Source organism: Prescottella defluvii (assembly GCF_000738775.1).
Classification (GTDB): domain Bacteria; phylum Actinomycetota; class Actinomycetes; order Mycobacteriales; family Mycobacteriaceae; genus Prescottella; species Prescottella defluvii.
In genome coordinates this window covers 1-57,671 of sequence record NZ_JPOC01000051.1, presented here as the reverse complement: position 1 = coordinate 57,671, position 57,671 = coordinate 1, and the positions used below count along the sequence as shown (strand labels likewise).

Annotated in this window: 51 protein-coding genes (1 of these 51 running past the window's edge); 28 read left to right on the top strand and 23 right to left on the bottom strand. The window is 68.3% G+C overall.

Annotated features, from left to right (window positions below; translation table 11 throughout):
• On the bottom strand, positions 1-183 hold the start of the coding sequence (locus IJ15_RS0118000; RefSeq protein ID WP_031939739.1) for a LysR substrate-binding domain-containing protein. Its footprint begins 588 nt before the window's first position; only the first 183 of its 771 coding nucleotides appear in the window; its start codon is at positions 181-183; its stop codon lies beyond the left edge, outside the window.
• A 62-nt stretch (positions 184-245) separates the two neighbouring features.
• On the opposite strand from IJ15_RS0118000, the gene IJ15_RS0117995 reads away from it, so the two are divergent.
• A complete protein-coding gene (locus IJ15_RS0117995) occupies positions 246-677 on the top strand; it encodes a DUF5997 family protein (protein ID WP_031939738.1) in 432 nt (143 codons plus the stop codon).
• Between the two features lie 80 nt (positions 678-757).
• Here IJ15_RS0117995 and IJ15_RS0117990 read toward each other — a convergent pair whose 3' ends face one another.
• The 4 genes from IJ15_RS0117990 to IJ15_RS0117975 all read right to left on the bottom strand — a co-directional run bounded on the left by IJ15_RS0117990 (position 758) and on the right by IJ15_RS0117975 (position 6,217).
• Positions 758-1,414, bottom strand: coding sequence for a hypothetical protein (locus IJ15_RS0117990; RefSeq protein ID WP_031939737.1), 657 nt, complete (start codon positions 1,412-1,414; stop codon positions 758-760).
• Between the two features lie 50 nt (positions 1,415-1,464).
• Entirely contained in the window at positions 1,465-3,984 is a 2,520-nt protein-coding gene (locus IJ15_RS0117985) for a DEAD/DEAH box helicase (protein ID WP_031939736.1), read from the bottom strand.
• 67 nt (positions 3,985-4,051) lie between these two features.
• Positions 4,052-5,089: an alpha/beta fold hydrolase gene (locus IJ15_RS0117980; protein WP_031939735.1), complete on the bottom strand. Its 1,038-nt coding sequence runs from the start codon at positions 5,087-5,089 to the stop codon at positions 4,052-4,054.
• A gap of 177 nt (positions 5,090-5,266) precedes the next feature.
• Positions 5,267-6,217, bottom strand: coding sequence for a proteasome assembly chaperone family protein (locus IJ15_RS0117975; RefSeq protein ID WP_031939734.1), 951 nt, complete (start codon positions 6,215-6,217; stop codon positions 5,267-5,269).
• A 283-nt stretch (positions 6,218-6,500) separates the two neighbouring features.
• On the opposite strand from IJ15_RS0117975, the gene IJ15_RS0117970 reads away from it, so the two are divergent.
• Positions 6,501-7,187: a DUF5642 family protein gene (locus tag IJ15_RS0117970; RefSeq protein ID WP_031939733.1), complete on the top strand. Its 687-nt coding sequence runs from the start codon at positions 6,501-6,503 to the stop codon at positions 7,185-7,187.
• A gap of 153 nt (positions 7,188-7,340) precedes the next feature.
• On the top strand, positions 7,341-8,504 hold the full coding sequence (locus tag IJ15_RS0117965) for a DUF4192 domain-containing protein (protein WP_031939732.1): 1,164 nt from the start codon (positions 7,341-7,343) through the stop codon (positions 8,502-8,504).
• Here the strand turns inward: IJ15_RS0117965 and galE are convergent.
• The gene (galE, locus tag IJ15_RS0117960) at positions 8,484-9,479 is read right to left on the bottom strand and encodes a UDP-glucose 4-epimerase GalE (RefSeq protein ID WP_031939731.1); all 996 of its coding nucleotides are present in this window, start codon (positions 9,477-9,479) and stop codon (positions 8,484-8,486) included. The two genes, IJ15_RS0117965 and galE, sit on opposite strands and share 21 nt — an antisense overlap.
• A 45-nt stretch (positions 9,480-9,524) precedes the next feature.
• On the bottom strand, positions 9,525-10,211 hold the full coding sequence (locus IJ15_RS0117955) for a metal-dependent transcriptional regulator (RefSeq protein ID WP_031939730.1): 687 nt from the start codon (positions 10,209-10,211) through the stop codon (positions 9,525-9,527).
• 154 nt (positions 10,212-10,365) lie between these two features.
• Here IJ15_RS0117955 and IJ15_RS0117950 point away from each other — a divergent pair, with 154 nt between their 5' ends.
• Together IJ15_RS0117950 and IJ15_RS0117945 are read left to right on the top strand one after the other, a co-directional pair.
• Positions 10,366-11,640, top strand: a complete 1,275-nt coding sequence (locus IJ15_RS0117950) for an acetoin utilization protein AcuC (protein WP_031939729.1) — start codon at positions 10,366-10,368, stop codon at positions 11,638-11,640.
• A complete protein-coding gene (locus IJ15_RS0117945) occupies positions 11,633-14,329 on the top strand; it encodes a bifunctional acetate--CoA ligase family protein/GNAT family N-acetyltransferase (RefSeq protein ID WP_031939728.1) in 2,697 nt (898 codons plus the stop codon). Before IJ15_RS0117950 ends, IJ15_RS0117945 begins: the two co-directional genes overlap by 8 nt.
• A 108-nt stretch (positions 14,330-14,437) precedes the next feature.
• Here the strand turns inward: IJ15_RS0117945 and IJ15_RS0117940 are convergent, their stop codons facing one another.
• The 3 genes from IJ15_RS0117940 to IJ15_RS0117930 all read right to left on the bottom strand — a co-directional run bounded on the left by IJ15_RS0117940 (position 14,438) and on the right by IJ15_RS0117930 (position 17,451).
• Complete coding sequence (locus IJ15_RS0117940; protein ID WP_031939727.1) at positions 14,438-15,406, bottom strand: sigma-70 family RNA polymerase sigma factor; 969 nt, start codon at positions 15,404-15,406, stop codon at positions 14,438-14,440.
• Positions 15,407-15,559: 153 nt separating this feature from the next.
• Complete coding sequence (locus IJ15_RS0117935; RefSeq protein WP_031939726.1) at positions 15,560-17,038, bottom strand: DUF7782 domain-containing protein; 1,479 nt, start codon at positions 17,036-17,038, stop codon at positions 15,560-15,562.
• 56 nt (positions 17,039-17,094) lie between these two features.
• Positions 17,095-17,451 (bottom strand): DUF3099 domain-containing protein, encoded by a 357-nt coding sequence (locus tag IJ15_RS0117930; protein WP_031939725.1) that lies wholly within the window; start codon positions 17,449-17,451, stop codon positions 17,095-17,097.
• A 60-nt stretch (positions 17,452-17,511) separates the two neighbouring features.
• Between IJ15_RS0117930 and IJ15_RS0117925 the strand changes: the two genes are divergently transcribed.
• Positions 17,512-17,748 (top strand): DUF3039 domain-containing protein, encoded by a 237-nt coding sequence (locus IJ15_RS0117925; protein ID WP_031939724.1) that lies wholly within the window; start codon positions 17,512-17,514, stop codon positions 17,746-17,748.
• On the opposite strand, the gene IJ15_RS0117920 is transcribed toward IJ15_RS0117925, so the two are convergent.
• On the bottom strand, positions 17,721-18,848 hold the full coding sequence (locus IJ15_RS0117920) for a YihY/virulence factor BrkB family protein (protein WP_031939723.1): 1,128 nt from the start codon (positions 18,846-18,848) through the stop codon (positions 17,721-17,723). The genes IJ15_RS0117925 and IJ15_RS0117920 overlap by 28 nt on opposite strands.
• A gap of 274 nt (positions 18,849-19,122) precedes the next feature.
• Here IJ15_RS0117920 and IJ15_RS0117915 point away from each other — a divergent pair, with 274 nt between their 5' ends.
• Entirely contained in the window at positions 19,123-20,856 is a 1,734-nt protein-coding gene (locus IJ15_RS0117915) for a DEAD/DEAH box helicase (protein ID WP_031939722.1), read from the top strand.
• A gap of 113 nt (positions 20,857-20,969) precedes the next feature.
• On the opposite strand, the gene IJ15_RS0117910 is transcribed toward IJ15_RS0117915, so the two are convergent.
• Positions 20,970-21,173, bottom strand: coding sequence for a DUF7455 domain-containing protein (locus tag IJ15_RS0117910; protein WP_031939721.1), 204 nt, complete (start codon positions 21,171-21,173; stop codon positions 20,970-20,972).
• Between the two features lie 249 nt (positions 21,174-21,422).
• On the opposite strand from IJ15_RS0117910, the gene IJ15_RS0117905 reads away from it, so the two are divergent.
• From IJ15_RS0117905 to IJ15_RS0117895, 3 genes are read left to right on the top strand one after another with little or no spacing between them, the layout of a single operon-like run.
• Positions 21,423-21,806 carry a DUF952 domain-containing protein gene (locus IJ15_RS0117905; protein WP_031939720.1) on the top strand — a complete coding sequence of 128 codons (384 nt, stop codon included), beginning with the start codon at positions 21,423-21,425 and terminating at the stop codon, positions 21,804-21,806.
• A gap of 28 nt (positions 21,807-21,834) precedes the next feature.
• A complete protein-coding gene (locus IJ15_RS0117900; RefSeq protein ID WP_031939719.1) occupies positions 21,835-22,317 on the top strand; it encodes a cation:proton antiporter regulatory subunit in 483 nt (160 codons plus the stop codon).
• 21 nt (positions 22,318-22,338) lie between these two features.
• Positions 22,339-23,544 (top strand): cation:proton antiporter, encoded by a 1,206-nt coding sequence (locus IJ15_RS0117895; RefSeq protein WP_031939718.1) that lies wholly within the window; start codon positions 22,339-22,341, stop codon positions 23,542-23,544.
• A gap of 18 nt (positions 23,545-23,562) precedes the next feature.
• Here IJ15_RS0117895 and IJ15_RS0117890 read toward each other — a convergent pair whose 3' ends face one another.
• Positions 23,563-24,945 carry an RNA polymerase sigma factor gene (locus IJ15_RS0117890; RefSeq protein ID WP_031939717.1) on the bottom strand — a complete coding sequence of 461 codons (1,383 nt, stop codon included), beginning with the start codon at positions 24,943-24,945 and terminating at the stop codon, positions 23,563-23,565.
• A 123-nt stretch (positions 24,946-25,068) separates the two neighbouring features.
• A complete protein-coding gene (gene ppgK / locus IJ15_RS0117885; protein ID WP_031939716.1) occupies positions 25,069-25,836 on the bottom strand; it encodes a polyphosphate--glucose phosphotransferase in 768 nt (255 codons plus the stop codon).
• A gap of 111 nt (positions 25,837-25,947) precedes the next feature.
• Here ppgK and IJ15_RS0117880 point away from each other — a divergent pair, with 111 nt between their 5' ends.
• A complete protein-coding gene (locus IJ15_RS0117880) occupies positions 25,948-26,844 on the top strand; it encodes an inositol monophosphatase family protein (RefSeq protein ID WP_051919144.1) in 897 nt (298 codons plus the stop codon).
• 13 nt (positions 26,845-26,857) lie between these two features.
• On the opposite strand, the gene cei is transcribed toward IJ15_RS0117880, so the two are convergent.
• A complete protein-coding gene (cei, locus tag IJ15_RS0117875; RefSeq protein WP_031939714.1) occupies positions 26,858-27,541 on the bottom strand; it encodes an envelope integrity protein Cei in 684 nt (227 codons plus the stop codon).
• A 487-nt stretch (positions 27,542-28,028) separates the two neighbouring features.
• Here cei and IJ15_RS0117870 point away from each other — a divergent pair, with 487 nt between their 5' ends.
• Entirely contained in the window at positions 28,029-28,331 is a 303-nt protein-coding gene (locus IJ15_RS0117870) for a DUF4193 domain-containing protein (RefSeq protein ID WP_031939713.1), read from the top strand.
• A 22-nt stretch (positions 28,332-28,353) separates the two neighbouring features.
• Here the strand turns inward: IJ15_RS0117870 and IJ15_RS0117865 are convergent, their stop codons facing one another.
• Positions 28,354-28,911, bottom strand: coding sequence for a DUF3093 domain-containing protein (locus tag IJ15_RS0117865; protein ID WP_407984092.1), 558 nt, complete (start codon positions 28,909-28,911; stop codon positions 28,354-28,356).
• Between IJ15_RS0117865 and dut the strand changes: the two genes are divergently transcribed.
• Both dut and IJ15_RS0117855 read left to right on the top strand, forming a co-directional pair.
• Positions 28,886-29,428 (top strand): dUTP diphosphatase, encoded by a 543-nt coding sequence (gene dut, locus IJ15_RS0117860; RefSeq protein ID WP_031939711.1) that lies wholly within the window; start codon positions 28,886-28,888, stop codon positions 29,426-29,428. The two genes, IJ15_RS0117865 and dut, sit on opposite strands and share 26 nt — an antisense overlap.
• 2 nt (positions 29,429-29,430) lie before the next feature.
• Positions 29,431-30,276 (top strand): DUF3710 domain-containing protein, encoded by an 846-nt coding sequence (locus IJ15_RS0117855; protein WP_031939710.1) that lies wholly within the window; start codon positions 29,431-29,433, stop codon positions 30,274-30,276.
• A 52-nt stretch (positions 30,277-30,328) separates the two neighbouring features.
• On the opposite strand, the gene IJ15_RS0117850 is transcribed toward IJ15_RS0117855, so the two are convergent.
• Complete coding sequence (locus tag IJ15_RS0117850; protein ID WP_031939709.1) at positions 30,329-31,033, bottom strand: hypothetical protein; 705 nt, start codon at positions 31,031-31,033, stop codon at positions 30,329-30,331.
• 147 nt (positions 31,034-31,180) lie between these two features.
• Between IJ15_RS0117850 and IJ15_RS0117845 the strand changes: the two genes are divergently transcribed.
• Positions 31,181-31,558 carry an OB-fold nucleic acid binding domain-containing protein gene (locus IJ15_RS0117845; protein ID WP_031939708.1) on the top strand — a complete coding sequence of 126 codons (378 nt, stop codon included), beginning with the start codon at positions 31,181-31,183 and terminating at the stop codon, positions 31,556-31,558.
• An 81-nt stretch (positions 31,559-31,639) separates the two neighbouring features.
• A complete protein-coding gene (locus IJ15_RS0117840) occupies positions 31,640-32,332 on the top strand; it encodes a DUF3159 domain-containing protein (protein ID WP_231569579.1) in 693 nt (230 codons plus the stop codon).
• Here IJ15_RS0117840 and IJ15_RS0117835 read toward each other — a convergent pair.
• Positions 32,309-32,965, bottom strand: a complete 657-nt coding sequence (locus IJ15_RS0117835) for a potassium channel family protein (RefSeq protein WP_031939706.1) — start codon at positions 32,963-32,965, stop codon at positions 32,309-32,311. The two genes, IJ15_RS0117840 and IJ15_RS0117835, sit on opposite strands and share 24 nt — an antisense overlap.
• A 72-nt stretch (positions 32,966-33,037) precedes the next feature.
• Entirely contained in the window at positions 33,038-33,703 is a 666-nt protein-coding gene (locus IJ15_RS0117830) for a potassium channel family protein (RefSeq protein ID WP_031939705.1), read from the bottom strand.
• 161 nt (positions 33,704-33,864) lie between these two features.
• Here IJ15_RS0117830 and IJ15_RS0117825 point away from each other — a divergent pair, with 161 nt between their 5' ends.
• The 4 genes from IJ15_RS0117825 to IJ15_RS24895 all read left to right on the top strand — a co-directional run bounded on the left by IJ15_RS0117825 (position 33,865) and on the right by IJ15_RS24895 (position 39,395).
• On the top strand, positions 33,865-35,859 hold the full coding sequence (locus IJ15_RS0117825; protein ID WP_031939704.1) for an APC family permease: 1,995 nt from the start codon (positions 33,865-33,867) through the stop codon (positions 35,857-35,859).
• A 13-nt stretch (positions 35,860-35,872) separates the two neighbouring features.
• Complete coding sequence (locus IJ15_RS0117820; protein ID WP_031939703.1) at positions 35,873-37,138, top strand: class I SAM-dependent RNA methyltransferase; 1,266 nt, start codon at positions 35,873-35,875, stop codon at positions 37,136-37,138.
• 167 nt (positions 37,139-37,305) lie between these two features.
• On the top strand, positions 37,306-37,791 hold the full coding sequence (locus IJ15_RS0117815) for a MarR family winged helix-turn-helix transcriptional regulator (RefSeq protein WP_031939702.1): 486 nt from the start codon (positions 37,306-37,308) through the stop codon (positions 37,789-37,791).
• 44 nt (positions 37,792-37,835) lie between these two features.
• Positions 37,836-39,395, top strand: a complete 1,560-nt coding sequence (locus IJ15_RS24895; protein WP_081880797.1) for an MDR family MFS transporter — start codon at positions 37,836-37,838, stop codon at positions 39,393-39,395.
• A gap of 87 nt (positions 39,396-39,482) precedes the next feature.
• On the opposite strand, the gene IJ15_RS0117805 is transcribed toward IJ15_RS24895, so the two are convergent.
• Positions 39,483-40,313 carry an ABC transporter permease gene (locus IJ15_RS0117805; protein ID WP_031939701.1) on the bottom strand — a complete coding sequence of 277 codons (831 nt, stop codon included), beginning with the start codon at positions 40,311-40,313 and terminating at the stop codon, positions 39,483-39,485.
• The gene (locus IJ15_RS0117800; RefSeq protein ID WP_031939700.1) at positions 40,310-41,299 is read right to left on the bottom strand and encodes a daunorubicin resistance protein DrrA family ABC transporter ATP-binding protein; all 990 of its coding nucleotides are present in this window, start codon (positions 41,297-41,299) and stop codon (positions 40,310-40,312) included. Before IJ15_RS0117800 ends, IJ15_RS0117805 begins: the two co-directional genes overlap by 4 nt.
• A 162-nt stretch (positions 41,300-41,461) precedes the next feature.
• Between IJ15_RS0117800 and IJ15_RS0117795 the strand changes: the two genes are divergently transcribed.
• Positions 41,462-42,358: a glycosyltransferase gene (locus tag IJ15_RS0117795; protein WP_031939699.1), complete on the top strand. Its 897-nt coding sequence runs from the start codon at positions 41,462-41,464 to the stop codon at positions 42,356-42,358.
• Positions 42,359-42,373: 15 nt separating this feature from the next.
• Here the strand turns inward: IJ15_RS0117795 and glsA are convergent, their stop codons facing one another.
• Complete coding sequence (gene glsA, locus IJ15_RS0117790) at positions 42,374-44,197, bottom strand: glutaminase A (protein WP_031939698.1); 1,824 nt, start codon at positions 44,195-44,197, stop codon at positions 42,374-42,376.
• 156 nt (positions 44,198-44,353) lie between these two features.
• On the opposite strand from glsA, the gene dxs reads away from it, so the two are divergent.
• Together dxs and IJ15_RS0117780 are read left to right on the top strand one after the other, a co-directional pair.
• A complete protein-coding gene (gene dxs, locus IJ15_RS0117785) occupies positions 44,354-46,324 on the top strand; it encodes a 1-deoxy-D-xylulose-5-phosphate synthase (RefSeq protein WP_031939697.1) in 1,971 nt (656 codons plus the stop codon).
• Positions 46,325-46,395: 71 nt separating this feature from the next.
• Positions 46,396-47,199, top strand: coding sequence for a pentapeptide repeat-containing protein (locus IJ15_RS0117780; protein WP_031939696.1), 804 nt, complete (start codon positions 46,396-46,398; stop codon positions 47,197-47,199).
• Between the two features lie 3 nt (positions 47,200-47,202).
• Here the strand turns inward: IJ15_RS0117780 and IJ15_RS0117775 are convergent, their stop codons facing one another.
• Positions 47,203-48,639 carry a sugar porter family MFS transporter gene (locus tag IJ15_RS0117775; protein WP_031939695.1) on the bottom strand — a complete coding sequence of 479 codons (1,437 nt, stop codon included), beginning with the start codon at positions 48,637-48,639 and terminating at the stop codon, positions 47,203-47,205.
• 126 nt (positions 48,640-48,765) lie between these two features.
• On the opposite strand from IJ15_RS0117775, the gene IJ15_RS0117770 reads away from it, so the two are divergent.
• The 5 genes from IJ15_RS0117770 to IJ15_RS0117750 all read left to right on the top strand — a co-directional run.
• Positions 48,766-49,134, top strand: coding sequence for an SseB family protein (locus IJ15_RS0117770; RefSeq protein ID WP_231569578.1), 369 nt, complete (start codon positions 48,766-48,768; stop codon positions 49,132-49,134).
• A complete protein-coding gene (locus IJ15_RS0117765; protein WP_031939693.1) occupies positions 49,131-49,748 on the top strand; it encodes a BAR domain-containing protein in 618 nt (205 codons plus the stop codon). The genes IJ15_RS0117770 and IJ15_RS0117765 overlap by 4 nt, the downstream gene beginning before the upstream one ends.
• Before the next feature lie 37 nt (positions 49,749-49,785).
• Positions 49,786-54,726: a putative T7SS-secreted protein gene (locus IJ15_RS0117760; RefSeq protein WP_051919138.1), complete on the top strand. Its 4,941-nt coding sequence runs from the start codon at positions 49,786-49,788 to the stop codon at positions 54,724-54,726.
• A gap of 250 nt (positions 54,727-54,976) precedes the next feature.
• Positions 54,977-55,414, top strand: coding sequence for a hypothetical protein (locus IJ15_RS26120; RefSeq protein WP_156112139.1), 438 nt, complete (start codon positions 54,977-54,979; stop codon positions 55,412-55,414).
• 608 nt (positions 55,415-56,022) lie between these two features.
• Positions 56,023-57,671 (top strand): MMPL family transporter (locus tag IJ15_RS0117750; protein WP_031939690.1); only part of this gene is annotated, 1,649 nt, incomplete at its 3' end.

Sequence of the window (57,671 nt, the reverse complement as noted above, 5' to 3'; positions counted from 1 at the left end):
TCTCACGAGGGCGGCGTCGGCGCTTTCGTCACGCAGCGCCGCGGCCGACTCGGCGGCCGGAAGCGGCACCAATTCGAGCGGGGTGTCGGTGATGCGCTCGTTCCAGATGCGGACCCACTTGGCGGGGGTGACGCCGGGGACGTACGCGAGCCGGAACGGTCGGGGGTCAGTCGCCTCTGTCACTCGGCAAGGCTACCTGCAGCGGTGGGTGCAACTGCGCAGCGCGTGCTCGATACCCTTGACGCATGACGTCGCAGAAGACCCCCCAGACGATGAAGCCCGCAACCGCGGCGAAGAAGCTGGGTGTGTACCTCCAGGCCACCCCCGCCGAGTTCCAGGACGGCGTGGTGACCCGCGACGAGCTCAACGAGTGGCAGACCAACCCGCCGGAGTGGCTCGTCGCTATCCGCAAGGACGGCCCGCACCCGAAGGATGTCGTCGCGGCCAAGCTGGGCGTGTCGATCTCGGGCCTCACCCGCGGTGGCATCGAGGACGCGCTGACCACCGAACAGATCGAGGCGCTCCTCGCGGATCAACCCGACTGGCTCGTCGCCGAGCGCGCCAACCTCGTCGAGGTCCGCAAGGAGGAGAAGCGGGTCAAGGAAATGCAGGCCACCCGCCGCGAGGAGTCGAACCGCAAGCCGCGCAGCTCCGGACCGTTCAAGGCGTCCAGCTAGCGTTCCACGTCCATCGGGCTGTTGCTGCGCTCGCCACTCGGCGAATGTCGCAGCAACAGCCCGCTGTCGTCTTAGGCCGGTCAGCTGTTGGTGGGGACGGGCTGCGCGGAGCCGGCCCGCCACTGGTCGCGCAGAAGGCGTTCCCGGCCGAGAGTGCGGGTCTGGGCGATCGCACCGGCGACGACGAGAGCCAGGTAGAGGGCGTACCACCACCATTCGTGCGTGACGGTCGCGGTGAGGGTCGCGTCGTCGAAGTCCGACGTGTCGAGAGCGCCGACGAGCAGCATCACGCCGCCGGTGGCCACGACCGCACCGGTGAGGACACTGACCACGACGAGCAGCACCGCGGGCAGGTTCACCGCCAGCGTGAGGGCGGCCAGCGCCACGCCGATCAGCACGCCCACCACGACGATCACCCAGTTCCAGGTGACGCCGACCGCGGCCATCGCGGCCGCCCCGAGGGCGAACCCGACCGACGCCATCGTCAGCGTCACCGCCACCGCGTAGTACAGGTAGGCGAGCACGGAGAAGAGAATCGCCACCAGGACGCCGACGATCCAGCCGAGGACGGTGGAGAGATAGCCGTCGCCGGTGATCGCGGACACCAGTCCGGCGCCCAGGTTGAGGCCGGCGAACGCGCCCCAGAGTGCAATGACGAACCGCATCGCCGGCACGCCGCGGAAACAGAACACCGCGCCGACGAATACAGCCAGGATGCCAATCACGATGTCAGACATACGCCGGACAGTACCGACCGGATGGTGTGCTTGTCGCCTGTAGGCGGGCGTCAGCCTTCGGCCACCTCGAACTCGTCGAAGACGACCTCGCCGGCCGCGTCGGATTCCGCGAGGTTGACCTCGGCGAGCAGCGCCCAGCCGTGGTCGCCCTGCGGATCCTCGAGGACCTGCCGGACCCGCCACAGTGTCGGTTCGACGGTGACCTGGAACAGCTGGGGGCCACGCGCCGACGGCCCGGTCCCGATCTCCTCGTATTCGTCGAAGTACAGCTCGAGCAGGTCGGCCCAGTCGTCGGCGTCCAGACCGTCACCGAGGCCGGCGAGGTCGTCCCAGCGCCGTCGCGACGCCAGTTCGACGCGCCGGAACATCGCGTTGCGCACCATGACCTTGAAGGCGCGGGTGTTGGCGGTGATGGGACGCGGGATGTCGGCGCCGAACGCGACCTGCTGGTCGTCGGACTCGGCCCCCGGATTCGTTAGCTGCTCCCACTCGTCGAGCAGGCTCGAATCGACCTGGCGGATGAGTTCGCCGAGCCACTCGATGAGGTCCTCGAGTTCCTCGGTGCGCGCCTCGGTCGGAACCGTCTGCCGCAGCGCGCGGTACGCGTCGGCGAGGTAGCGCAGGACCAGGCCCTCCGAGCGGGCGAGGCCGTAGTGACTGACCATCTCCGCGAACGTCATCGATCGTTCCACCATGTCGCGGACGACGGACTTGGGGGACAGCGCGAACTCGCTCATCCACGGATGGCCGGCGCGGTAGGTCTCGAACGCCGGGAACAGCAGATCCGCCAACGGCTTCGGCCAGGTGACCTCCTCGAGCAGCTCCATGCGCTCCTCGTACTCGATCCCGTCGGCCTTCATCTCCGCGACCGCCTCACCGCGCGCCGCGTGCTGCTGCGCCATCAGGATCTGCCGCGGGTCGTCGAGCGTCGACTCGATGATCGACACGACATCGAGTGCGTAGGTGAGCGATTCGGGGTCGAGCAGTTCCAGTGAGGCGAGCGCGAACGGGGACAGCGGCTGGTTGAGCGCGAAGTCGCGTTGCAGGTCCACCGTGAGCCGGGCCATGCGGCCGTACTCGTCGGGCTCGTCGAGCTGCTGGACGATGCCGGCCTGGAGGAGCCCACGGTAGAGCCGGATGGCCTTGAGGATGTGCTTGCGCTGCGCCGGTCGCGACTCGTGGTTGTCCTCGAGCAGATGACGCATCGCCTGGAAGCAGTTGCCGGGCCGCGCGATCACGTTCAGCAGCATCGAATTGCTCACCGAGAAGCGCGAACTCAGCGGCTCCGGTGACGCCGCGATCAGCTTGTCGAAGGTGCCCTCGCCCCACGAGACGAATCCTTCGGGCGCCTTCTTGCGCTGCACCTTCCGGCGCTTCTTCGGGTCGTCGCCGGCCTTCGCCAGCGCGCGTACGTTCTCGATCTCGTGTTCGGGCGCCTGCACCACCACGGTGCCCATCGTGTCGTAGCCGGCCCGGCCGGCCCGGCCGGCGATCTGGTGGAACTCGCGGGCCCGCAGCTGGCGGGTGCGGGTGCCGTCGTACTTGGTGAGTCCGGTCAGCAGCACCGTCCGGATGGGCACGTTGATGCCGACGCCGAGCGTGTCGGTACCGCAGATGACCTTGAGCAGGCCGTCCTGGGCGAGTCGTTCGATGAGGCGCCGGTACTTGGGCAGCATGCCGGCGTGGTGCACACCGATGCCGTGACGGACCAGGCGCGACAACGTCTTACCGAACCCGGTGGTGAACCGGAACGCGCCGATGGCCTCGGCGATCGCGTCCTTCTCGGCGCGGCTGCACAGGTTCACGCTGGTGAGTGCCTGCGCGCGCTCGAGCGCCGCGGCCTGCGTGAAGTGCACGACGTACACCGGCGCCTGATGGGTGGTGACGAGTTCCTCGATCTCCTCACCGATCGGGGTCTGCGAGTACGAGAAGTGCAGCGGGACCGGCCGCTCGGAGCCCGACACCTCGGTGGTGGGCCGGCCGGTGCGGCGGGTGAGGTCCTCGCACAGGTGCGTGACGTCGCCGAGCGTGGCCGACATCAGCAGGAACTGCGCCTGCGGCAACTCGATCAACGGCACCTGCCACGCCCAGCCGCGGTCCGGTTCCGAATAGAAGTGGAACTCGTCCATCACGACCTGGCCGATATCGGAACCCGCCCCCTCGCGCAGCGCGAGATTCGCGACGATCTCGGCGGTCGCGCAGATGATCGGCGCCGACGAGTTCACCGACGCGTCGCCGGTCATCATGCCGACCTTGTCGGCTCCGAAGACCTCGCACAGTGCGAAGAACTTCTCGCTCACCAGGGCCTTGATCGGTGCGGTGTAGAACGTCCGGCGGCCTTCGGCGAGCGCGAAGAAGTGGGCACCGAGCGCCACCATCGACTTGCCGGAACCCGTCGGAGTGGCGAGGACGACGTTGGCCCCGGAGACCAACTCCATCAGCGCCTCTTCCTGCGCGGGATACAACTGCAGGCCGCGATCGCTCGTCCACGACGTGAACGCGTCGAACAGCGCGTCGGCATCCACGCCGGTGGGGTCGACGGTTTCGGGGAGAAGATCGGGAAGCAGCACCGTTACAGGCTAGAGCCTCACCGCGCGAGGCCGGGCCTCCGGACCCGCGCGGCGCCGCGGACGTCCGTCAGGTGGCGCTGCGTTCGTCCGAGCCCATCGCGTCGAGCACCGCCATTCGGGTCTCGGGAGCGCCCGTGATAGTGGCCTCGCCGACACCGTCGGTCAACAGATTCCGCCACCGGGTCTCGTCGAACTCGAGTGGTGCGGTCGACCCGAGGAAGTTCTCGACCACACCGAGGAAGCGGAGCGGGTCGTCACGGAACGGGAAGTGGCCGGCGTCGTCGAAGATCTCGAGGCGGGAACCGGGCATCGCGGAGTGCGCCAGGTGCGCGTGGCTGACCGGAATCACGGAGTCGCGGGCGCCCCAGATCAATTGCACCGGCAGGTTCTCCGTCAGATAACACCGGTCGAGCATCGTGACCACCTGGCCACGCCAATCCACGACCGAACGCAACGTCCGCAGGTACGCCTCGTACGCCGTCGGGTCGGGCAGGCCGCCGAGCACCCGGACCAGGTCGGGGGTGTCGTGCAGCATCGTGCCCGGACGCAGCGGCGACCCGTGGAGGCGGGAGACGACCTCGCCGATCGCGCGGACCGACGTCATCGCTCCCGGCAGGCGCAGCAGTTTGAGGGCCTCGTTGACCACCGGCATCGAGATCAGGCGCAGCAGCGGATGCACGTCCTTGGTGACACCGCCCGCGGACACCAGCACCAGACGCTCGACCATGTGCGGGAACTGGTACGAGAACTGCATCGCGACGCCGCCGCCGAGCGAATGGCCGACGACGGTGACCTTGTCGATGTCGAGCACCGAGAGCAGATCGCGCATGCCGTTCGCGTAGGCAGCCACCGAGTAGTCGGCTCGCGGCTTGTCGGAGCGCCCGTGGCCGAGGAGATCGGGGGCGATCACCGTGTAGTTCTGAGCCAGGTGCGGGATGATCTCGCTCCACGTCGACGAGTTGTCGCCGATGCCGTGCAACAGGAGGACGGCCGGACCCTCACCGGCGATGCGGAAGGCACGCCGGTACCCGTGGATGGTGCGGAACACGAGCCGGGGCTCGGTGTCCGGCACCGGGCGGAGCATGCGCGTGCGGGAGTCGCTCATATCGCCTCCTGAAGCTGTCGCCCGGTTAGCGGGCACCGCTCAGATATCGATCGTCCGAGTATATCCGTGCACCGAGACGCTATGCGCCCTATGAGTCGTCAGCACGACCTCGGATAACGGAAAGGTTACGCCGCCACGATACCTGGACGAACGACCAAATGTTGGGTCGATCAAACCTCAGTTCTGGTCGTCGTCCTCCGCTGCATCGTCGCCGAGACGGGCCTGCTCGGCGAGGAAGCGCTCGAACTCCGCCCCCAACTCGTCGCCGCTGGGCAGGTCGTCGTCGCCCGCGAGGAGCGTCGACTGCTGTTCCTGGGCCGCGACGTACGAGTCGTACTGATTCTCGAGCGCCCGGACCACCGACTGGACTTCCTCGTTCGACGCGATGTGCTCGTCGATCTGCTCGCGGACCCGGGCGGACGCCTCGCCCAGCGCGGCGAGCGGCAACTCGAGGTCGGCGATCTCCATGACGTTCTCGAGCAGCGTCTCCGCCGCGGCCGGATAGTCGGTCTGCGCCAGGTAGTGCGGAACGTGGACGGAGAAGCCCACGGACTCGTGACCGTGCTGACTCATCCGCAGTTCCAGCAACGACGACGCGCTGCCGGGGACCTGGAGTTCACCGGACCAGCGGTGGTGATCCTTGATCAAGTCCTTGTTGGTCGAGTGCGCGGTGACGCTGAGCGGACGCGTGTGCGGGATGGCCATCGGAATCGCGTTGATCCCGACCGTCCGGCGCACCCCCAACTGCTCTGCGAGCAGCCGGACGGCGGTCGTGAACCGCTCCCAGCGCAGGTCCGGCTCCATGCCGGCCAGCAGCAGGAACGGGGTGCCGGCGGTGTCACGCAGGGCATACAGGTTGAGCTGCGGAGCCTCGAAGTCCGAGAAGTGGTCGGCCTTGAACGTCATGGTCGGTCGACGCGACCGGTAGTCGATGAGCTCGTCCACCGAGAACGATGCGACGAGCTCGGTCTCGAGGCTCTCGCGCAGGTGCGTGGTCGCCAACTTCACCGCGTGCCCGGCATCGGAGAATCCCTCGAGACCGTGAACCAGAACCGGTCCCAGGCCGTCGGCGGAAGACAGATGTGGTGCCGGGAACTCCAGCTCGTACATCTTCGACTGCTCGTCCATGACGGCTCCCTTCCTTCGAACTTCTGCTTCCAGTGTCCCTCACCACGTCCCGCGTGTAGAAACCGGAGCAGTGGACCAGCGATGAGCACTGTGGCGTCCTTGTCGGCAAGATCATCGGATCTCGCCTCCCGAGGGCCAACGCCGGGGGGCCCGTCCTGATTCCCGGTGACCCCGTTGCCCGTCGTGATCGACGTTCACGTCGATCGACGACTGTGTGTGACAGGCTGTCCGCGAGACCGGGGCGCGGCCGGCGCGCCGGCGCTGGGACGAGGGAGGTTCGAGCATGTCGCGACGGAAGTGGATCGCCTCGGCGGTGCTGTTGGGATCGACCGCCCTCCTCACGGGCTGTTCGGAGGCGGTGACGGGCACTGCGCTGTCGGGCGAGTCCGAGGGATCCGACGCGCGGCCGTTGCACGAACTGCTCCTCGACCCGTCCGCATTCCCGCCGCAGTACCCGGCGGTCGTGCTTCCCCCGGAGGCTGTTTCGCAGGCGGCACCCGATCTGACGGGCATCGCGCCCGGTTCGAGGGTGGAACCCGCCGGCTGCAAGCCGCCGGTCCAGGACTACGGGCCCGACGGCACTGCCATGGTCGTCGGCACCGACAACGTCAACCGTTCGACGATCACGGTCGAACTGATCCGGGTCGCCGCGCCGCTCGCCGAACTCGGATCGCAGCTGGCTCAGTGTCCGGAGGTGACCGCGACCCGGAACGGGGTCGATTCGGTCGTCCGGACCACCCTCACCCCGCCCCCGCGGATCGATGCGGACGACACGCTTGCTCTGCGCCGTTCGGTGAGTTCCGGCCAGGACGGCCAGGCCGTGACCCAGTCGATGCTCACGTTGATCGCGCAGGTCGACGACGTGCGCGTGCAGGCGACGTCCATGTCGTTCGGCGACTCCGCCGGCACCGACACCGCCGCTCTCGACGAGCTGTTCACCTCGGCGGTGCTCAAGGTTCACGCGGGTTGAGCCGGCGAGGCTAGCACGGGGCGCCGACAGGCAGGCGCGCATCCGGCGCCGTCCGCGCCGGGTTCTGCACAGGCCGCCGCGACATCCACAGGTCCACCGAAACCGCAGGTCGTGTCCGGGGCCGCGCCCGGCTCACCCGGCAGGGTCGAGGTCATGACGACACCGGCCTTCTCACACGACTCGCCCTGCCCGCACGACCGGGCCCGGCCCGGCGACAGTGAGATCGGGACCCCACGCGCGGTCCGGATCTCCGACCCCGGCGACCTCATCAGCGCCGTGCCGGCGTTGCTGGGGTTCCATCCTCGCCGCTCACTGGTGGCGATCTGCCTGACCGGAACCAGCGTCGGTGCGGTCATGCGCCACGACCTCGTACTCCACGATCGGGGTGAGGTGAGCCCGGTGATGGGGCTGGTGCTCGAGCAGTTCGCGGCGGTCGGGATCCGGGAGGGCGCCGACCGAGTTCTGGTGGTCGTGGTGGACGATCGGATCCCACCCCGTCCGCGGACCGGTGACCTGGCGCGTCACCGTGCGATCGTCGACCGCTTCCGGGAGTTGTTGCACGCCGGTGGAATCGAGTTGGTGGCGGCGCATCTCGTCCCGGCCGTCCAGGCCGGTGTTCCGTGGCACGATCTCGACGGCGAACGCCGCGGCACCGTGCCGGACCCCAACGCGTCCGCAGTGGCTGCGGCACAGGTGCTCGGGGGCCGCGCGATCCGGGGATCTCGGGAGGAGCTGGAAGCCGTCCTCACCCCGATGCCGTCCGAGCAGGCGTGCATCGCCGAGATCATCGACGCGGCGCGGGAGGCGAAGGTGCGCGGACACGCACTGGCCCGCACGGCATTCGACCCGGACGGTGCCGAACGTGCGGACCTCGAACTCGTCCTGGCCCGCATCGCCGCGCTCGACGCGGGCGCCGAGATCACGCTGCAGGACAGCGCCGACATGGCGCTCGCGCTGGAGAACCCCGACGTCCGGGATGCGTTGCTCGCGCTCGCGGTCGGGGACCACGCCGACGCGGCCGAACAGATGTGGATTCGGCTGGGCCGGACTCTGCCCGACCCCGAACGCGCCGAACCGCTCGCGTTGCTCGGCTACAGCTCGTACGTGCGCGGCGACGGACCGATGGCGGGTGTCGCACTGTGTGCCGCGCTCGAGGCCGACCCAGGGCATCGGCTCGCGAATCTGCTCGACGACGCCCTGCAGGCCGGGATCAGGCCGGGTGCCCTGCGGGATCTGGCCGATCTCGGACATTCGGTGGCACGGGACCTCGGGGTCACAATGCCGTTTCGAGGCGGGCTACCGCCGGGCGGCGTGTGAGCGGTCGCCGAGCGCCTGCAGGTACGTCCATGCGTCTGAGACGATCTCGTCGAGATCGGTGTGAGCGGGCGTCCAGCCGAGCTCGTCGATCGCACGGGCGCTCGACGCGATGAGGACGGCCGGGTCTCCGGCGCGGCGGGGCGCGTCCTCGGCCGCAATGGGCAGTCCGGTCACTCGCTCGCAAGCCGAGATGACCTCGCGGACAGTGAATCCCGCGCCGCTGCCGAGGTTGTAGATCCGGTGTCGACCGGGCTTGGACGACTCGAGTGCGAGCAGGTGGGCCTCCGCGAGATCGAGCACGTGGATGTAGTCCCGTACCGCGGTGCCGTCCTTGGTCGGCCAGTCCGTTCCGAACACCGAGATCTTCTCGCGCTGACCGAGCGCGACCTGGAGCACGAGGGGAATGAGATGCGTCTCCACGACACGGTTCTCGCCCGCGCCCTTGTAGGCGCCGGCGACATTGAAGTAACGCAGGCTGGTCGCCGCGAGGGAATGCGCGTTCGCGTACGAGGTGATCGCGTGGTCGATCGCGAGCTTCGTGGCGCCGTACGGGTTGGTCGGACGGGTCGGATCGTCCTCCGTGATCGGCGTCCGCTCGGGTTCGCCGTAGGTGGCGGCCGTGGACGAGAACACCAGGCGCGCAGTGCCGGACAGTCGCATCGCCTCGAGAAGTGCGAGCGTCGTGACGACGTTGCCCTGCCAGTACTGCTCGGGGCGTTCGACCGACTCGCCGACGAGCGACTGCGCCGCGAAATGCAGCACACCGTCGAATCGTGGTGCGCTGTCGCCGGATCCGAGAACGGACCCGGCGACAGCGGCCACGTCACCTTCGATGAACTCGGCACCGGCCGGCACCGCGTCGGCATTGCCGGTCGACAGGTCGTCGACCACGACCACCTCGTGGCCGCGCTCGAGCAGTACCGTGGCGCACACACTGCCGACGTAGCCGGCACCGCCGGTAACCAGAAGTCTCACCGTTCATCTCCTCTGGCACCGGCGTCGAACCGGCGAAGCGGTCTGTCAGACCTGCTTCACCTGGACGGCGTGGGCCATCTCCTCGGGAAGGTCGAATTCGTCGTGACCGGACACGGTGATCGTCACCGAGCCGGGTCGCGTCTCGACTGTAACCCGGGCGTCGGGAACGACGCCCGCCGCGCGGAGCTGGCCGATCAGTTCGGGGTCGGACTGCACATGCTCGGCGAGACGCCGGACCACGACAGCGGTCGGCTTGCCCGGTGGCAGATCGGTGAGCCGGATCAGCGTTTCCGGTGTGCCGGCCGGGCGGTCGAGTCCCAGTTCGGCAAGCCCGGGGATCGGGTTGCCGTACGGCGACGTCGTCGGGTTGTTGAGCACCTCGACGAGGCGCCGTTCGACGTCCTCGCTCATCACGTGCTCCCACCGGCAGGCCTCGGCATGCACTTGGTCCCAGTCGAGTCCGATGATGTCGACGAGCAATCGCTCGGCGAGACGGTGCTTGCGCATGACCGAGACCGCGAGGTTGCGGCCCTTCTCGGTCAACTCCAGATGACGGTCGCCGGCCACCTGGAGCAGTCCGTCCCGCTCCATTCGGGCAACCGTCTGGCTCACCGTCGGTCCGCTCTGCTCGAGCCGTTCGGCGATCCGCGCGCGGAGCGGGACGACGCCCTCTTCTTCCAAGTCGTAGATCGTCCGGAGATACATCTCCGTGGTGTCGACCAGATCCTTCACTCTTACACCCCTTCGTCCGGAGTGATTCTACCGGGCAAATCCGGTTCCGGGTCCCGCCCGGGAACCAGGCGAGTCCCGTCCGCGGTCGAGGTCCCGAACCGGCCTCCGACACTGCGCCTCGCGCCCGCGGCGTGGGGGCAAGTAACTTGAGTCCATGACCGCGTCGACAGGTCCCGTCGAGGGCATCTCAGCTTCCGGAAGCGACCGCGTCGTCGTGTGGAGTCCGGACTATCTCAGTTACCGCTGGAGTCCCCAGCACCCGATGAATCCGACCCGGCTCGAGTTGACGATGGATCTCGCGCGCGGGCTCGGTCTGGTCGAGGGTGCCGAGGTGGTGCGGCCGGGTGCCGCCACGGACGCCGACCTGCTCCGCATCCACACGCCCGCGTACATCGATGCGGTCAAGCTCGCCGGGTCGGTGCAGGACGGCACGTTGCCCGCCGAGGTGGAGAGCCGACACGGTCTGGGCACCGAGGACAACCCGGTCTTCCCCCGGATGCACGAGGCCAGCGCGATCCTGGCGGGCGGCACCCTGGCGGCGGCGGAGGCGATCGCGTCCGGCCGGGCCCGGCGGGCGGTGAGCATCGGCGGCGGCATGCACCACGCGATGGCGGACTGGGCGTCGGGGTTCTGCGTGTACAACGACGCCGCGATCGCGATCTCGTGGCTGCTCGACAACGGATTCGACCGCATCGCATACGTCGACATCGACGCGCACCACGGCGACGGCGTGCAGCATGCGTTCCTCGGCGATCCGCGGGTGCTGACGGTCTCGATCCACCAGCACCCGGCGACCCTGTGGCCGAACACCGGATGGTCGAGCGAGGTGGGGGCCGGTGCAGCGGAGGGCACGGCCGTCAATCTTCCGGTGCTGCCCGGTACCGGCGATGCGCTGTGGCTCAGGGCATTCCATTCGGTGGTTCCCGCCGCCATCGCGGCCTTCCGGCCGCAGATCGTGATCAGTCAGTGCGGCGCCGACAACCATCGGGAGGACCCGCTGGCGGATCTCGCGCTCACCGTCGACGGGCAGCGTGCGGCGTACCTCGCGATGCGCGACCTCGCGGACCGCTACGCCGAGGGACGGTGGCTCGCGGTCGGCGGCGGCGGCTACGGGCTGATCCGGGTGGTGCCGCGGTCGTGGACCCACCTGATCGCGACCGCGCTCGACCGGGAGATCGACACCGGCGCCGCGATACCCGAGTCGTGGCGTGAGAAAGCGCACAGCCTCGCGCCGAGTGTCGCCCTGCCGACCACGATGGGCGAAGGGGGGGACACGAAGTACCTGCCGTGGGACGGACCCGGAGGTACACCGGAAACGGGTGTCGCCTCGATGGACCGGGCCCTGACCCGGATCGACGCGGCGATCATCGCGACCCGCCGTGCCACGTTCCCGCTGCTCGGCCTCGATCCGGAGGATCCCCGTGACTGACGGCACCGCCAAGGACACCAACGACGTCGACCTCGAACGGGCACGGAGCTTTCCGCGTCACTGGCTCGCGGACGTCCTCGCCTCCGACGGTGGCGTCGTCCACCTGCGGCCGATCGTGCCGGACGACGCCGACAAACTCGTCGAGTTCCACGGCAAGCTGTCCGAACGCACCCGGTACCTGCGCTACTTCGGCCCCTACCCGACGATGTCGAAGCGCGACATCGTCAACTTCACCACGGTCGACCACCGCAACCGCGTCGCGTTCGTCGCGATCCTCGGCGACGAGATCATCGCGGTGGGCCGCTACGAGCGTCTGCTCGACGTGGGCGACGGCCGGTCCGCGGAGGTCGCATTCGTCGTCGCGGACGCGCACCAGGGACGCGGGCTCGGGCCGATCCTGCTCGAGCACCTCGCCGGTGCGGCCGCCGAGAACGGTCTGAACATGTTCGTCGCGGAGGTGCTCGCGGAGAATCGGAACATGGTCTCGGTGTTCCGTGAGGCCGGATACCAGGTGAGCCGGAGCTTCGACGGCGGCGTGCTGCGCCTCGAGTTCGCGATCGACCCCACGGAAGCACTGCTGTCGGTGCGCAATTCCCGCGAGCGTGCCGCCGAGGCCCGCAGCGTCCGCAACGTCCTGAGCCCGCGGTCCGTCGCTGTCATCGGGGCGTCCACCGACAGCTCCAAGGTGGGCAATGCGGTGCTGGTGAACCTGTTGCGGGGCAACTTCTCCGGGCCGGTGTATCCGGTCAACGCCGAGCACCGCTCGGTCCGCGGCGTCCGCGCCTACCCGACGGTGCGTGACATCCCCGACGATGTCGACCTGGCCGTGGTCGCGGTGCCGGCGGAGTCCATCGACGCGGTGCTCGACGACTGCCTCGCGAAGGGTGTCAAGGCCCTGGTGGTGGTGTCGGCGGGATTCAGTGAGACGGGTCCGGACGGACGGCATTCCGAGCGCCGGCTCGTGCACGCCGCGCGGGCACACGGGATGCGGCTCATCGGTCCCAACGCGCTCGGTGTCGCCAACAACGACGTCGCCGTCTCGCTCAATGCGACGCTGGCGCCGGTGCTCCCGGACCCGGGCAAGGTCGGCTTCTTCTGCCAGTCCGGCGCCCTGGGCATCGCGATCCTCGACCAGGCCGCCAAACGTCAACTGGGGCTGTCGACTTTCGTCTCGGCCGGCAATCGGGCGGACGTGTCCGGCAACGACCTGCTGCAGTACTGGGACACCGATCCCGACACCGAGGTGGTGTTGCTGTACCTGGAGAGCTTCGGCAATCCCCGTAAGTTCTCCCGCATCGCCCGGCGGGTGGCCCGGAACAAACCGATCGTCGCGGTCAAGAGTGGACGTCACGCCGTGCCCCCGGCGCTGGCGGCGACCGGCGTCGAGATGGACGACTCGATCGTGCGGGCGCTGTTCGAACAGTCCGGTGTCGTCCAGGTCGGATCGATCTCCCAGCTGTTCGACTGCGCGATGCTCTTCGGCTATCAGCCGCTGCCGGCGGGACCGCGGGTCGCGGTCGTGGGCAACTCGACCGCGCTCGGTGTGCTCGCCTCCGACGCCGCCCGCCGCGAGGGACTGCAGGTGGGCGAACCGGTGGATCTCGGCGCGCAAGCCACCCCCGAGATGTTCGCCGAAGCGGTCTCGCGGGCCCTCGCGTCCTTCGACGTCGACGCGGTCATCGCGGTGTTCGCGCCGCCGGTCGCGGTGGCCGTCGAACCGTACGCGCAGGCGTTGCGCGAGGCGGTCGTCGGTGCGGACAAGCCGATCCTCACGACGTTCCTGGCGACCGAGGGCATGCCCGACGTTCTGGCGGTGCGCGGCCCCGACGGACATCCGACTCGCGGCTCGGTACCCTCGTTCCCCGGCCCGGAACGGGCCGCGTTGGCGCTGGCCCGGGCGTGGCGGTACGCCGCGTGGCGTGGACGCCCGGTGTCGAAGGTGGTGCGCCCCAACGGCATCGACCCGGACCGCGCGAAGCGGCTGGTCGCCGGCTGGCTGGGGGAGTCGAACGGGCGGTGGCTGTCGGACTTCGAGGCGGCGCAACTGCTCGAGTGTTACGGCGTGCACGTCGTGGAGTTCCGCGCGGCCACCACCGAGGCCGAGGCCGTCGAGGCGGCCGATGACCTGGGCTACCCGGTCGCAGTCAAGGCGACCGGTGAACAGTGGCGGCACCGCCCCGACCTCGGCGGCGTGCGCCTGGACCTGGTCGGCCCGGACTCGGTGCGGTTGGCGTACCGCGATCTCGCGGCCGCGTCCGGCGAGCCCCTGCTGCACGTGCAGAAGATGGCGACCAAGGGCATCGGCTGCGTCGTCGGAGTGCAGGACGACCCGTCGTTCGGCTCGCTCATCTCGTTCGGCCTGGCCGGTGTGATCTCCGACCTGTTGGGGGACCGCGCCTACCGCGTGCTGCCCCTGACGGAGGACGAGGCCACCGAACTGATCGACGCGCCCAAGGCGGCACCCCTGCTGTCGGGGTACCGCAGCGCGGTCCCGGTCAACAAGAAGGCGCTCGTGGATCTCGTGCAGCGGGTGTCCGCACTCGCCGACGACATTCCCGAGGTGCGTTCGCTCGCATGTGAACCGGTGCTCGCGTCGGCCCAGGGCGCCGAGGTGACCGATGCGCGGGTACGGATCGGACCGGAGCCGAGCATGGCGGATCTGGGTCCGCGGCGACTTCGGGAGTGGTGAGCCGGGCCGGGCGCCCCGAGCGGCCGGCCGGACAACGCGAGAACCCGGCCGGCCGTGGCCCCGAGGGGGGAGGGACCACGACCGGCCGGGAGGCGGGGAGAGGATCGGTCAGCTGGCGTACGAACGGAGTCGATCGGCGCGCTCACCCTGGCGGAGCTTGCCCATCACCTCGCGCTCGATCTGGCGCACCCGCTCACGCGAGAGGCCGAACAGCTTGCCGATCTGGTCGAGCGTGCGGGGCTGGCCGTCGTCGAGGCCGTAGCGCAGGCGGATCACCTGCTGCTCACGTTCGTCGAGGGTCGCCAGGACGCTGCGGACGTCGCTGTGCAGCAGACCGGCAATGACCGCGTTCTCCGCGGACGTCGCCTCGGAGTCCTCGATGAAGTCGCCCAGCGGGGCCTCCTCGTCGTTGCCGACCGGCATGTCGAGGCTGACCGGGTCGCGGCTGTGATCGAGCAGGTCCGCGATCTTGTGCGCGGGGATGCCCGACTCCTCCGACAGTTCCTCGTCGGTGGCCTCCCGGCCCAACTGCTGGTGCAGTTCCCGCTTGATCCGGGCCAGCTTGTTGACCTGCTCCACGAGGTGGACGGGCAGGCGGATGGTGCGGCTCTGATCTGCCATGCCGCGGGTGATGGCCTGACGGATCCACCACGTCGCGTACGTCGAGAACTTGAAGCCCTTCGCGTAGTCGAACTTCTCCATCGCGCGGATCAGCCCGAGGTTGCCCTCCTGGATGAGATCCAGTAACGGCATGCCGCGTCCGGTGTAGCGCTTCGCGAGCGACACCACCAGTCGCAGGTTCGCCTCGAGGAGGTGGCGTCGGGCGGCCTCGCCGTCACGGATGATCGTGGCGAGATCCCGCTTCTTGACGGCCGTGAGGCGCTTCTTGGTCTCCAGCACGTGCTTGGCGTAGAGCCCAGCCTCGATCCGCCGCGCCAGGTCGACCTCGTCCGCGGCTGTCAGCAGCGCCGTCCGGCCGATCCCGTTCAGGTAGACGCGAACGAGATCCGCGGCCGGGCTCTGGCTGTCGAGATCGGAATCGGCGGTGCGGGGTCGAGTGGTGCTGGGGCTTGTCATGACGTGCCTCCTCGTCGGGGTGTCTCATATGGCTCAACGCTCCGACGGCCCGGGAAAGTTCCCGAGCGGATTCACTGCTGCGGCCCGTGACCTGCGTGTTTCGGGCACATCGCCTGAGAAGTTCCTGAGAAGGTGCGCCCCCGGGAACCGGCGTCAGGCGGGCTCGATCAGCCCGTGTCGCACGAGTGCATGGACCAGCGGTACCGCCGTGGCCGTCAACGACTCCTCGTCCTCACCGTGGGCGAAGGCGAGCAGCGTGATGAGCTCTTCCAACGCCAGTCCGTCGTCCCGCATTCCCGCGAGCAGCGCCGCGGCCAGGTCGTCCACCTCGTGCTGCCACTGCGGCCCGTTGCCGCGATGCACCCGCGCCACCACCTGGTCCCAGCCGTCCTCTCCGGGCAGGTACACCCGCTCCAGGGCGGTGTCGGGCCGGACCGCGAACCGTGCCGACATGACATCGTGATCGCGCAGCCACGCGAGACGCTCGAAGTAGGCGAGGGCCTCGTCGCCGAGCGGATCGGTGAAGCCGTGACGGAGGTCCTCGCACAGGATGTCCGACGGCTCGTCCGTGCGTCGCAGGTAGACGAATCCGAAGCCGACGCCCTCGACGTCAGCCTGCTCGAGGTGGTCGAGCCAGCCCTGCGCGCGGGCCTGCACGGCCGGGTCCCGGGGGTCGCCGCCGCCGTCGCGCAGCCACGTGCCGACATACAGTGCCGGGTCGGCGACGTCGCGCTGGACGATCCACGCGTCGATCCCGTGCGCCGGCAGCCACGACGAGATCCGGTGTCGCCAGTCCTCGCCCTCGACGTGCAGCCACGACGCCAACAGCGCCGCCGTGCCGCCCGGGTTCAGGAACTCCGCGGCCCGGGAGATCATCAGCTCGCTCGCCCCGTCCAGGTCCAGTCCCGAGTCGCGGTAGCTGTTGACGACACGGGCCTCGCTCACGACGAACGGTGGATTCGCGACCACCTGATCGAAGGTCCGGCCCGCGACCGGCTCGAACCACGAGCCCTCGAGGAGTTCGAAGTCGAGGCCGTTGAGCGCCGCGGTCGCCGCGGTCAGATCGAGCGCCCGCGGATTGATGTCGGTGGCGGTGACCGTCCCCGCGTAGTCCGCGGCGCGCAGCGCCTGGATGCCGCATCCGGTGCCGACGTCGAGCACCGTGCCGACCGGGCGGGTGGGGGTGCCCCGCAGCAGCGACAGCGACGCGTGGCCGACACCGATGACGTGGTCGTCGGCGGTCGGCCGGGCTCGCATCGAGCCGTCGAGATCCGAGATCACCCACCGGTTCCCGGTGCCCAGGTCGAGCGGGCGGAGGTCGAGTTCGGCGCGCACCGTCTCGCCGCTGCGCGACAGCAGTCCGGCCGCCACCGCGTCGTCCAGCGTGAGCGGCGCGAGCGCGGCCGCGACGTCGGTGGCGTCGCAGTTGTCCCCGAGCAGGAACAGCCGCACGAGCTGGCCCAGATCGCCGCCGTTCACGGTGGCGCGGCGGACCGGTACCGGTTCGTGCCGATCGAGCGCGGCGTGGGCGTCGGCACCGAGGAGGTCGAGAATCGAGTCGGTGTCGAATGCGCAGCGCGTCAGCGCCTCGCGCAGCGGGCCGCAGATGGAGAGCAGGAGGTCACGGGTCACGGGAGCATTCTTGCAGCCCTCTGCGTACCGTCACCGGGGCGGACGACCGAGGCCGGTCAGCCCTCGATCGTGCGGTTGGGCCTGGCTTCGAGTGCGTGCGCGGTGTCCCGGTGGTCGTACCTGCTCGGCTCGTCCTTCGTCCGCGGGGGCCGGTCGTTCGCGATGAGCACCGCGATCCAGGGCAGCGGGACGGAGCCGGCGATGATGCCCACCGAGATCCAGGCGTTCCCGAACGCGGCGTACGCGACGGCCGCGAGTATCAGCGCCGGGAAGCGGAACGCCATGATCGTCAGGTACTTCCGGACTCGCGCTCGGTGCTGATCTTCGAAGGACTGTGCGGCCTCGGTGATCAACGCCGGGTTGCGGGGTGTTCCGCTCTCGGCCGACTCGCCGAACCCCGATGTTCTTGCCATGGGTTCCACTGTTCCACTCTCGCGACGCAATTGCACACGCGGTTGCGGCATTATTGGAATGTGAGCACTTTGACGAAGGAACGTCCCGACACCACCACCGACGAGACGACCGACGACGACACCCCGAAATTCTTCCATTACGTGAAGAAGAACAAGATCGCCGAGAGTGCCGTGATGGGCACCCACGTCGTGGCCCTGTGCGGCGAGGTGTTTCCGGTCACCAAGTCCGCGAAGCCGGGTTCGCCGGTATGCCCCGAGTGCAAGAAGGTCTACGACGGATTGCGCAAGGGCGACTGACCGGCCGGGTCATCGGTGGGTGCGTCGGTGGGTGCGTCGGACTCCGGCGCGTCCACCGATCCGCACGCCGTCGACTCCGGCTGTGATCGATCCGACGTGAACCGGATCGGGCCTGTCGTGAGCCGTCGTGTCAGATTCGTCACCGGTCCCGCGTCCTCGGACGCGTCGATCGCGGCCTGAGCGGCGATCCAGTCGCGTACCTGTTCCATGCGGGTCGCGCGCGCCGGCCAGAACTCCTGGATCGTGGCGTTGAACTCGGCGCCGAGCACGACGGCGAAGCCGAGGAAGAACGTGAAGAGCAGGAAGGCGATCGGCGTCGCGAGCGCACCGTAGGTGTAGCCGGTGCCGGCCACCGCGCTCAGATACCAGCGCAGAATCGTGCTGGCAGCCATGAAGAACACGCCCGCGAGCAGGGCACCCCCCAGCAGTCGGTGCCACGGCAGCGAACGCGGCAGCGCCACCTTGTAGAGGGTCGTCAGACCGACGATCAGCAGCAGGCCGACGGCGGGGTAGTAGAACGCATCCACCATCTCCGTCCCGACCGTGTGCCAGGACTCCGGGAGTGCGCGGCCGATCATCGTCGGGCCCAGCGCGACCAGGGGCAGCGTGAAGACCGCGAGAACGAGGAATCCCACGTAGAGCAGTAGCGCGAACACCCGCTGCCACACCGGGTGCCGGGCGTCCTGCTGGCCGTGCGCCTCGACGATCGAGTCGACGAACGTCGAGATCGCCGACGACCCCGCCCACAGCGACAGCAGGAAGCCCACCGAGATGATCTCCGGGCGACCGCGCCCGAGGACGTCGCCGACGGTCGGTTGGATGATCTGGTCGACGACGTTCTCGCTGAACACGGTGTGGCTGAACGTGACGATCTTGGACTGGATGATCTCCACCGTGTTCGGGCCGAACCATCCGCCGATGTAGCCGATGCTGCCCAGCAGTCCCAGCAGCAGCGGCGGCAGCGACAGGGTCTGCCAGAACGCCGCAGTGGCCGACTTGCCGAAGATCGAGTCGTTCCAGGACTTGGACGCCGTCCGCCCGATCACCTGGGCACACCGACGCAGTGGTCGGCGTTTCGTGGCGGTCGGCGTCTCACTCATGATGCTTCCAGGATTCCTGACAATGCGAAGGGATGCCCGGTGGGGCGTCGCCGTGTCGCCGTCGATTCTGTCACCCCGCCGACCCACGGGGTCTGTTCAGGATCACTGCCGCGACCGCGCGGCTGATGCGGAATCGGTCGGTCCCGGGCGCTAGGCTCCTCGGGGTCGTCACCCGCGGGCGACGACCCCGAGGCAGAGTTCGAGCAGCGGCGAGAACCCCGTCAGCGAAGCAAGGAGTGGCAACAACTGTGCGAAGCCAGTGGCGAGGTGCGATGTGAGCGCTGAACCCGGAAGTGTCGAAACTGCGCCAGCTCCCACCGGCTCCCTCCGAGCGTGGCAGCGTCGTGCCCTGACCAGATATCTGGCGACCAAACCACGCGACTTCCTCGCCGTCGCGACGCCCGGCGCCGGCAAGACGACCTTCGCGCTGCGGGTGGCGTCGGAACTGCTGCGGGACCGTACCGTCGACCAGATCACCGTCGTCGCGCCCACCGAGCACCTCAAGCACCAGTGGGCTGAGTCCGCGGCCCGCAACGGCATCGCACTGGACTCGAACTTCTCGAACTCGACGGGGCAGACGTCGTCGGACTACCACGGTGTCGTGGTCACGTACGCACAGGTCGCCTCGCACCCGTTCAAGCATCGGGTCCGGACCGAGGCCCGCCGGACGCTGGTGATCCTGGACGAGATCCACCACGGCGGTGACGCGAAGAGCTGGGGTGAGGCCATCCGCGAGGCGTACGGCGACGCGACCCGCCGCCTCGCGCTCACCGGTACCCCGTTCCGCAGCGACGACAGCGCGATCCCGTTCGTGACGTACGAGCCCGACAACGAGGGCCTGATGCGTTCGAAGGCGGACCATTCGTACGGCTACGCCGATGCGCTCGCGGACGGCGTCGTCCGTCCCGTGGTGTTCCTCGCCTACTCGGGGGAGGCCCGCTGGCGCAACAACGCCGGCGAGGAGTTCGCGGCCCGGCTCGGCGAGCCACTGAGCGCCGAGCAGACGGCCCGCGCGTGGCGCACGGCACTCGATCCCGCGGGCGACTGGATCCCGGCGGTCCTGACCGCCGCCAACACCCGGCTCGGCCAGCTCCGCTCCGGCGGGATGCCCGACGCGGGTGGACTGATCATCGCGACGGACCAGACGGTGGCCCGGGCGTACGCGAAGACCCTCGAGACGATCACGGGCGAGGCGCCGGCACTGGTGCTGTCGGACGACCCGACGGCGTCGAACCGGATCGCGGAGTTCGCCAAGAGCACGCAGGCGTGGATGGTGGCGGTCCGCATGGTGTCCGAGGGCGTCGACGTGCCGCGGTTGGCGGTCGGCGTCTACGCGACCAGCGCATCCACGCCGCTGTACTTCGCGCAGGCCATCGGTCGGTTCGTGCGGTCGCGGACCAAGGGCGAGACGGCCAGTGTGTTCCTGCCGTCCGTGCCGGTGCTGCTGGACCTCGCGAGTCAGCTCGAGGCGCAGCGTGACCACATTCTCGGTAAGCCGCACCGGGAGAAGGACGGTCTCGACGACGACCTGCTCGCCGACGCGAACAAGCAGAAGGACGAGCTCGGCGAGGAGGAGAAGGCGTTCACGTCGCTGGGCGCGGACGCCGAACTGGATCAGGTGATCTACGACGGCTCCTCGTTCGGGACCGCGACGTTCTCCGGGTCCGACGAGGAGGCCGACTATCTCGGGCTGCCCGGGCTGCTCGACGCCGAGCAGATGCGAGCGCTCCTGCGCCAGCGTCAGCAGGAGCAACTCGACAAGCCCGCGGCCGCGGCGGCCGCCCCGCACGTTCCGGTTCCTCAGGTGGCCGAGCGGGTGGCGTCCGCGGGGCAGTTGGCGAGCCTGCGTCGCGAACTGAACTCGCTGGTGGCGATGCACCACCATCGGACCGGCAAGCCGCACGGCGTCATCCACGGCGAACTGCGGCGTGTGTGCGGTGGCCCGCCGACCGCGATCGCCACCGTCGACCAGCTCACCGACCGCATCGCGACGCTCCGGCAGTGGTAGTCGAGGGTCGTTGAGGGTAGTTCGTCCCGGAACGCCGAAGCGGGTGACCACCGATGGTGGTCACCCGCTTCGGGAACTGGGGACGGACGGACGTCCGCCCGGAGGCTGACGCGCTAGACGGTCGCTTCGGAAGACTCGGTGTCGCTCACGATGGTGGCGTTCATCTCACGAAGGCGATCTGCATGCTCGTTGGCGTGGTGCTGGCAGAAGAGAAGCTCTCCTCCGCTCGCGAGCACGGCGCGCACGCGGGCTCCTGCGCTGCACCGGTCGCACCGGTCGGCAGCGGTCAACGGGGGGCTGGTCAGTGTTCCGGGCATGACTCCTCCGAACTGGCTGTGGGGCGGTGCCCACTGCCTGGGGTCTTCCGCCGCGTCGGGGGTGACGCGGTAGGTCCACTCTGTCAGACGTTCGACTTGATCGGGTTGTTCCCGATACCTCCTCGGTGTGTCCGCTCTAACACCGACCGCCCTGAACACGCACTATGCGGTTCGGGACGATTCGGGTGTTCGCTGACAGCTGAGTGCTGGTCTATCGTTCGGGGTCTTCCACGGCGGAAAGGGTGACGCATGTCGACATCGGAACGGTCGGAGCAGTTCGCCGACGGGCGCCTGCTGCACCTGTGCGGTACGGCTGAATGGGCCGCGGCGCAGCGCGCCGGCGAGCTGGTCCCCGCGGGCTTCGCCGTCGACGGTTTCGTGCACCTGTCGACGCCCGCACAGGTGCACCTGCCGGCGAACCGGCTCTTCGCCGGACGCCGGGACCTGGTGCTGCTGAGCCTCGACCCCGACAGGCTCGGCGCCGAGGTGCGGTGGGAGCCCGGCGTGCCGTCCGATCCCGCCTCGATGCGGTTCCCGCACCTGTACGGCCCCCTGCCGGTGACCGCGGTCGCCGCGGTGACCGACTACCTCCCGGACGACGCCGGAGTGTTTCCGCCGATCGGTCGGCCGTAGGTCGCCCGGTGGGCGCTACCGTTGAGCCATGAACGTGGAAGTGACCCCGCTGCCCGGTATCGGAGTTCGTAAGGACTTCGCGCTCGTGACGGGCCGACGCATCGGCGTGGTCACCCACCGCGACGGCCGCACCGAGTTGATCGTCTCCAAGCTCGACGACCCGGATGCGTGCATGGCGTCGATTCCGCTCGAATCCGACGAGGCGTCGGTGCTGGCGAACCTCCTGGGGGCACCGCAGCTCGTCGCCCAGTTGCGTGAGGAGCATCGCGACCTGCCCGGAATCAGCACCCGCCAGATACCGATCACCGAGAACTCGCCCTGGGACGGCAGGACCCTTGGCGAGACCGCGATGCGGACCCGCACCGGGGTGTCGGTCGTCGCGGTCATGCGCGCCGGCCAGGTGGCGCCCTCACCCAACCCCGACTTCACCTTCACGGAGGGTGACCTGCTGGTCGCGGTCGGAACGCAGGAGGGCCTCGAGCACGCGGCCAAGATCCTCGCGCACGGCTGATCCCGACGCGGCGCCCACACGATGACCGGAACCTCCCTGGCGCTCGTCGAACTCGGCGCGGTCTTCTTCGCTCTCGGCGTCCTCGGTCGACTCGCCGGGCGCATCGGTCTGTCACCGATCCCGCTCTACCTGATCGGCGGCCTGTGCTTCGGTCAGGGCGGGTTCGTCCAGCTCGGGGACATCGGCGAGTTCAGCCACCTCGCGAGCGAGATCGGTGTCGTGCTGCTGCTGTTGCTGCTGGGCCTCGAATACACCGCCGCCGAGTTGGTGACCGGGCTACGGCGCTCCTGGATGGCCGGGGTCGTCGACCTGGCCCTCAACGCGCTTCCAGGTGCGATCATGGCGCTGATGCTGGGCTGGGGCCTGGTGGGGGCGCTCGTGCTCGGCGGCGTGACCTACATATCGTCGTCCGGCATCATCGCCAAAGTGCTCGGCGACCTGGGACGTCTCGGCAACCGCGAGACACCGATCGTGCTGTCGATCCTGGTGTTCGAGGACCTCGCGATGGCCGTGTACCTGCCCATCCTGACAGCCGTCCTGGCCGGCGTCAGCTTCCTCGGCGGGCTGCAGGCGGTCGGCGTCTCCTTCATGGTCATCACCGCCGTGCTACTGATCGCGCTGCGGTACGGGAACGTCGTGTCGGCCGTCGTCGACAGCCCGGACCGGGAGGTGTTCCTGCTGAAGCTGCTGGGCGCCGCACTGCTCGTCGCGGGGCTGGCGTCGTCGCTGCAGGTCTCCGCGGCGGTCGGTGCCTTCCTGCTCGGTATCGCGATCTCCGGCTCCACAGCGCGCAATGCGACCCGTCTGCTCGAACCGCTGCGGGACCTGTTCGCCGCGATGTTCTTCGTCGTGTTCGGCCTCAACACGGATCCGACGACGATTCCGCCGGTGCTGCTGCCCGCGATCGGGCTCGCTGTCGTGACGACCGCGACGAAGGTCCTCACCGGGTGGTGGGCCGCCGGACGGCAGGGGATCGGTGTGATGGGCCGGGCCCGTGCGGGGGCGGCGCTGATCGCGCGCGGGGAGTTCTCGATCGTCATCGCCGGACTCGCGGTGTCCGCCGGCGCGGTGGAGGGCGAGTTGGCGGCGTTGGCCACGGCGTACGTGCTCCTGATGGCCGTCCTGGGGCCGGTCGGCGCCCGCGTGGCCGAACCGCTGGTTCGGCTGTTCCAGCCGCCCCGACCGAAAGAGGAAGGGGCCCCGAAGGACCCCTTCCTCACGAACTGACCGGAACTCCGCCGACCTCTAGTCGAGGTAGTCGCGCAGCACCTGCGAACGCGACGGGTGGCGCAGCTTGGACATCGTCTTCGATTCGATCTGGCGGATCCGCTCGCGGGTCACGCCGTAGACCTGGCCGATTTCGTCTAAAGTCCGCGGCTGGCCGTCGGTGAGACCGAAGCGCAGACGCACCACGCCGGCCTCGCGCTCGGACAGCGTCTCGAGCACCGACTGCAGCTGATCCTGCAGCAGCGTGAAGCTGACCGCGTCGACCGCGACGACGGCCTCGGAGTCCTCGATGAAGTCGCCGAGCTGGCTGTCGCCCTCGTCGCCGATGGTCTGGTCGAGCGAGATTGGCTCACGCGCGTACTGCTGGATCTCCAGCACCTTCTCCGGCGTGATGTCCATTTCCTTGGCGAGTTCCTCCGGGGTGGGCTCGCGGCCCAGGTCCTGGAGCAGCTCACGCTGGATGCGACCGAGCTTGTTGATGACCTCGACCATGTGCACCGGGATGCGGATGGTGCGGGCCTGGTCGGCCATCGCGCGGGTGATGGCCTGACGGATCCACCACGTGGCGTACGTCGAGAACTTGTAGCCCTTGGTGTAGTCGAACTTCTCGACCGCGCGGATCAGACCCAGGTTGCCTTCCTGGATGAGATCCAGGAACGCCATGCCACGGCCCGTGTACCGCTTGGCCAGCGACACCACGAGGCGCAGGTTGGCCTCGAGCAGGTGGTTCTTGGCGCGGTTGCCGTCGCGGGTGATCCAGTTCATGTTGCGACGGTCGGCGGGGGAGGGCTTCTCGCCCTTCTCGGCCATCTCGGCCATCTTGAAGGTCGCGAACAGGCCGGCCTCGATCCGCTTGGCGAGCTCGACCTCCTCCTCCGCGTTGAGGAGCGCAACCTTGCCGATCTGCTTGAGGTACGCGCGCACCGAGTCGGCGGACGCGGTGAGCTCGGCATCCTTGCGGGCCTGGCGGAGTGCCTCGGACTCCTCCTCGTCCCACACGAAGTCGCCGGACGCCTTGTCCTTCTCGGTGGGCTCGGCGGTCTCCTCGTCGTCTTCCTCGACGACGACGTCCTCGACCTCTTCCTCGACGAGCTCGCCGTCGGCGACCTCGAGATCGGCGATGTCGATGTCCTCGTCCTCGCCGAGGTCGTCGCTGCCCTTGGCGGCCTTGGTGGTCGCCTTCTTGGTGGTCTTCTTCGCGGCCGTCTTCTTGGCGGCGGCCTTCTTCGCGGGCGCCTTCTTGGCGGCGGCCTTCTTCGCGGGCGCCTTCTTGGCCGCGGCCTTCTTCGCGGGAGCCTTCTTGGCGGCGGGCGCGCTACCGGTAGTGGCCTCGGCAGTGGATGCAGGGGTCGCTGATTCGGGTGTGGAATCGGCGGTCTGACGCGTATCGGTGGCTGCCACGTACGCCCTTTCGTGACGGTGTCGTGCGGCGTCACGCCAGAGTGGAATTCCGGCGGAGAGGTCTGTCGGGTTTCGCCGACTCACAGTCGGCCGCTATCCATTGTAACGACAGCTTCGAAATTGTTACGGAGCGATGCCCTTTTCCAGGCTGTTCCGGGTGGACATGGCCGCTCCGACGATCCCCGCGGTGTTGAGAAGTGCGGCGGGAACGACGGGGGTGCGGTTCTCCAGGCGGGGGATCCACTTCTCGTGCTTGCGGCTGATGCCGCCGCCCGCGATGAACAGGTCGGGCCACAGCAGGTCCTCGAACCGGGTCAGCACGCGCGTCACCTCGGCAGCCCACTCCTTGTACGACAGGTCCCGGGTGTCCTTGACCGAGGACGCGGCACGGTGCTCGGCCTCCATGCCGTCGACTTCCATGTGGCCGAACTCGGTGTTGGGGAGCAGGACGCCGTCGTGCAGGACTGCGGAGCCGATGCCGGTGCCGAACGTCAGCAGGACGACGACACCGTCGACGTCCTTGCCGGCGCCGTACCGGTCCTCGGCCAGTCCGGCCGCGTCGGCGTCGTTGAGCACGGTGACGGCGCGGCCGCCCAGAGCCGTGGAGAACAGCGTCCGGGCGTCCGTCCCGATCCACGACGGGTCGATGTTCGCGGCGGTCCGGGCGATCCCGTTCGTGACGACACTGGGCAACGTGACGCCGACCGGCCCGTCCCAGCCGGCCCGGGCGGCGATCTCGGCGACGGTGGCCGCGACGGCGTCGGGGGTCGACGGGTGCGGTGTGGCGATCTTGATCCGCTCCTCGACGAGTTCGCCTGTCCCCAGGTCGACGCGTGCACCCTTGATGCCGCTGCCGCCGACGTCCACTCCGAAGCCGTGTGCACCCACGATCGTCTCCTTCCGCCGAGATGACAGCCTGGGTCGGAACAGTAGTTGGTTCCGGCACGTTCGGCTCCGGGATACGGGTGGTGGGGTGTCGGATGTGTGTGATCCGATACCTCCATGCGTGCCACCGACAGCCTCGCCCACGACTCCGGTTCCATCGACCCGGGAGCCCTCCGCCGCACCGCGATCGAGGTCGCCGAGGCCGCGGCCGCGCACGTGCGGTCCCGTCGTCCGGAGGTGTTCGGCGTCATGGGGGCGGCGGTGCGCGCGGGCGACGGCCGTGCGGTGCAGGCCAAGAGCACACCGACCGATCCGGTGACGATCGTCGACACCGAGACCGAGCAGTTGATCCGGGCACGTCTCGCGGAGCTGCGCCCGCACGACAGCATCCTGGGCGAGGAGGGTGGCGGTGAGGAGCACGGCGTGGCCGGTACCCGTTGGGTCCTCGATCCGATCGACGGAACCGTGAACTTCCTCTACGGCATCCCGGCGTATTCGGTCTCGGTGGCCGCGCAGGTCGACGGCGTCTCGATCGCGGGTGCCGTCGTGGACGTCGCCGGGCGCGTCACCTACTCGGCCGCGCTCGGCGGGGGCGCCTCGTTCAGCGACGCGGACGGCAACACCGGAACACTCTCGTGCAACCCGGTCACCGAGGCGGCCCTGACGCTGTTGGCGACCGGGTTCGGCTACGACGCGCGGCGGCGTGAGGTGCAGGGCCGGCTCATCGGTGAACTGCTTCCCCGGGTCCGCGACATCCGGCGGATCGGTTCGGCCGCCCTCGATCTGTGCATGGTCGCGTCCGGTCGGGTGGACGCGCATTTCGAGCACGGCCTGAACCCGTGGGACTGGGCGGCGGGCGCCCTGATCGCGAGCGAGGCGGGAGCCCGGGTCCACGTCCCGGCGCCCGACACGCGCAGTGCGGCGGGCGAAGTGGTGATCGCGATGGCACCCGGCGTCGCCGACGAACTGGAGGCGGTCTTCCGGTCCGTGGGGGCGTTCGACCCGATCCCGTGATCGGGCCGAACGGTCAGCAGCGAGCGGTGCGGGCCGCGGCGAGCAGCTCCGGGTCGAGCGGGGCAGGCTCGGTGCCCGCCGGCGGATCCTTGAGCGCGTTGAGGACCTCTGCGGCGTCGGCGTTGGGATTGAGCTGCTTGGCGAAGTAGGTACCCAGCGCGAGATCGACGGTGTCGTCGGCGCGTGCGTCCTGGATCAGTTCCGCGCAGGGCGCGACGAGCCACAGCGCGCTCGCCGCAGACAGTCCGTTCGGTCCGAACCGAATCTGGCCGTGGCACTGCAGGTTCTGATCGACGTAGACCGGGTCGTTGCCGACCTGGACGTCGGGTGCGCCCGTGAATCCGTAGTCACGGAGTTGTGTCGCGACGTCGGATGCCTGGCCGCGTTCGCCGTTGGCATTGAAGACGCGGACCCGGGTTGCCGACAGCGCGGCCGGTTCGACGTCGAGGAGCGTATCGCGTCCCACCTTGTCGCCGAGGGGCAGCGGAGCGGGAGCGTCGGCCGCCTTCGGCTGGACCGGCGGGTTGCAGTCCACGGTCGTGGCGTAAACCTCGGGCTTGGTGAGGATCTGGACCCAGACGGCGACGCCCAGGAATGCCAGCACCGAGATCAGGGCGATCACGGGGACCGCGCGGCGGCGGCGGAACGGCCGGCCCTGATCGTCGGTCGAACTGCCGTCGGTGATCAGTGAAACCACGGTGTATGTCGGCCTCTCCGTAGGCGAGAGCGGGGAGTGAACCCGCGAAAAGAAAAGAGTTGGTGTGGTTCCGGCCACCATTTCGGGTGCCGCCGCCGTCCCGCTGCCCACTGTAGATCCCCGGCCGATCACCGTCCGGCACATGGCCGGTGCAGGAATGTCTCGGCTCGGACAGTGGTTGGTGACGATTGACGGACAGTTTCCGGCAGTGTCCGGTTCGGTTGCCACTTTTCCTGGTACGTCGGCTATTGTCTGGCGGCCCCAGTCGTGAGAACACACGATTTCGAGAGGGTCCGGAGAGAACGGAAGGTGAGGTGTAGGTCATGTTTTCCGGAGCGCTTTTCGGGCACTTCCGGGCATCCTGCGGCGTTGTCAGTGCCATAGGAATGGATCTACATCTCTGACGGTTCTCCAGGATCGCCCATCCCGCCAGGGGCGGGCGGCCCGGTCACCGGGGATACACGCAAGAGGACGAGGGGAAGAGGAAATGGCAACCGACTACGACGCACCCAGGCGATCGGAAACCGACGAGGTTTCGGAGGATTCGCTCGAAGAACTGAAGGCACGACGCAACGAGGCGCAGTCGGCAGTCGTCGACGTGGACGAGTCCGACACCGCGGAGTCGTTCGAACTCCCCGGCGCGGACCTGTCCGGCGAAGAACTGTCCGTGCGGGTGGTGCCCAAGCAGGCGGACGAGTTCACCTGCTCGAGCTGCTTCCTGGTTCACCACCGCAGCCGTCTCGCAAGCGAGGAGAACGGCGTCATGATCTGCATGGACTGCGCCGCCTGACACCGGCCCGGAAGCAGACGGACTAGTCCTTCGGGGCTGTCCCGCGGCCGATGGCGGCCAGCAGATCGGCTGGCCGCCTCGTGCTCACCAACCAGTACGGCGTGGGGTCCTCGGGATCGTCGAGGACGATCAGAACGGTCTGCTTGATCCAGGAGCGGTTCTGGACGTACGCAGCCGGATCGAGCTGGCGTCCCATGGCCGCACTCTTCGCCGACGGAGGAATGGTCGCCGTGCGGGCGATGACGGACAACGGCAGATGCGCCCGACCCACCCGCAATTCACCGTCCGGGCCGTCGAACACCTCGATCCGGAGCCGGGACACCCACAGCAGCGCCCACACCGGGAACGGGAACAGTAGGACGTAGGGCAGCCAGGCGCGGACGCCGGGCGACCCCATGTGGATTTCCGCGGCGAGCAGGCCGGCGATGAACAATCCAGCGGGCCACCACCACAACGGCACCCAGAGTCGCTCCGAATAGATCGGGGCGCGGGCATTGTCGGGCGTGGTCGCTGCGGGCTGAGACGATTCGGACACGTAGTCCAGAGTAGTCTCGGTGCACGTGAGCGATCTTCCTGCCATTGCGCTGAAGCGACTGGACCCCGGTATCCCGATTCCCCAGCGCGCGCACGACGGTGATGCCGGCGTCGATCTGTGCACCACCAGCGATGTCACGATCGAGCCGGGCCGCCGCGTCCTGGTCGGCACGGGCGTCGCGGTCGCGCTGCCGATCGGTACGGTCGGTCTGATCCATCCTCGTTCCGGGCTGGCCGCCAAGACCGGTCTCTCCATCGTCAACACCCCCGGCACCATCGACGCCGGCTACCGCGGAGAGATCAAGGTCTGCCTGATCAATCACGACCTCGAAACACCGATCGAACTGCGTCGCGGTGACCGTATCGCGCAGTTGGTGGTGCAGCGGGTCGAGTTGGTCGACTTCGTCGAGGTCGATTCGCTGGACGAAACCGTCCGTGGCGCAGGTGGTTACGGGTCCAGTGGAGGCCACGCGAGCCTCGTCGAGCACAATGCCCCTCGAAGTATCGAGGGTATGGAAGGCCGCCCGCACGAGTTGACGCGGCTGCCGAGGGAAGGGGCCTGATCATGTTCGGACGTCGCAAGAAGAACGAAGCCGACCAGTCGGAGACGGTCGATGCTGCGGATCTCGCCGAGACCGGGACGCCGGACGCTGCCGCCGACCCGGACGTGCCTGTCGGCGCGCTCGACGGAGGTCCCTACGACGTCACCGATCTGCCGGAGGGCGAGGAGCCCGCGGCGACGCGGCTCGATCTCGGCTCGGTGCTGTTGCCGATGCCGGAAGGTGCGCAGCTCCAGGTCGAGATGTCGCCGGAGGGCGCCCCGCAGGCGGTGCACCTGGTCACCGAGCACGGTCGCATCACGGTCTCCGCGTACGCCGCCCCCAAGTCGCCCGGGCAGTGGCGCGAGGTCGCAGCCGAGCTCGCCGAATCGCTGCGTGCCGACAACGCGGAGGTCAGCATCGAGAGCGGCCCGTGGGGCCGTGAGGTCGCCGCGACCACCCCGAACGCCGACCTGCGCTTCATCGGTGTCGACGGCCATCGCTGGATGCTCCGGTGCGTCGTGGCCGGACCGGCCGGCGCGGTGGCGGCCGGTGCTCCGCTCGTCGCGATCGCCCGCGCGGTCCTGCTCGACACGGTCGTCAATCGGGGCACCGAGCCGCATCCGGTGCGGACCCCGCTGTCGGTGGTCCTGCCGCAGCCGCTCGTCGACCAGCTGGTGGCTGCCCACCAGCAGCAGCTGGCGGCTCAGCAGCAGGCGCAGCTCGCGGCCATGGACCAGGCCCACCAGCAGACCCAGCCGCAGACCCAGCAGCAGGCCGTGCCGCCCGCGCCGGAGCCCGCGTCCCCGAACGGGTCCGAGCCGCCCCGGCGTGGGGAGTCCGGGTCGGCGATGCAGCAGCTCGGCCTGTAGAAACTCGAGCAACTCGAGCGGCTCGAGCCCCTCGGCCTCCACCGGCCGAGGCTCAGCCGATCCGGGTGAGCGCGGCGACGCACCCCTGTCCCAGGACCCCCGGGTCCTGGCCGATCTCCTGCAGTGTGAGTTCGGTCAGTTCGCTGTGGGGGAGCGTCGCCGCCCACTCCTTCGCCACCGTCAACGGGTGGACGGCATCGTCGACCGCCGCCGTGATACCCACGGGTACGCGGATGCCGGCGAGCGTCGCCGGGTCGGGCGCGTGATATCCGGCAGCCTCCTCCAGCGCGATCGGCAGATCGGGCCACTGGCTGCGCCAGGACCGGGTCAGTTCGTCGGCGAGCCAGGGTGGGCTCGACGCCGTCATCTGCGCGGTCACCGCCGCGAGTCCGTGCGCCCGCAGCTGCGCCGCGGTGAACGTCGCACTCGCGGCCGCGGGCGCGTCGTGCGGTGATCCGGTCCAGGCCGGCAGCGCGGCCAGCACCGCGGCGACACGTCCGGGGTTGTCCGCCGCCCACGCCAGGGCCACGGCCGCCCCGATCGACACGCCCCCGACCACGATCCGGCCGTGCTCGTGGGCCGCACGGTCCATGGCGTCGCGGTAGCTCGCGACGATCGCGCGCGGATCCGGTTCGACCGCCGTCGTCGCGACGCCGACCTGAGTCAGCGCGCGCCGGAAGGCGCGGTCCGCGAAGTCCGCATCCGACCCGGTCCCCGGGAGTACGACGGCCATTTCGGGCCAGGTTCGTGACTGCATGAACTGATCTTGCACTGCCCGGTTCGTGGGAGTTCAGCACGGCGGTGGGTTTCGGATCGCTTTGGGGTTACAGTGGCCCTCGTACGGCCTTCGTACAGCCCTATCGCGCGGCGTGAAGATACGCCGCCATTTGTCCAGGAGCATGCTATGGCCCCCGCCGCGGCAGGTTACTTTCGTCGGCTCACTCGCAGACTCACCGAGGATCTCGAGCAGTTGGACGCCGAGGAGATGGTGGAGACCGCACAGGCATCGGGCGCCAAGCGTGCCAGTGACTGTGCGCGCGGTGAGGAGGTCACGATCCTCGGTCGCCTGCGCAGTGTCGAAGCGTGTCCGAAGTCCGCGAACGCCAGTGTCCAGGCGGAGTTCTTCGACGGAACAGATCCGGTCACCCTGGTCTGGATCGGCCGTCGACGGATTCCCGGGATCGAGCCGGGCAAGACTCTGATGGTGCGGGGCCGGATCGGCGACCGCGGCGGTCAGAAGGTGATCTTCAATCCGTACTACGAGCTCCGCGGCGATTCCTGAGCGACGTCGGGTGCACTGCACCCCGGCCCGTCGTGGGGCGGGCGTCGGCGCGGTGCCGCCGGGATGTGGCAGTCTCGTCGCGTGACCGAAACGAAGCAGCAGACGATCCTCGAACAGCTCGGTGGACTCAGCGGGCTGGTCTACTCGTCGTTGCCGATCGTGGTTTTCGTGCCGGCGAACAGCCTGTGGGGCCTGGCACCGGCCGTGTGGATCGCGCTCGGTGTGGCCGCGGCCATCCTGGTGTGGCGAATGGTCCGTCGCAGTCCCGTGCAGCCCGCGATCTCGGGTTTCCTCGGCGTCGGCGTCTGCGCCTTCATCGCCTACCGCACTGGTGACGCGAAGGGCTACTTCCTCTTCGGGATCTACACCAGTCTGGTGTACGCCGCCGCGTTCGTCGTGTCGATTCTGGTGCGGTGGCCGCTCGTCGGCGTGGTCTGGGGATACCTCAACGGGCACCGCAACGCGTGGCGTGCACACAAGGGTGCGGTGCGCGCGTACGACATCGCCACGGTTGCGTGGGCACTGGTCTTCGGTGCCCGGTATCTGGTTCAGTCCCAGCTCTACGATGCCGATCAGACGGGGTGGCTCGCCGTCGCCCGGATCGGGATGGGCTGGCCGCTGACCGGTCTGGTGCTGCTCGTGACGATCTGGGCCGTGCGCCGCGCGGATCGGATCGTGGAGCCGGCGGTCGAACCGGTCGAGCAGGGGGCCGCCGGCGGCAAGTCCGCCGAGGGCCCCGTCGCCGGCGCGTCAGATGTCGATCGCGGCGCGTAGTTCGTCCTCGACCTCGCTCGCCGCGACGAACAGCAACTCGTCGCCGCCCTCGACCGGGTCGTCGGGCTGGGGGACGATCACCCGACCGCCACGCAGGATCGTCACCAGCGCGACGTCACGCGGGAGCCGGATCCTGCGGACCGGCTTGCCGGCGAGCGGGGTGTTGTCGGGCAGGGTGATCTCGACGAGATTCGCCTGACCCTGGCGGAAGGTCATCAGCCGGACGAGATCGCCGACGGTGACCGCCTCCTCGACGAGCGAAGCCAGCATGCGCGGTGTCGACACCGCGACGTCCACGCCCCACGACTCGTCGAACAGCCATTCGTTGCGGGGATCGTTGACGCGGGCGACGACCCGCCCCACCCCGAACTCGGTCTTCGCGAGCAGGCTCAACACGATGTTGGCCTTGTCGTCGCCGGTGGCCGCGATCACGACGTCGTAGGTCTCGAGCTGTGCAGCCTCGAGCAGGCTGAGTTCGCACGCGTCGGCGTGCATCCACTCGGCCTGCGGGATCACCTCGGGCTCGACGTGTTCGAGCTTGCGTTCGAGCAGCATGACGTGATGGTTGCTGCGGACGAGTTCGCGGGCGATGGAGCGGCCTACGGCGCCGGCTCCTGCGATGGCCACTCTCATCGGAGGTTTCCAATCGGGTAGTCGATCGAGAAGGGAGTCATTGACCGCTCGTTGACCGGTCGTCTCGGGGTGTCAGTCGTCGGACGGCGGGGGATTGCCGGCCAGGGCGACGGCCTCGGCGACGGTGCCCGCCACCGCGGCGACATACACCTGGTCCTGGGACTGGATGACGGTCTTGCGGTCGGGGAGGATGCCCGATCCGAAACGGATGACGAACGAGACGCGGGAGTTGGTCGCGGCCTCGAGTTCGGCGATGTTGCGGCCGACCCAGTCCTCGTGGAAGGGCAGTTCGGTCACGACCACCGTGCCGGACGGGTCCCGCCACTTCGAGATCTCGTCGTCCTGCGCGAGGGCGAGCATGAAGCGATCGGTGGTCCACGGCACGGTGGCGATGGTGGGGATGCCGAGACGTTCGTACACCGCGGCGCGCTTGGCGTCGTAGATCCGGGCGACGACGCGGTCCACACCGAACGTCTCGCGGGCGACGCGCGCGGAGATGATGTTCGAGTTGTCGCCGGAGGACACGGCGGCGAATGCCTCGGCACGCTCGATCCCGGCCCGGACCAGCACGTCGCGGTCGAATCCCATCCCCACAACGGTGTGCCCGGTGAAGTCGGCTCCGAGTCGGAGGAAGGAACTCGCGTCGCGGTCGATGACGGCCACCTCGTGGCCGATTCGGCTCAGTGCGGTAGCGAGGGACGAGCCGACCCGGCCGCATCCCATGACTACTACGTACACCTGTCCACTCCGTTCATCGGATTCGCGCCCGGACGGGGTGCCGTCGGCGTCGAGTCGAACCGTACAGCGCGGGCAGGGAAGAGCAAGTTGCCACCGCAGGGAAACGCCCGACTTCGGCTCCTGGCTGCTGTGCGTTCCCTCGGACGGCTTACGCTTTGGCAGTGTCGAAGGTTTCCACCGCTGCGAAGCGGCTGATTCTGGGGCGGCCGTTCCGGAGCGACAAGCTCGGGCACACGCTGCTGCCCAAGCGAATCGCGCTACCGGTTTTCGCCTCGGATGCGATGTCGTCGGTGGCCTACGCCCCGGAAGAGATCTTCCTGGTGCTGTCCGTCGCGGGCATCTCCGCGTACATGTACGCGCCGTGGGTCGGGTTGGCCGTGGCGATCGTCATGGTGGTGGTGGTGGCGAGCTACCGGCAGAACGTGCACGCGTACCCGTCCGGTGGCGGTGACTACGAGGTCGCGACCACCAACCTGGGCCCCAACGCCGGACTGACGGTGGGCAGTGCGCTGATGGTGGACTACGTGCTCACCGTGGCGGTGTCGATCTCGGCGGCGGCGTCGAACATCGGTTCCGCGGTGCCGTTCGTGGCCCAGCACAAGGTGCTGTTCGCGATCGCGGCGATCGTGCTGTTGACGGCGATGAACCTGCGGGGTCTGCGGGAGTCCGGTACCGCGTTCGCGATTCCCACGTACGCGTTCATCGTCGGCATGCTGGTCATGCTCGGGTGGGGTTTCGCCCGCATCTACGTCTTCGGCGACGACGTCCACGCGGAATCGTCCGGATTCATTCTGGACGCCGAGGATTCGCAGCTGTACGGCATCGCGTTCGCGTTCCTCATCGCCCGGGCCTTCTCGTCCGGCTGTGCGGCGCTGACCGGGGTCGAGGCGATCAGCAACGGCGTGCCGGCGTTCCGGAAGCCGAAGTCCCGCAACGCGGCCACCACACTGTTGCTGCTCGGTACGTTCGCGATCGTCCTGCTGATGGGCATCATCATTCTGGCGCAGAAGGTCGGGATCGTGTACGCGCACAACCCGGAGACCCAGCTGATCGGGGCTCCGGAGGGCTACCACCAGAAGACGCTCATCGCGCAGCTCGCCGAGGCCGTCTTCTCCGGCTTCCCGGCCGGCTTCTATTTCATGGCGATCGTCACCGCGCTCATCCTCGTGCTCGCCGCGAACACCGCGTTCAACGGTTTCCCGGTGCTGGGTTCGGTCCTGGCGCAGGACCGCTACCTGCCCCGTCAGCTGCACACGCGTGGCGATCGGCTCGCGTTCAGCAACGGCATCCTGTTCCTGTCGGGTGCGGCGATCGCGTTCGTGGTGGTGTTCGGCGCCGAGGTCACCAAGCTGATCCAGCTCTACATCGTCGGCGTGTTCGTCTCGTTCGTGCTGAGCCAGACCGGAATGATCCGGCACTGGACGAGGCACTTGAGGGCCGAGACCGATCCGGCGCAGCGTAGACGGATGCGGCGTTCGCGCGTGGTCAACTCGATCGGACTCGCGATGACCGCCGCCGTGCTGGTGATCGTGCTCCTCACGAAGTTCGCGGCCGGTGCGTGGATCGCGATCGTCGCGATGATCCTGATCTTCGTGGTGATGAAGTCGATCCGGCGCCACTACGACAGCGTCGCCGCCGAACTCGAGGAGCAGGAGTGGGACGGCGTGCTGCCCAGCCGTACGCACTCGATCGTGCTGGTCTCCAAGATGCACATGCCGACGATGCGCGCGCTCGCATATGCCCGCGCGACACGGCCGGACACTCTCGAGGCGGTAACGGTGAACGTCGACGAACCCGACACCCGCGCGCTCGTCCGCGAATGGGAGAAGAGCGACATCACGGTGCCGCTCAAGGTGATCGAGTCGCCGTATCGCGAGATCACCAAGCCGGTGCTCGACTACGTGCGCCGGGTCCGGAGGGATTCGCCGCGTGACGTCGTCACGGTGTTCATCCCGGAGTACGTCGTGGGGCACTGGTGGGAGCAGATCCTGCACAACCAGAGTGCCCTGCGCCTCAAGAGCCGACTGCTGTTCCAGCCGGGCGTGATGGTCACGAGTGTGCCGTGGCAGCTGAGTTCGTCGGAGAAGGTCAAACGTGAGCGTGTCGACAATGCACCCGGTGCGAGTCGTCGCGGGTTCGAATCCGAAGGCAAGTGACGGGAAGTACGTGGTGAGTGAGAACTGGACGGGTCTTCGGCTCGAGGTGGAGTTGGGGAATCCCGGCCATGGCGGTTTCTGTGTGGCCCGATACGACGGGCGGGTGCTGTTCGTGCGTCACGGGTTGCCCGGTGAGCGGGTCGTCGCGCACGTCACCGAGGACCGTGGTGGTTCGTTCTGCCGCGCCGACGTGGTCGAGGTCATCGAACCCTCACCCGATCGGGTCGATCCGCTGTGCCCGATCGCGGGTCCGGGTGGGGCGGGATGCTGTGACTATTCGCACGCCACGCTCGAGGCGCAGCGGGCGCTGAAGGGGACCGTCGTCGCCGAGCAGCTGCGCCGGATCGCGGGTCTGGATCTCGACGTCGCCGTCGAGGAGTTGCCGGGCACCGGTCACGGCGCCGGCTGGCGCTCGCGCGTGCGTCTCGCGGTCGACGCGGCCGGACGTCCGGGGTTCCGTCGCTTCCGCAGCAACGACATCGAGACCTTGCTGGCGTGCCCGCAGATCGACGCCTCGGCGTACGCGGGTCTGGCCGAGCGGTCGTGGGAGCCGGGATCGGAGGTGCAGGTCGTGCTCGATGCGGACGGCGTGCGCCACGTGGTGGAGATCGCGCCGGCCAAGATCTCGCGGACCGGTCGGCGCAGTCCCGGACGGCGCGGGGCGACGGCGCGGCGGGCGGCCGCGGCGACCAGTCGCGCCGAACGGGTCGTCATCGGTTCCGGGCGTGCGGTCGAGCGGGTCGGCGACCGTGAGTGGACGCTGTCCGCCACCGGGTTCTGGCAGGCACACCGGAGCGCGGCGCAGACATACTCGGCCGTCGTGGGGGAGTGGGCGCAGGCGTCACCCGGCGCGGCGGTGTGGGACCTCTACGGCGGAGTGGGCGTGTTCGCGGCAACGCTGGCGGACCAGGTCGGTGAGACCGGCCGGGTCGAGTCGGTCGAGTTCTCCCACACCGCGGTCGCCGACGGGTCGGCGGCACTGGCGGATCTGCCGCAGGTGCGGTTGCATGCGGCGCGCGTCGAGCGTGCTCTGCGTGATCTCCCGGCACCCGAGGTCGTGGTGCTCGACCCGCCTCGGGCCGGTGCCGGACGCGATGTCGTCGAGGCCCTCGCCGCGGCGGGTCCGGAGCGGATCGTTCACGTCGGCTGCGATCCGGCGTCGTTTGCGCGCGACATCGCGCTCTACCGGGAGCAGGGCTTCACCTTGGCGCAGGTCCGGGTGTTCGACGCCTTCCCCCTCACCCACCACATGGAGAGCCTCGCCCTCCTGACGCGCTGAGGCGTTCAGCACACCTCGGATAGCGGCGCGCCGTAAAAGCCCAGGTCAGAGCATGCGAAGTGTGGAATGTCGCATTTGCGAAGTAATTGCTTGACACACGCAACTATGTTTATGGTTGCACTCTGCAAGTAATTCGCTCATTCATTCCAGGGGATTCGGGGTATCCGATGGCCGTTCAGCCCGACACCGCGCAGGCACTGGTCGACGCGATCTTCCTCTTCGGACGCTCGCTGCGGACCGTCCTCTCCAGCGCTGTCGACGATCCACTCGCACCGGCGCTGGCCGCCGTGTTGTTCGTGCTCTCGGTGCGGGGGCCGTGCCGGCAGAACGAACTCGCGTCGGTACTCAGCGTCAGTCAATCGGCGCTGAGCCGGCAGATGACGGAACTTGTCGATGCCGGCCTCGTCGACCGGCAACCGGACTCGGACGACAAACGGGCATTCCTGGTCCAGGTATCGGACAAGGGCAACGAAGTCCTACGGACCACCAAGGAACGAAGAACCGCGCGATTGCACGGGTTGCTCGGCGGGTGGAGTCAGGACGAGGCGGTGGCGGCGTTGTCGACCATCGAACGTCTCACCGACACCCTCACCGCCCGGGGGAACGAATCCACGCCGCTAGCTGCAAATTACAGTGGGAGAGCACTTCAATGACGACATCAGTGGGGGAGAGCCGCGCAGGCTCCGGCAACGAGGCGATGACTCACCGCCAGATTCTCGAGGTCCTTGCAGGGCTCATCGCGGCGCTGTTCACCGCGCTGCTGAGCACGACGATCGTCTCGACGGCGCTGCCGACGATCATCGGTGACCTGAAGGGCACCCAGACCCAGTTCGCGTGGGTCATCACGACCGCGCTGCTCGCGAATGCGGCGTCCACCCCGATCTGGGGCAAGCTCGCCGACCTGTTCAACAAGAAGATCCTGGTCCAGTCCTCGATCGTGATCTTCGTCGTCGGATCGGTCATCGCCGGTTTCGCGCACAACGTGCCCGTCCTGCTGGCGGCCCGCGTCGTGCAGGGCATCGGCATGGGCGGTCTGACCGCGCTGGTGGTCGCGATCATCGGCAGCATCATTCCGCCGCGTGACCGCGGCCGCTACTCGGGCTACATGGGTGCCGCGATGGCGGTGTCGATGTCCGGCGGCCCGATCCTCGGCGGCGTGATCGTGGACAGCCCGCTCGGCTGGCGCTGGACGTTCTTCGTGTGCATCCCGCTCGCAGTCGTTGCGCTGTTCCTGCTGCAGCGGACGCTGCACATCGCGACCGAGCGCAAGGAAGACGTCTCCATCGACTGGTTGGGCGCGACACTGCTCACCGCGGGTGTCAGCGTCCTGCTGATCTGGGTGTCGTTCGCGGGCAAGGCCGACTACTACGGTTGGTTCTCCAAGGAGTCCGCGATCTACGTCGCGTCGGGCGTCGCGCTGCTGGTCGCCACCGTGATCGTCGAATCGAAGGTGAAGTCGCCGATCATCCCGCTGAAGATCATCACCGAGAAGACGACCGGTCTGGCGATCATCGCGTCGGTTGCGGTCGGTGTCGGAATGTTCGGTGCGACCACCTTCCTCGGCCAGTACTTCCAGACCGCCCGCGGGCACAGCCCGACCATCGCCGGTGTCCTGACCATCCCGATGGTGCTCGGCATGCTGGTCTCGTCGGTCGTCTCGGGCCAGCTCATCTCCCGCTTCGGCAGGTGGAAGCCGTTCATCGTCGGTGGCGCCGCGTTGCTCGTGGTCGGATTCGGGCTGCTCTCCACGATCGACCACGCCACCAGCCTGTGGCTGATCGGTGTCTACATCGCCGTCGTCGGTGTCGGCGTCGGCAGCCTGATGCAGAACCTGGTGCTCGCGGTGCAGAACACCGTGAGCGTCGACAACATCGGTTCGGCGAGTAGTTCGGTCGCGTTCTTCCGGACGTTCGGTGGCGCGATCGGCGTGTCGGTGCTCGGTTCGATCCTCGCGAGCCGGGTCGCGACCCTGTCGTCGGAGGGCTTCGCGGAGCTCGGGATCGACGCGAGCTCGTCGGGCGGCGGCACCCTGGACATCAACGCCCTGCCGGCACCGATCGCAGCCATCATCCGCGCCGCCTACGGCGACGCGACGGGACGGTTGTTCCTGGTGGCGGCCCTTGTCGCGCTCATCACGCTGGCCTGCGTCATCTTCATCCCGAACACTCCGCTGCGGAAGACCATCGACATCGAAACCCCGGTCGATGCCGACGAGCAGGGTGTGGTGCGCGATGCCGCTCCGGAAGTGAAGGCGTAGGACCCGAAGGCGTAGCTGCCCAAGTGAAGCGTCAGGCCCGCAACCGTGTCGGTTGCGGGCCTGACGCCGTTTCGGGAGCGGGGTCCCCTAGGTCTTGCGGTTGTACAGCCGCATCGTCAGCGGACCGAACACGACGATGAAGCCGGCACACCAGAGCAGCACGACGGACAGCTGACCGAACTCGAACGAGCCCGCGCAGAACGCTCGAAGGGTCGTCACGAGGTAGCTGATCGGATTGACGTCGACGAACGCCTGCAGCCAGCCCGGCATCGTCGACGGGTCGACGAAGATGTTGCTCGCGAAGGTGAGCGGGAACAGGATGAACATCGACACGCCCATCACGGCCTGCTCGGTCCGCATCAGCATCGCGAACATCGTCCACACCCACGACAGGCTGAACGAGAACAGCAACAGCAGCAGCACCGACGCGACGACGCCCACGACTCCGCCCGCGGGCCGGAAACCCAGGATCAGACCGAGGATCAGCACGATCACCGATGCGATCGTGTAGCGCACGATGTCGCCGAACAGGGCGCCGACGAGCGGTGACGGCCGCCAGATCGGCAGTGAGCGGAAGCGGTCGAACACGCCCTTCTCGATGTCCTTGTTCAGGGTCAGCCCGGTGTACATCGTGATCATCACGACGGTCTGCACCAGGATGCCGGGAATCAGGAACTGCACGTAGGCGTCCGTGGAGCCGGCGAGCGCGCCACCGAACAGGAACGTGAACATCAGCGTGAACATCACCGGGAACATGGTGACGTCGAAGAGTTGCTCCGGAACGTGCTTGATCTTGAGCAGCGCTCGCCATCCGAAGGACAGCGACGTCGACAGTCCGTTGGGCCGCGCGGGCCGGGGGCCCGCCATCTGCAGGACGTTGCCGACCGCCTGCGCCGAGGTGGTGATGGTGTCGGTCATGACGCGCTCTCCTCGATCATGTCGGTGTCGGCGGGGTTCTCGGCGCCGTGGCCGGTCAGGGCCAGGAAGACCTCGTCGAGGCTGGGTTGGCCGAGGGCGAATGTGGTGACGGCGAGATTCGCGTCGTCGAGCGCCGCGAGTGCCCGGGCCACCCGCTGCGGGTCGTCGATCCGCGCGGTCAGTGCCGCAGGGTCGGATTCGAGGCTCACGGGCACCCCGAGAACTGGTTCGAGGATGGTCGCGGCCTCGGGACGCCGGGCCGGTTCCGCGACCCGCACGTGCAGGGCCCCGGATCCCACCGACGCCTTGAGTTCGCCGGTGGTGCCCTCCGCGATCACCCTGCCGTGGTCGATGACGGCGATACGGTCGGCGAGCTGGTCGGCCTCGTCGAGGTACTGCGTGGTGAGCAGCACGGTGGTGCCGCCGGCAACCAATGCGCGGACGATCTCCCACACCTGGTTGCGGCTGCGGGGATCGAGCCCGGTGGTGGGTTCGTCCAGGAAGATCAGTTCGGGTGTCACGATGATGCTGGCCGCGATGTCGAGGCGCCGCCGCATGCCGCCCGAATAGGTCTTCACCTGGCGACCTCCGGCGTCCTCGAGGCCGAACGCGTCGAGCAACTGGTCGCACCGGGACCGCGCCGCGGCGCGCGAGTATCCGTAGAGGCGACCGAGCAGGACGAGGTTCTCGGCGCCGGTCAGGTCCTCGTCGAGCGACGCGAACTGGCCGGTGAGGGAGACCTTGCTGCGCACGGTCTCGGCTTCGGCCGCGACGTCGTGCCCCAGGACGCGGGCCGATCCGCCGTCGAGCGGCAGCAGCGTCGCCAGCATTCGGATCGTGGTCGTCTTACCTGCACCGTTGGGGCCGAGCACGCCGTACACGCCGCCCGTCGGGACGGCGAGGTCGACGCCGGCGACCGCGACGTTCGAGCCGAATCTCTTGATCAAGCCGTGCGTTTCGATGGCCAGGGAGTTGTCAGGGATCATCTGGTCCTCGGGGTCTGCGTCGTGCGCGGATGGTGGACGTAGAAATCGGATCGTCGACCCAAGCCTGGCGGATCCGGTGTGCTGGGCGCAATCACTTTTTGCGACCTGCGGCGTGCAATGTCCGGTTCGCGCGTGAGGCGTTCGTCGGGTAGGACGAGAGGTGTGGACACTGCGCTGAGATTGACCGTCGTCGTTCCCGCCTACAACGAAGAAACCTACATCGGTGCCTGCCTCGTGTCCCTGCTCGCGCAGGAGCGGGATCTGCACGAGATCGTCGTGGTCGACAACAACTCGACCGACCGGACCGCCGAGATCGTCGAAGAGTATGCCTCCCGCCATCCCGTCGTGCGGCTGATCCGGGAACCGAGGGCCGGCACCGTGTATGCGCGTGACGCCGGATTCGATGCGGCGACGGGTGACATCGTGGGGCGGATCGATGCGGACACCCGCGTCGCGCCGGACTGGGCGCGTTCGATGCTGGACTACTTCGGCCGGCCCGACACCGGTGACATCGGCGCCGTGACGGGGCTGAGCAATTCGTACGACTCGCCGTACCGCGGGTTGAAGAGCTGGTACGTCGATCGGCTCGTGCGGAAGGGGATCCTCGGCGGTGAGCAGCGGATCCGGAACCTGCACGGCGCGAACATGGCGGTGCGGAAGTCGACGTGGGACCGTGTGCGGGGCGCGGTCAGCGCCGACCGGGACGTCCACGAGGACGCCGACCTGGCGTTGTGCATCGGTGCGGAGGGCATCGGCATCGTGCAGTTGACGCAGATGCGGGCGGACGTGTCGCCGCGCCGGGCGTTGACGCCGCCGTTCGAGTTCTCCCGGTACATCGACGCCGGCATCAAGACGTTGGAACGGCACGGTGCGATGACCCCGCAGCATCGGCGGATGCTGCGCCTGCACTGGTTCACCCACCTCGGTGCCTACCTCGCGTACCGTCCGTACGACCCCGATCTGGGACGGTTCACCGTCCGCAGGTTCTTCTTCGGCGGTCCGGCGCGGACCATGCCGGTGGTCACGACGACCGACCTCCGGGACCGACCCCAGAACTGATGCGAACGGCCCGGGTCACGGGCTCCCGTGCTGTTCGAAGGTGCGCAGCACCGTCTCGAGTTGGCCGTACGCGACTGTGGCGAGTCGCTCGAGCAGTGCCGACTTGATCGCGGGCGCGCGAGCCGTCAACCGAGCGAGATTGTCCCGCGGCAGCATCGCGAGGGTCACGGTGGTGTCGGCGCGGACGTCGTCGAGGAAGGTCGAGCCCAGCAGCGTCGACATCTCCCCGAAGGTCATCCCGGCCGACAGCGTCGTGATCCGGTGGACCGTGCCGTCCGTCGACGTGACGGTCCTGCTCGCGCGGCCGGACAGGATCAGGAAGATGCCGGTGGCAGGATCGCCGCGTCGGGCGATCACGTCACCGCGCACGGCCGTCCGCGATTCGAGTTCGTCGGTGAAACGTTCGAACTGGTCGGCGGTGAGTTCGGCCAGCAGTGGGTGCTGCTCGAGGGTGATCGAGTCGGGTTGACGGCCGCTGCGGCAGTGCGCGTCGAGCAGTACCTCCTCGCACCACTGGGTGGCCGAGTCCAGGTCGGCGAACACCCGTCCGACGGGATCGTCGGGTGCGAGGCTGGACAGGGTGTGCCCGAAGTGACCCTCCGGGTCGACCAGTGCGCTGCGGCACCCACTGTCGGCGAGGTCGGCCCGCAGCGACTCGATCATCCGACGGGCGATCCCGCTGACCTCGTCGACGCGGCGCACATCGACGACGACCGCCTCGAGGTCGGTGCGTTCGGCGTCGATCTCCCGAACGGCGGTCTCGGCGCCGGTGAACAGGAGGTCGCCGTGCAGTTCGTAGATGCGCGCGCGGCGGCCGACGGCGTCGAGAGTGGCCCGTTCGGCGTCGGTGCGGCGGGTGCGTGACGGCGCCGAGCCGACGTCGTAGCGGGCCCGGATCGACGAGCGCGCGGCCCGGGTGACGTGCAGGAAGTGCAACTCCAGGTCCCGGGACAGTGCCCGGCAGGCCTCCACGCCGCGGACACTGTTGCCGTGTCGGTCGAGGCGGGGTGAGAAGACGGCGATACCCAGCTGTCCGGGCAGCACCGCGAGGACGCCGCCGCCGACACCGCTCTTGGCGGGCATCCCCACCTCGGTGACCCACTCGCCGGCGGCGTCGTACATCCCACACGTGGTCATCACGCTGAGGACCCGCTCGACGAGGGCGGGGTTGAGGACACGGTCCCGGGTCAGCGGGTTGACGCCGTTGTTCGCGAGGGTCGCGGCCATCATCGCGAGATCGCGGCAGGTGACGTCGATCGAACACTGCCGGAAGTACAGGTCGACGGCCTCGTCGGGGTCGCCGGTGATGACGCCGAACGAACGCAGCATGTAGCCAATCGCGCGGTTGCGGTGCCCGGTACGGGCCTCGGACGCGTACACGGCCTCGTCGAGCGTCAGTTCCCGCCCCGCGCAACGCGAGTAGAGCTGCCGGATCCGCTCGAACCGTTCGACCGGATCGGAGCCCGCGACCAGCGACGCGGACGTGATGGCGCCCGCGTTGATCATCGGATTGCGCGGCCGTTCGGTGTCGGGGTCGAGGCTGATCTCGTTGAACGCCTCGCCGGACGGCTCCACGTCGATCTTCTCGCCGACGGCGTCGATGCCCCGGTCGGCGAGCGCCAGCGCGTACGTGAACGGTTTGGAGATGGACTGGATGGTGAACTCGACATCGCAGTCGCCGACCTCGTAGACATGCCCGTCGGACGTCGCGACGGCGATCCCGAACCGATCGGGTATCGCCGCGGCGAGCTCGGGGATGTAGTCGGCCACATTGCCGCCCTGATCGGCCCGGACCACGTCGTACACCCGGGTGATGAAGTCGTCGACCACGTTGCCCATGGAGCAACAGTAGGATGAGCGAACAGTCCGGGATGTGTATTCGAGCACGCGCGGCGCGGTCGGATCCGATGCCGAGCGGCTTCGTGTTCGGCAGCTCCGTAGACTTGGCGGGCTGTCGAGTGACAGCCCGTGAACATGCTGGAGGGAGCGATCTCGTTGGGTGTCCTTGCCCGTATCCAGACGCCTGACGACCTGCGTCAGCTCGATCCGGAGGAGATGAAGGAACTCGCCGCGGAGATCCGCGAGTTCCTGGTGCAGAAGGTGTCCGCCACCGGCGGTCACCTCGGCCCCAACCTCGGTGTCGTCGAGTTGACGCTCGCGTTGCACCGGGTGTTCGATTCGCCTGCCGACCCGATCATCTTCGACACCGGCCACCAGGCCTACGTCCACAAGATCCTGACCGGCCGTAAGGACGAGTTCGACTCCCTGCGCAAGCAGGGGGGTCTGTCGGGTTATCCGTGCCGCGCCGAGAGCGAGCACGACTGGGTGGAGTCGTCGCACGCGTCCGCCGCGTTGTCCTACGCGGACGGCCTCGCGAAGGCGTTCGAGTTGTCCGGGCAGCACCGTCATGTCGTGGCGGTCGTCGGGGACGGCGCGCTCACCGGCGGGATGTGCTGGGAAGCCCTCAACAACATCGCGGCCGGCCGGGACCGGTCGGTCGTGATCGTCGTCAACGACAACGGCCGCTCCTACGCCCCGACCATCGGCGGGCTCGCGGACCATCTCGCCGCGCTGCGCCTGCAGCCCGGCTACGAGCGGATCCTCGACAACGGTCGCCGCATGGTGAAGAAGATGCCGTGGGTCGGGCGGGCCGCGTACCAGCTGCTGCACGGGATGAAGGCCGGTCTCAAGGACGCGGTGAGCCCGCAGGTGATGTTCACCGACCTCGGGATCAAGTACCTCGGTCCGGTCGACGGGCACGACGAGGTGGCGATGGAGTCCGCACTGCGCCGGGCCAAGGCCTTCGGCGGTCCGGTCATCGTGCACGCCGTCACCCGGAAGGGCATGGGCTACGCGCCCGCCGAGAACCACGTCGCCGACCAGATGCACGCCACCGGCGTGATCGACCCGCTCACCGGTCGCTCCCGCGGGACGTCCGCCCCCGACTGGACGTCGGTGTTCTCGGCGGAGCTCATCGCTCAGGCCGAGCAGCGCGACGACGTCGTGGCGATCACCGCCGCGATGCCGGGCCCCACCGGGCTGGCCGCGTTCGGGGACCGCTTCCCGGAGCGGATGTTCGACGTCGGTATCGCCGAGCAGCACGCGGTCACGTCGGCTGCCGGTCTCGCGCTCGGCGGCATGCATCCCGTCGTCGCGATCTACTCGACGTTCCTCAACCGTGCGTTCGACCAGTTGCTGATGGATGTCGCGCTGCTGAAGCAGCCCGTCACGATCGTGCTGGACCGGTCGGGTATCACCGGCGTGGACGGGGCGAGCCACAACGGCATGTGGGACCTGTCGTTGCTGGGCATCGTCCCGGGCATCCGGGTCGCTGCGCCCCGCGACGCCGCAACGCTGCGCGAGGAACTGCAGGAGGCCCTCGCGATCGACGACGGGCCGACGGTGATCCGGTTCCCCAAGGGGGCCGTCGGCGACGACGTTCCCGCCGTGCGCCGACTCGACGGTGTCGTCGACGTCCTGCAGATGCCCGAGGACGATCGCGGTGACGTGTTGCTCGTGGCGGTCGGTTCGTTCGCCGGGCTGGCTCTGGACGTCGCCGAACGCTTGAACCGGCACGGAATCTCGGCCGCTGTGATCGACCCGCGCTGGGTCCTGCCGGTCCCCGAATCACTGATCAAGCTGGCCGAGAATTTCCGGATGGTCGTCACCATCGAGGACAACGGACTGCACGGTGGCATCGGTGCCACTGTGTCGGCGGCGTTGCGCGCGGCCGGCGTCGACGTTCCGTGCCGGGATCTGGGTGTGCCTCAGCAGTTCCTCGACCACGCCTCCCGCGATCAGATCCACAGCGAGCTCGGTCTGACCGCACAGGATGTCACCCGCCAGGTCACCGGCTGGGTCGTGGGGCTGGATCGGGCGAGGATCGACGGTGCGCCGGCAGTCGGCGTCGACAAGAAGGCTCTCAACGGGAAGGGACTCGACAAGTCCGATCCGGCCGTCGGGTAGATCTTTTCCACGTGCCGGTCGTCTGCGACGATTCGGGGAATCGTCCACTGTGTCGGAAGGACTCGGTTCGGGTGCCGGAATTGACTGAGCTGTCCGCAGATTGCGGGCAGTGCTTCGGATTGTGCTGCGTCGCATTGCCGTTCGCGAGGTCGGCGGACTTCGCCGTCGACAAGGCGGGGGGGACGCCGTGCCGGAACCTCCTTGACGACTTCCGGTGCGGCATCCACACGGAGTTGCGTACCTCGGGGTTCGCCGGCTGCACCGTGTACGACTGTTTCGGCGCCGGACAGAAGGTGTCGCAGGGGACGTTCGGTGGTCGCAGTTGGCGGGACGCCCCGGACAGCGCGCAATCGATGTTCGACGTGTTCCCGGTGCAGCGGCAGCTGCACGAGCTGCTGTGGTATCTGGAGGAGTCGCTGCGGATCCGGGCCGCGGCGCCACTTCGGTCGGAGTTGACGGCGCTGCGGGACGAGACGGTGCTGTTGACCGACAGTGCGCCGCAGGTACTCGCGGGCGTCGATGTCGCCGCGCACCGCGACAAGGTCAACGCCGTGCTTCTACAGGTCAGTGAGCGGGTCCGTGCCGGGGCGCCCGGACGTCCCCGCAATCACCGGGGTGCGGATCTGATGGGTGCGAAGCTGGCCCGCAAGGATCTGCGCGGCGCGAATCTGCGTGGCGCCTGGCTGATCGGTGCGGATCTGCGGAACGCGGATCTGCGGATGGCCGACGTGATCGGTGCCGATCTGCGGGGCGCGGACGTGCGGGGCACCGACCTGTCGGAGGCGCTGTTCCTCACCCGCTTCCAGATCGGTGCCGCGCGGGGCGACGCGCAGACGAGGCTTCCGGCGGCGTTGACCCGACCGGCTCACTGGTAGCGCTCAGCCGGCCTGCTCGAGGGTTCGGCCGCGGGTCTCGGTCACGAACTTGGCGACCACGATGATCGAGAGCAGCGACATCACGGCGTAGCCGCCGTACGTGAGCGACAGGTTCCAGTCCGCGAGGGACGGGAACGTCGCCGACACCAGGAAGTTGGCGACCCAGTTGGCGGCCGTCGCGATGCCGACGGCCGCCGCGCGGACCCGGTTGGGGAACAGTTCGCTGATGAGGACCCACACCACCGGTCCCCACGAGAGCGCGAAGAAGAACACGAACGCGTTGGCGGCGACGAGTGCGACAGTCCCGTTGGCTCCCGTCAGGGTGGCCACCGATTCGCCGATGTCGTTCGTGGTGACCGTTGCCGAATGGAAACACACCGCGGCGGTCGTGAGGGAGGCGGCCATGCCGACCGAGCCGACGAGGAGCAGCGGGCGGCGCCCGATGCGATCGATCACGGCGATCGCGACGAACGTGCCGACGATGTTGACCAGCGCGCTCACGACGCTGATGAGAAGCGAGCGATCCTCGCCGAAGCCGACGGCCTGCCACAGCGTGCTCGAGTAGTAGAAGATCACGTTGATACCGACGAACTGTTGCAGCGCGGCCAACGCGATGCCCACCCACACGAGCGCGGCGACACCCGTTGTCTTCGAGAACAATGCCCGTACCCCGACCCGGGCGCGTTCGGCGCCGAGGGACTGCCGGATCTCCTCGATCCGGCGTGTGACGGCCTCCTCGTCGCCACCCTCGAGTTCGCCGATGATCGTGCGGGCGGTGTCCTCGTGACCGCATCGCACGAGGTGCCGCGGCGATTCGGGGATCGTGAAGGTCATCACGAGGTAGAGCAGCGCCGGCACCGCCTCGATCGCGAGCATCCACTGCCACGCCTCGATGCCCAGCAGTTCGCCGCGTCCGCCGCCGGCCGCGGACGACAGCCCGTAGTTCACGAGTTGGGAGATCGCGATGCCGAGCACGATCGCCAACTGGTACATCGAGCCGAGGCGACCGCGGATCGCGGCCGGTGCGATCTCGGCGATGTAGGCGGGTGCGATCACCGATGCGAAACCGACTGCGACACCGCCCAGTACCCGCCACAGCGTCAGGTCGACGATGCCGAACGGAAACGCGGAGCCGAGAGCGCCGATCACGAACAGCACCGCCGCGATCCGCATCACCCGGATCCGGCCGAGCCGGTCGGCGATGCTACCGGCGACCCACGCGCCGAACGCGGCGCCGAGCAGCGTCAGCGACACCGACAGGCCGGTCGCGCCGGCGCCGATGTCGTAGCGGTCCCGGATGGACCCGACCGCCCCGTTGATCACTGCGGTGTCGTAGCCGAACAGGAAACCGCCCAGTGCTGCTGCGGCCGAGAACATCACGGCCAGTCCGACGGCTGCGTGAGCGGCCGAGGGCTGGCCGGAGGCGCCGACGTTCGACATGGGCGGTCCTCCCATCCGAGGATTCCTTCAGCCGGGACGCTACGCCGAATTCGCCGGGTTCGGACGAGATGTCGCCGGGTAGTAGCATTGCGCCGATTCCGGGGGATGGAACGTAGGGGGAGTTCGGTGAGTGGGGGCTGCACAGATCTCGTTGCGGAGATCGACGCTTTCTATCAGGGCTTCGGGCAGCCGAACGCGTTGTTCGACGCGTTTCGCCGGGCACCGCTCTTGGTACCGCTGACGGCCGAGAATCGGGTGTGGAGCTCCGAGATCCGTGATCTCGGATGGGTTCCCGCGTTCACCAGCGAACGCGAGTTCGCGCGGCACGCTGTCGCACGCGGTGAACGCACCGGGGCGCGCTACCAGACATTGTTCGGTTGGCGGATCGTCGAGCAGGTCCTGCCCAGCTTCGACCGGCCGACCGGAGTTGTGGTCGACGTCGCCGGCGCCGGCCCGATGGCGTTTCCACCCGATCTGGGTGCGGCCCGATCATGAGTGCAGGGCTCGAGGTCGATCCTGTTGCTCTGCAGCAGGCGGCGCAGGGGATCACGGGGATCATCGACTCGCTGTCCGAACTCGGGATCGGTGAGACGGCCGCGGCGGGTAGGGGTTTCGCGATCCTGGCGCTGTCGCCGATGGAGGTGGGATCCGAGGCGGTTCAGAAGAGTCTCGAGGAGTACGCGGAGCGGTGGTCATGGGGCGTGCGCAATCTCGTCCGGTCGGCGAACGAGATTGCCGAGCTGCTCGATCTCCAGGCCGGGCGCTATCACATGATGGACCAACAGGTCTCCGACACCGTCAAGACCGCCTGGACGCATGTCGCCGGAAACCCGCACCTCGGTGAGGAGGAGATCAGCGAGCGGTCCTGGGGCGAGACGTTGGCGGACAATCCGGTCAACAACGTGCTCCATCCCGACTACAGCGGGGAGTCGTTCGACGCCGCGATGGACACGATCCGGACCAACAAAGAAGTGATCTCGACGGTCGGCCCGCAGGCGTTCGCCAACGTGTCGCCGATGGTTGCGGACGTCGTCGGGGTGGACGTTGCAAGCGGTTACCACACTGGCGCTGCCGAGCAGGCGGCGTCGGTCATGAACGACCGGACCTGACCGACGGCCAGGGCGGGGGCAGGGCGGGGGAGAACTGATGGGCTATGGGTGGGACGACGTCATCGGAGGCTTGGACAAGGTCGGCGACTTCGTCGAGGACGCGGCCGAAGGAGTTGTCGAAAAGGCCGGCCAGGTGGCCGATGCAGGTCTCGACAGGTTGGCGGGTGTCGCCCGCGGCTTGGGTGCGGACGGTGTCGCCGACGTCCTCACCGACCTCGGTGACCAGGTGGCGAGCGTCACCGGTGGCGCAGTCGACGAACTCGAACTCGGGCAGACGACCGATCCGCGGGAGCTGATCCGTGGCGATACGGGGGTCGTCAACGAGGCCGTCAGGACGCTGACCGAGCTGGGCGCCGACATCGGATCCACGGGGACGGCGTTGCGGAGGGTCGACGCCGCAGGGTGGACCGGTGACGCTGCCGATGCGTTCCGGTCCGTCTTCGACAGACAACCGGGGTTGTGGCAGGACGCGGCCGACGCGATGACCTCCGCCGCCCAGTCGTTGACCTGGTGGTCGAACACGATCGAGTCGGCGCAGGCGCGCGCGGCGGACGCGATCGCGCGATGGGAGCACGCCGAGCAGCACGAGCGGGCCATCAGGGCCGCCTACAGCGCGCTCAGCGGCGACCAGCGCGCGGGCACCACACTGGTCGACAGTTGGACGGCGATGTTCGCCGAGGCGGTGGAGGTCCTTCGTGCCGCGCGTGCCGAGCGTGACAATGCCGCAACGCAGATTGCCGGTCAGCTGGCGGCCCTGGCCGACTCGGCGCCCGAGGAGCCGCCGTTCACGCAGCGGATGGCTGCGAACTTCGGGGATCTGACCGACGTGATCGAGCACGGCAGCGTCAACTTCACGTCCGGTCTCGTCACAGGGCTCACCGGAATCGTGCAGTTCGTGCGACAGGTAAACCCCATCGATCCGTACAATCTCAGCCACCCGGCGGAGTATGTCGAAGGACTGAGCGACCTGACGACCGGCCTCGTGGTGGCCGCGGCGGATCCCGGGGCCGTGGTGGACGCGTTCCTCGCCGACGCCCGGGCCAACCCGTTCGAGGTTGCGGGCGCACTCACCGGAGACGCGCTGTTGACGGCGGCGACGGGTGGCGCGGGCGCCGGAGTGGCCGGTGCGCGGACATCGATGCACGTGGTCGAGCTGGCCGGGGATGTGGGAAGTGGTCTGCGGACCGCAGACCATGTGGCGGACGCGGCTCGCCACGCCCCGACGCCCGAGGTCCCCCGTATGGCTGCCCCAGGGGTCGACTCTCCGGGAATTGATGGGCCGGAAGTCCATTCACCATCGTCGCTGCACGACACGGACTCCGGCGGCCCGGACCAGTCCGCCTCTGCACACGATCAGGGTTCGCCCGGTGCCGGCCACGATCCCGGTGACACTCGCCCGCCGGAGGGCGAGAACCCGCACCCGCAGCATCTCGCCGAATCCGACTCCGGAGCGGCGCAAACCGCGGAGGACAGCGGCCCGGCGAGCGACCAGACGAGCAACCAGGTCACCGAGTGCCAGGACCCGGTCGATGCGGCCACCGGCGAGTTCCTGCTTCCCGAGACCGATCTGACGCTGCCCGGCGTGCTGCCACTCGTGTTCGGGCGGCGACACCGTTCGAGCTACGGATTCGGCCGGTGGTTCGGCCCGAGTTGGTCGTCGACGATCGACATGCGGGTCGTGGTCGAGCAATCCGGTGTCACCCTGCTCGCCGAGGACGGCGTGATGGTGGTCTATCCGCACCCGGAGGTGGGTGAACCCGCCCACCCGAAACAGTCGCTGCAGCGCTGGACGCTCTCGCGGACTGAGACCGGCGGCTACGCGGTGCACGACCCGGACCGGTCGATCACCTGGCACTTCGCCCCCAAACTCGAACTAGGTGGGGTCGATTCGGCGCTGGGCAACATCTCGATCAGCGCAATCACCGACCGGTTCCGCAACCGTATCCGCTTCCACTACGGCCCGGACGGCGCGCCGACCGAGGTGTCGCACACGGGTGGCTACCGTGTGCTCGTCGACGCGCGCGGCGGACGGATCGGCGCGCTGTCGGTGGTCGATCCCGAGTCCGGTTCGGCGGTCGTCGTTCGGCGCTTCGGCTACGACGGCGAGCACCTCACCTCGGTCACCAACGGTTTCGGCGGTACGACCCGCTACATGTACGACGCCGACGGGCGGATGCTGTCGTGGCAGGACTCCAACGGCAATCGGATGGTCAACACCTACGACGCCGACGGGCGGGTGGTGGTCCAGGACGGCACCGACGGCGTCATGTCCGCCCGCTTCAGCTACGTGCCGACCGCCGACGGGACGGGCTCGGTCACGGTGGTGACCAACTCGCTCGGCACGCAGACCTCGCACGGGTTCGACAGTGACCTACGGCAACGGGACCTACTGTCGCCGAACGGTTCTCGCACGCACGCGGACTACAACGAGCGCCGCGAGCCGCTGCGCGTCACCGGGCCCGACGGCGCCGTCACCCGGTATCGCTACACCGCCGACGGTGACGTCGCGCAGGTCACCAGGCCCGACGGTCACTCGATCACCGTCGACTACGCCGGACCTCGCAGGCCGATCGCCGTCCATCAGGTCGACGGCACGGTCGTCCGCCAGGACTGGGACACCGCGGACAACCTCGTGGCGGTGACCGACGCCGGGGGAGCGCGGACCGAGTACAGCTACCACCTGACCGGGGCGGTGTCCTCGGTCACCGAGCCGACCGGCGCCCGCACCCTCGTGGAATGTGACGACGCCGGGCTGCCCGTCGCTTTCACCGACCCGACGGGGACGACGACACGGCTCACCCGCGACGCATTCGGGCGGACCGCCTCGGTCACCGACCCGACGGGCGCGGTGACGAGACTGCGGTGGTCGCCCGACGGGAAGCTCGTCGAGCGAACACATCCGGACGCCGCCGTCGAGTCGTGGGACTACGACGGCGAGGGAAACCTCTTGCGGCACAAGGATTCGGTGGGCGCCACCACGTCGTACGTGTACGGATCCTTCGATCTGTTGGCCTCACGGACGGATCCGGACGGCTCGCTCACCGCGTACGCCTGGGACACCGAGCGACGGCTGACGGCGGTGACGAACCCGCTCGGGCAGACCTGGTCGTACGAGTACGACGCGGACGGGCGCCTGGTCGCCGAATCCGACTTCAACGGTGCGCGAACCACCTACACGCACGATGCCGCGGGTCGCGTCGCGATGGTGACGTCGCCGACCGGTGTGACGCGTCACCACTCGCACGACGTGCTGGGGCGTCTGCTCGACGTCACGGCAGACAGCGGCGAGTTCCGGCGCTACACCCACGATTTGGCCGGGCGGACGCTGACGGCGGTCAGCGGTATCGGCGGGGACCGGACCCACACGGTCGAGTTCGAGTACACGGCCGCGGGCCAGCTCGCGCGGCAGACTGTCGACGGCGCGGGCGAACTGCGTTTCGAGCACGACCCGTTCGGGCGGCGTGTCGAGCGGCGTTCGCATTCCGGAGGCGTCACCGGTTGGCGATGGAACGCCGCGGGCCGCGTCGCTTCGGTGGCGGTCGACGGGCACTCGATCGGTCTCACATACGACGCCCGCGGCGCGGTCACCGGGTGGAGGGCGGGAGAGTTGGGGATCACCCGCCACCACGACTCGCGTGGGCGGCTCACCATGCAGGAGGCGGTGGCGCATCCGGCGTCGTCGCTGAGCCTGAGTTTCGACTCCGGCCCGGCCTCCGCTTCGCGGGTGCTGCGGTCCGACGTGTTCGACTACCGTCCGGACGGCTATCTGGCCGGGCAGACGACGACCACCGATCGGGTGTTGCGTCGGCAGTTCGAGCTGGATGCGGCGGGCCGCATCACATCCGTGGTCGACGACGGCACGGCGGTGGAGCGGTACGAGTACGACGCGTTGAGCAATATCGTGACGCAGACGGCCACGGCGGAGGTGGATGACGACGGCCGGCGTGAGTATCGCGGAACGCTGCTGGTCCGCGACGGCCGTACGCGGTACAGCTACGACGATGCGGGCAGGTTGATCCGCAAGGTCTCGACCAGGCTGTCGCGGAAACCGGAGGTGTGGCACTACCGGTACGACGCGTTCGACCAGCTGTCCGAGGTGAGGACGCCGGACGGGGTGTGGTGGCGGTACAGCTACGACGCCCTGGGTCGACGTACCGTCAAGTCCCGTTTGGCCGCGGACGGGTCGGTGGCGGAGCGGACGGTGTTCACCTGGGATGCAACGACGTTGGTGGAGCAGTCGACGTCCGATCGGGTCACCCGGTGGACCTTTCGGCCGGGAACGCACACGCCGCTGACGCAGGTCTCGGTGCTGACGGTGGAGCTGGCGGATCAGGGGTCGGTGGATGCCGAGTTCTACGCGATCGTCACCGACCTGGTCGGCACGCCGACCGAACTGGTCGATCCGGTGACGGCGGGCGTCGCGGGGCGGTCGGTGATGTCGTTGTGGGGGAGCACGTACTGGACCGGCACGGCCGACACCCCGATCCGTTTCCCCGGTCAGTACTTCGATGACGAGACAGGCCTGCACTACAACCTGCACCGCTACTACGACCCCGTCACCGCGCGCTACGCGACCACGGACCCGCTGGGGCTCGCGCCGTCACCGAATCCGAACAGTTACCCGCACAACCCCACGGTGTGGTCGGATCCGCTGGGACTGGTACCAGAAGCATGTGGCGGTACGCGTCCTCCGAACATGTCTCCCGAAGGTGCAAGCAGGGACGGTGCATTCAACCAGGCCAAACGAGACCTAGGTATCCCGGTCAGCCAACACCCGTCTGCAGTCGAACCGAACTACGACCGCAGGGGCAACCTGCAGCCTGGCCGGAACTACGTCTTCGACGTGCCGACTGCAGGTGGAGGTATGAGGCAGACGTTCATCCGAGACGATGCCCAAGGACATATCTTTGTTGACGACCCCTCGCAGAACCGCGGCCCACACTTCAACGCACCGAACGGCGATCACTATGACTACTAGCGAGAGAATCTCACTGAATCGGGCATCAGCCGAAAATGTCCCCGTTCTCAAAGATATTGCTCACCGGCGTCCTCGGGTCGGTGTTGTCGGTATCGAGGTCCGCCGAGAGGGATCACAGTCGATTCCTGCTGCGGTCGCTGTCGCCGCCAACACACTGAGCAAAGCCGCTTCCTCTGTCTTGGCGGGTCAACTTGTCCTCGTCGGAGTAACTCAGCCCCTTGCTCCCTTCAATCGGCTCGGTGCTCTCACAATGAAACGTGAATCTCTGTGGAAGCGATGGGAGGACGATGGAGCAGCGCTGCCTCCCGGAGATCGGCACGACTTCCAGTTGAATCGGAACGACGACCTGCTGCAGTTCGGTGGCTGGTTGACGACTGACACGGCCAATCTTGGTGCTGTCATCGAAGTCAGTCGTGACCGCCCAGCTATCTGCCTACTGCTTCCCTCGGAATTCGCAATCGATGAACTCGAGCGAGTGATCGAAGGAGTGCGCCCGGTTTCTGTCGACGGCAACTCGTTGGTCAGGCATTTCGTGCCGCTTGTTCTCGAAGGTGCAAAGCTTGTTCGGGGGTTCGGGTCGTTTGACGATCGCGTGGTTGGTGCCGATGTCTATGCGGACGAGTCGGCGCTCGATGCCATTCAGTCGGGTTTCGAAAACTGGATGTCCGGAACCGGGAAGGCAACCTAGGTTCGGTTGATTCTTTGATGGCTTCATGAAGGGGATATGAAATTTGCTGGGCGGACATGCTGGTGAACCCAGTCGTAATCCGTTCAATGCACGGGGGCGACGCTCCGTCTCTGGAAGGGGTGAGTTTTCACGAGCTGCGACTCCATCGAGATGCTTGCGAAAGCAACGGTCCGTTTCGGTTTGAAGGAAGTCCCCATTAATTTGCCGGTTAAGTGGAAGTTATCTAATACCGTCCAGCTGTTGCCACGCCTTGCCGGGATAGGCGACCGTCGGTGCGAGGGAGGACAACGGCAGTAGGTGGCCTGGTCGAAGCCCTCGTACGGTGCCCTGATCGCGTCGGGTGCCGAGACGGCGATCGCCTAGTGAGCACCGGGGAAACTCCTTCGAAATCGACGGGATCGGAGAAGGCGAGGCGAACCTGTGTCTGGGGGCTGTGTGACGGGGCAGGTCGGTCCCGCCCGACGCGATTGCCCCGCGGCGAAATCGATCATGGACGTACGACGCCGTGGCGGCCCGTAATGTGAAGACCTGCACTCCACGGCGGCGACTGGTCACGGCCGCCGCCGTCCACTATCCGCGTTGCTCGTCGGGGGCTGAGGAGTCAATAGGTGTTTGCTCGCTGGGGGGATCTGGTCTACCGGGCCCGTTTCACCGTCATCGCGGTGATGGTGGCCGGACTGTTGGCGTTGGGCGCCTACGGCTCCGGTCTCGGTGCCCATCTCAGTCAGAGCGGTCTGGACGATCCCGGTTCGGAGTCGGTGGCCGCGGCGAGACTCGCGGACGGCACGTTCGGCCGTGACGCGACGGGTGACGTCGTCGCGATGTACACCGCCCCGGAGGGCAAGACGGTCGACGATCCGGTGTTCAGCGCGACGGTCACCGACAGCCTCGAGCGCCTGCTCCGGGAACATCCGGACCAGGTCGCGAAGATCAACGGCAGCTACTTTCCTGTGCCGAACACGCCGCGGCTCCAGGCCTTCGCGACGGCGGACCGCACGCATGCGCTCGCGAGCATCGCCCTGCGGGGCGACAACGACACGGCGATCACGAACAACTTTCGCGAGATCAAGGATTCGTTCGCGATCGACGGCGTCGAGGTCCAGCTCGCCGGCATGCAGCCGGTCGCGAGCGCGATCAACGACACCATCGCCAACGACATCAAACGCATGGAGATCCTCGCGATCCCGGCGGTCGCGGTGCTGCTGTTCTTCGTGTTCGGTGGTGTGATCGCGGCGGCGCTGCCGCTGATCGTCGGTGGCCTCACGATCATCGGCGCCCAAGGCATCGTCCGGGTGATCACGCACTTCACGGACGTCAACTCGTTCGTGATCTCGGTGGTGTCGCTGATCGGTCTGGGCCTGGCGATCGACTACGGGCTGTTCATCGTCAGCCGGTTCCGGGAGGAACTCGGTGACGGGTACGAAACCCGTGCGGCGGTGCGCCGCACGGTGATGACCGCGGGCCGGACTGTGCTGTTCTCGGCAACCATGGTCATCACGAGCCTCGGTGGCCTGCTGCTGTTCCCGCAGGGCTTCCTCAAGTCGATGGCGTACGGCGCGATCGCCACCGTCCTGCTCGCGGCGTTCACGTCGGTCACGGTGCTCCCCGCACTGCTCGCCATCATCGGTAGACGCATCGACAAGTTCGGTCTCGAGCGGTTCGGTCAGATCAAGTCGACCGAGGAGATCGAGGCCGGCGTCTGGGGCCGGCTCACGCGTTGGGTGATGCGCCACCCGGTGAAGGTGACGATCCCGATCGTGGTCGGTCTGCTGCTGCTGATGGTGCCGCTGACCGGTATCAAGTTCGGTGGCATCAACGAGGAGTATCTGCCCTCGGACAATCCCACGAGGATCGCGCAGGAGCAGTTCGACGAACTGTTCCCCGGCAACCGCACCGAACCGGTGAAACTGGTCATCACCGGCGGCGAGGGCGCCCAGGTCGGGCAGATCCTCAAGACCGCCAGCGGCGCACCCGGACTGGTCGAGAAGTTCACCATCACCGGCCCCGCGAAGGACGGCGTCCAGGTCCTCAAGGCCGGACTGGTCGACCGCAACGACTCCGCCGCCACCATCGACTACCTACGCGCCATGGACGTCCCCGACGGCGTGACGGTGATGGTCGGCGGCACCCCGGCGATCGAGCAGGACAGCATCAGCGCCCTGCTCGACAACCTGCCGCTGATGATCGTCACGGTGCTGATCCTGACGACGCTGCTGATGTTCCTGGCGTTCGGTTCCCTCGTGCTGCCCATCAAGGC

Coding starts and splice junctions, on each gene's coding strand:
- IJ15_RS0117995 (WP_031939738.1), top strand. CDS start 246: ATGACGTCGCAGAAGACCCCCCAGACGATGAAGCCCGCAACCGCGGCG.
- IJ15_RS0117990 (WP_031939737.1), bottom strand. CDS start 1,414: ATGTCTGACATCGTGATTGGCATCCTGGCTGTATTCGTCGGCGCGGTG.
- IJ15_RS0117980 (WP_031939735.1), bottom strand. CDS start 5,089: ATGAGCGACTCCCGCACGCGCATGCTCCGCCCGGTGCCGGACACCGAG.
- IJ15_RS0117975 (WP_031939734.1), bottom strand. CDS start 6,217: ATGGACGAGCAGTCGAAGATGTACGAGCTGGAGTTCCCGGCACCACAT.
- IJ15_RS0117970 (WP_031939733.1), top strand. CDS start 6,501: ATGTCGCGACGGAAGTGGATCGCCTCGGCGGTGCTGTTGGGATCGACC.
- IJ15_RS0117965 (WP_031939732.1), top strand. CDS start 7,341: ATGACGACACCGGCCTTCTCACACGACTCGCCCTGCCCGCACGACCGG.
- IJ15_RS0117950 (WP_031939729.1), top strand. CDS start 10,366: ATGACCGCGTCGACAGGTCCCGTCGAGGGCATCTCAGCTTCCGGAAGC.
- IJ15_RS0117940 (WP_031939727.1), bottom strand. CDS start 15,406: ATGACAAGCCCCAGCACCACTCGACCCCGCACCGCCGATTCCGATCTC.
- IJ15_RS0117930 (WP_031939725.1), bottom strand. CDS start 17,451: ATGGCAAGAACATCGGGGTTCGGCGAGTCGGCCGAGAGCGGAACACCC.
- IJ15_RS0117920 (WP_031939723.1), bottom strand. CDS start 18,848: ATGAGTGAGACGCCGACCGCCACGAAACGCCGACCACTGCGTCGGTGT.
- IJ15_RS0117910 (WP_031939721.1), bottom strand. CDS start 21,173: ATGCCCGGAACACTGACCAGCCCCCCGTTGACCGCTGCCGACCGGTGC.
- IJ15_RS0117905 (WP_031939720.1), top strand. CDS start 21,423: ATGTCGACATCGGAACGGTCGGAGCAGTTCGCCGACGGGCGCCTGCTG.
- IJ15_RS0117900 (WP_031939719.1), top strand. CDS start 21,835: ATGAACGTGGAAGTGACCCCGCTGCCCGGTATCGGAGTTCGTAAGGAC.
- IJ15_RS0117895 (WP_031939718.1), top strand. CDS start 22,339: ATGACCGGAACCTCCCTGGCGCTCGTCGAACTCGGCGCGGTCTTCTTC.
- IJ15_RS0117880 (WP_051919144.1), top strand. CDS start 25,948: ATGCGTGCCACCGACAGCCTCGCCCACGACTCCGGTTCCATCGACCCG.
- IJ15_RS0117870 (WP_031939713.1), top strand. CDS start 28,029: ATGGCAACCGACTACGACGCACCCAGGCGATCGGAAACCGACGAGGTT.
- IJ15_RS0117865 (WP_407984092.1), bottom strand. CDS start 28,911: ATGGCAGGAAGATCGCTCACGTGCACCGAGACTACTCTGGACTACGTG.
- IJ15_RS0117855 (WP_031939710.1), top strand. CDS start 29,431: ATGTTCGGACGTCGCAAGAAGAACGAAGCCGACCAGTCGGAGACGGTC.
- IJ15_RS0117850 (WP_031939709.1), bottom strand. CDS start 31,033: ATGCAGTCACGAACCTGGCCCGAAATGGCCGTCGTACTCCCGGGGACC.
- IJ15_RS0117845 (WP_031939708.1), top strand. CDS start 31,181: ATGGCCCCCGCCGCGGCAGGTTACTTTCGTCGGCTCACTCGCAGACTC.
- IJ15_RS0117835 (WP_031939706.1), bottom strand. CDS start 32,965: ATGAGAGTGGCCATCGCAGGAGCCGGCGCCGTAGGCCGCTCCATCGCC.
- IJ15_RS0117815 (WP_031939702.1), top strand. CDS start 37,306: ATGGCCGTTCAGCCCGACACCGCGCAGGCACTGGTCGACGCGATCTTC.
- IJ15_RS24895 (WP_081880797.1), top strand. CDS start 37,836: ATGACTCACCGCCAGATTCTCGAGGTCCTTGCAGGGCTCATCGCGGCG.
- IJ15_RS0117805 (WP_031939701.1), bottom strand. CDS start 40,313: ATGACCGACACCATCACCACCTCGGCGCAGGCGGTCGGCAACGTCCTG.
- IJ15_RS0117800 (WP_031939700.1), bottom strand. CDS start 41,299: ATGATCCCTGACAACTCCCTGGCCATCGAAACGCACGGCTTGATCAAG.
- glsA (WP_031939698.1), bottom strand. CDS start 44,197: ATGGGCAACGTGGTCGACGACTTCATCACCCGGGTGTACGACGTGGTC.
- IJ15_RS0117775 (WP_031939695.1), bottom strand. CDS start 48,639: ATGTCGAACGTCGGCGCCTCCGGCCAGCCCTCGGCCGCTCACGCAGCC.
- IJ15_RS0117765 (WP_031939693.1), top strand. CDS start 49,131: ATGAGTGCAGGGCTCGAGGTCGATCCTGTTGCTCTGCAGCAGGCGGCG.
- IJ15_RS0117760 (WP_051919138.1), top strand. CDS start 49,786: ATGGGCTATGGGTGGGACGACGTCATCGGAGGCTTGGACAAGGTCGGC.
- IJ15_RS26120 (WP_156112139.1), top strand. CDS start 54,977: ATGAAACGTGAATCTCTGTGGAAGCGATGGGAGGACGATGGAGCAGCG.